We start from the raw sequence: 57,671 nt of genomic DNA, 5'->3' as shown, positions 1-57,671 counted from the left end.
TCGCCACCGCGATCGGCTACGAGCTGGTCATCGAGCACCCGGCCGGGCACAACGAGCTGCCCTGGATGGCCGTGGTCCTCGGCGGGCCGGCCGTGTTCCTGGCCGGCCGGGCCCGCTTCGAGTACGAGGTGTTCGGCCGCGTCTCCCCGTCCCGGCTGGTGGGGATCGCCGCGCTGCTGCTGCCCGTACCGCTGCTGGTGCGCCTCGCGCCGCTGGTCGCGGCGATCCTCGCCGCGGTGGTCCTGACGGCGGTGGCGGTGGCCGACGCGCGCCGCGCCTGGGGCCGCCCGCCGGAGGAGGCGGCGACGCCGTTCTGAGCGGCGACGCCGGTGCGGCACACCGCGACCGGGCTACGATCCGCGCGTGACCTTCTCGCTCGTCGCCCGCTCCGCCGACGGGCACCTGTACGGGGTGGCGGTGGCCAGCCGGTTCCTCGCCGCCGGGGCGCTGGTGCCTGCGGCCGAGGCACTGGTGGGCGCGGTCGCCACCCAGGCGCACGCCAACCTCGCCTACCGGGCGCAGGCGCTCGCGCTGCTGCGTACCGGCGTCACCGCCGGCGACGCGGTGGCCGGGCTGGTCGCCGCCGATCCCGGCCGCGACGACCGGCAGCTCGCCGTGGTGGGGGCGACCGGCGACGGGGCCACCTGGACCGGACCGCGCTGCCACCCCTGGGCGGGCGGGCAGGCCGGCGACGGCTGGGCCGCGCAGGGCAACATCCTGACCGGCCCGCAGGTGATCGACGCGCTGCGCGACGCCTGGCTGGCCCGCGACGACCTGCCGTTCCCGCAGCGCCTGCTGGCCGCGCTCACCGCCGGTGACGCGGCCGGCGGCGACCGGCGCGGCCGGCAGAGCGCCGCGATGCTCGTGGTGCAGCGCCACGGCGGCTACGCCGGCACCGGCGACGAGCTGGTGGACCTGCGCGTGGACGACCACATCGACCCGGTCGCCGAGCTGCGCCGCCTGCTCGGCATCCACCACATGCTGTTCGGCCGCCCCGACCCGGCCACGCTGCGTGACCTCACCGGCCCGCTCGCGGCCGAGGTGACCGAGCTGCTCGCCGCCACCGGTCACCCGGTCGGCCCGGCCGGCCTGGACGACGCGCTGGCGGCCTGGACCGGCCTGGAGAACCTGGAGGAACGCTTCGTGCCCGGCCGGATCGACCCGATCGTGCTGGAGCACCTGCGGCGGTGCGCCGGGCGCTGAGGTCAGCCGCCGAAGGCCAGCCGGCCGATGCCGGCGCGGGTCAGCTCGGCGCGCTCGTCGCCGGCGAGCGGCAGCCGCCCGGTGGCCTTGCGCAGCACGGTGAGCGCGTCCCACCGCAGGCCCGGCGGCACCGGCACGCCGCCGGTGAGCACGCCCACCACCACGTCCGCCGCGGCCGGGGTCAGCCACGGCGGCCGGTCCAGCGCGTCGGCCAGGTCCAGGCCGTGCACCGCGACCTCCACCACGCGGGTACGCAGGAACTCCGGCAGCGCCATCGCGTCACCGTGGCGGGTGCGTACCACCCGGCCGGGCGGCGCTGCGGCGACCGCCTCGTCGGTGGCGCGCCAGGCTCGGGCGAACTCGTCGGCCACCTCGGCCGCGCCCGGGTGCTCCCGCGCGGCCCGGCGGGCCGAGTCGATGCGGTCCCGGTCGACCGGCGGGCTGAACTTGGCCGCGCCGAAGTAGGCGGCGGCGTCGACCTCGGGCCGGGGCGGCGCGGGTTCGGCGAGCATCCCGGCCAGGCGTCCGGCTCCGGTGCTCACATGCGCGATCAGGTCACGTACCCGCCAGGGCGGGCAGGGGGTGGGCCGGTCCAGCGCCGCGTCGTCCAGGTCGCGCAGCACCCGTTCCAGGCGTTCGCACTCGGCCCGGAACGCCTCCCGTACGGTCCGCACCGGCGTCAGCCCTTCCAGCGGGGCACCAGCCGGTGCACCACGACCAGCACCAGCGCGGCCACCACGGCGATCGTGCCGACGATGCCGGCCGCGCTGCCCGCGTACCCGATGAACAGCGGACGGCGGCCGAGCGCCTCGACGGGGACTGTGGAACGGTCGACGAGCCAGGACAGCGCCACCGCGGAGGCCAGCAGGGCCACCACGCCGGCGCCGCCGAGCACGGCGCCGGCCACCCGGTGCGCGTCGCCCGGCTCCACCACCGCCTGCTCGCGCTGGAAGAACAGCAGCACCAGCCCGGCGACGGCGGCCCACGCGCCGACCACCAGGTACGCGGCGACCGCGTCGCTGGGCCGGTGCCAGCCGGCGGAGAGCGTGGCGACGCCGGCGGCGGCGGCGTACCCGGCGCCGAGGAACGCCCCGGCGACCCGCAGCTTGCGCGGCAGCACCAGGATCAGCGCGACCGCCACCGAGGCGGCCACTGCGGTGTGACCGCTGGGCAGGCTGTTGCCGGCGGCGGCCCGTTCCGGGTCGATGCCGAAGTCGGGACGGACCAGGTAGTACTTGAGCAGCTGCGTGGTCACGTTCGCGCCGGCGATGAGCAGCGTCGCGGTGACGGCGAGCGCCTTGCGCCCCCGGATCAGCGCGATGAAGCCGATCACGGCGGTCGCGGCCAGCAGCGACACCACCGACATGGCGTTGAGGATCGTGTCCACCGGACCGTCGATGCGGTCCTGGCCGATCCGGTTGCCGGTGAGCGCCACCGTGTCCAGCCACTGGCCCAGTTCGGTGTGTACGGCGAAGCGCCACACCAGCCCGAACGCGGCTGTCTGGATCAGGGCCAGTACGACCAACCAGACTGCCGTCCAACCCCTCGCCGTCTCCCGCACCCGGACAACTTAACGGTAGGTCCGCTCCGGCGCGCGGCGGAGCGCCATCGGCGGCGGCGTACGGTGAGGCGGGCGATTTCGAGGAGGTGGCGCGTGACCGGCACGCCACAGCGGCAACCGGAGGACGGGCCGCGGCCGGAGTCGCTGGCCGACCTGCTCGGCGGCCGGCGCGGGGCGGTGGACGCGACGCTTCCGCCACTGGCGTTCGGGCTCGGCTGGGTGCTCGGCGGGCTGGGCGGCGGCGTGCTCGCGGCGGTGCTGACCGGCACGGCGGTGGCCGGCTGGCGGTGGCGGCGCGGCGACCGTCCCCGCTCGGTGCTGGTCGGTCTGCTCGCCGTCTGCGTGGCAGCGCTCATCGCGTTGCGCACCGGCAGGGCCGCCGACTTCTTCCTGCTCCAGATCGCCGCCAACACGGCGAGCGCGCTGGCCTGGGCGGTGAGCATCGTGGTGCGGTGGCCGCTGCTGGGTGTGGTGGTCGGCACGGCGCTGGGCCAGCGGACCCGGTGGCGGCGCGACCCGGCGCTGCTGCGGGCGTACGGCCGGGCCAGTTGGGTGTGGGCCGCCACCTACGTGCTGCGGGTCGCGGTGTTCGTCCCGCTGTGGCTGTACGGGCAGGTGGTCGCGCTCACCGTGGCGCGGGCGGCGCTGACCTGGCCGCTGATCGCGGCGGCGCTGGCGGGGAGCTGGGTGGTGATCCAGCGCTCGCTGCCGGCCGGTCATCCGGGGCTGCGGCACCCGATGGACCCGGCGGGCACTGACGGTGTGGCGGCGCGCACAGAATAATGGAGAGGCCGCCACGGGGGGAGCGGCCTCTCCGTCAATTACGTTACTCCGTCCAGGGCCCGGATGTGATCCCGTGGACCGCTGAATTTTCCGTGCCTTTTCGCGCCATGGGTCGTCACCGGGCGGAGTGGTGGGCCGGCCGGTCCGCTGCGTCGGCCGGACGGCCGGCCCACCCGGCCTGACCGTGGGCGTCAGGCCGTTCGCCGACCCGGCCGCTCCGTTCCCCCATCGGCCGGGTCGGCCTCCTCCGCAGGCGGGCTCTCACCCGCCTGCGGAGGAGAGGTCACCTCACCCCTGCGGGAAGTAGGTGCCGTAGTCGGCGTACGCCATGGCGATGTCCGCCTGCGCCCAGAACCGGTGGTAGTTGAAGACCGGCTCGGGACCGCCGTCCAGGTACGCCTGCACCTTCGGCCAGTCCGGGTCGTTCTTGTAGAACGAGCGGATGTCCAGGAAGCTCTTGCCCGGGGCGATCGCGTCGCCGTTGGGCATCTTCCCGGTCCAGCCGTTGGGGATGTAGAGACCCTGGCCGTCGGCGGCGTTGTAGACGTCGTCGAAGCGCTTGTAGTCGCCGCGCTTCTCCGGCGTCGAGACGCCCTTGCTGTCGGCGGACGCCGAGAGCGCGTCCAGCAGGCCCTTGGCGGTGTTCTTCGCCGCGGTGTTGCCGGACTTGGCCGCGTACGCGATGAGCGTGCGGGCGTAGGCGCCGGCGACGCCGACGTCCTGACCCTTGACCGTCACCTCGACGTGCAGGTTGGTGTTCGGCTGCGGGCTGCTCGGGTTCCAGTTGGCCGGCTGGCCGGTCCACTTCATGTCCGACGGGATCGACCAGTTGGTGCCGACCGTGGTGTTGGCGATGGCCCACGGCACCCACTTGTCCAGCAGCGCCTTGGCCTTCGCGTTGCCGGTCTCCAGGTAGAGCTCGGCGATGCGCTGCATCGACCAGGCCTGCATGCCGAACCACTGGTTCGACGGCGGGTCGTTGTAGACCGGGTCGACGTCGTAGTACATGCCGTAGAAGGTGGCGGTGCCGGCCGGCGGCTGGGCGTAGCTGCCGTCCCAGCTGTTGGTGGCGCCACCGGCGATGCCGCCCTCGGCGGACTGGAGCCAGGTGTAGAACTCCAGCTGCCGGTCGAGGCTCTTCTGCCAGTCGGAGACCGCGGTCGGCGACTTCGGCTTCAGCTCCGCGACGTTGGTCATGGCCCAGGCCGCGAACGGGTTCTGGTAGCCGAAGTGGCTGTGGCTGGAGCCGATCCGCCACGACCAGTTCTGCGAGGCGTCGTACGCGCCGCCCCAGGCGTAGTACCAGGAGAGCAGGTAGTGCGCCGAGTCACGGCCGCTGCCGGCCGGGCAGGTGGACGCCCCGACGCAGTTGCCGATCTTCTTGAAGTACTTGTCGAACAGCGCGTAGCGCAGGTAGTCGCCCATCTTGGCGGCCTTCGCCACGGTGGCCGCCACGTCGGCCTGCTTGCCCTGCGCCTTGGCCCAGGTCAGCGCCCAGTAGGCGGCCTGGACGGCACGCGCGTCGGCGTCCGGGGCGTTGGTGTACTTCCACTGCTTGGCCGGGGCGCTGGACTCCTTGACGAACAGGTCCAGGTAGCCGTTCGGGCCGCCGTGCTTGAACGTGTCGCAGGACGGCTGCGGCACGGTCTCCCACACCGACTCCTGGGTGCCCCGCTGGAAGGTGTTGATGTACGCGGGCCGGGTGGTGCCGTCGCCGCAGCGGCCGTAGCCGTAGGTGTTGTCCACGTCGAGCAGCCAGTGCATGCCGTAGATGTCACCGGTGCCGTAGGTGGACTGCAGCTCCGAGCGCAGCGGGTCCTGGCCGACCGGGACGCTGGCCTCCAGCGCCGACGGGTACTGGCTGGGCAGGTTGTGCTCGGCGGCGTACTGCGGGGTGCCAGGCGAGCCGGCGGTGGCCTGGTCGGCGTGCGACGGGATGATGTACTTCTCCATCACCGTCCAGGCGTTGTTGAACGGGGCCCAGTTCTGGGTGACCCGGCCGTACTGCGCCTCCAGCCAGAGCCAGAAGCTGAACGCCTCCGAGGTGGTCTCGTGGCCGTGGTCGGGCGCCTCGACGATCAGCGTCTCGATCGAGTGGTACGGCACGCCCTCGGGGCTGAAGTAGCCCGAGTTCTTGATCTTGCCGTACTGGTCGAGGAACTTCTTGATGTAGGCGTTGTCGCCGCCGGGGGTGTCGTTGTCCGCCTCGGTGGCGACGACGGAGATCGGGGCGTAGCCGGTGGCCGACGCGGTGATGGTGGCGGTGCCGCCGGCCGTGTCGGAGTCCTCCGCGGCCGAGACCGTGGCGGTGACGCCGGTGCTCCAGTTGCTCGACGTGAGCGTCAGCGTGGACGGCGAGACGGTGATGTCGCTGTCACCGGTGACGGCGAGGGTCACCGGCACGTTGGCGGTGGGCGCCGCGCTGAGCGTGTACCGGACCGTGGCGCTGCCGCCCTCGGCGACGGTGACCGCCGACGGGCTGGCGACCAGCTTCGGCCCGCTCGCCGCGGTGACCGTGAACGACTTCTCCGAGACGGCCGTGCCGCCCGCGTTGTCGTACGCCTTGGCCTGCACGGTGTAGCTGCCGGCCGGCAGGTCGAGCAGGTCGTAGCCGTACGGCGCGGTGGTGTCGGTGTTGACCAGCAGGCCGTTGCGGTAGAACTCGACCTTGCTGATGGTGCCGTCGGCGTCGCTCGCGGTCGCGGTCAGCGGCACGTCCGCCGGCGCCTCGAACGGGCCGGACGGCACGCTCAGGGAGACCGTCGGCGGCTGGTTGGTCTGCGCGCCGTTGCAGGCGACCCCGTTGAGGGTGAACGCGGTGGGCTTCGGGTTGCTGCCGCTGTAGCTGCCGTTGAAGCCGATGCTGGTGGACGCGCCGGTGGGCAGGCTGCCGTTCCACGACTCGTTCGTCGCGGTGACCTCGCTGCCGGACTGGCTCCACCGGGCCGACCAGCCCTGGGTCACGCGCTGGCTGCTGTTCGGGAAGGCGAACTTCAGCGACCAGTTGTTCAGCGCGTCACCCAGGTTCTTGATGGTGACGTTGGCGGTGAACCCGTTGTTCCAGTCGCTCGTCGCATAGGTCACGTCGCAGGCGGGCGCGGCTTGTGCGGCGCCCGCGGGCAGGGCCACCCCGCCTATGACGAGGGCGGTGGCGGCGACCATCGCCGTACGGCGACGTCTGGCCAGAAGTCTCATGTGGGCGGTGTCTCCTCGGACCGGGCCGGGACCGTGGGCCCCGGCAGGGCGCCTCCACGCGCCGACGGGGCGTACGCGGGGGGACGGAGGCGTCCGGAAAGGTGGTCGTCCCGGCCGTGCCGGGGATCGGGGCGCCGCACCGGTTCGTCACCGGGTGCCCTCGGCGGCCCGCGCTCGCGTTCACTGGCTCCGCGTGGCGTGACGAGAGTGTGACATGGAAGCGCTCCCACCACAACGGCCAGCGCAGATACGCGCTTCCATGTTTCGATCTCGTTTAGGGGCTTTTCCAAACCCGTGACGGGCGTTACAGTCGCAGCATCGCCGATGGGAGCGCTTCCATCGACGGTGATACAAGTACTGGATCGCCGGGTGCACCCGTGCCCGGCGCGGCCCAGAGGCCGACGGCGGACCAGCCCGGACGCCGCCGCCGGCCGTCACCCGCCAGACGGAGGGAGGTGGAACCAGAGCCACTCGCGTGGCCCGGCTCCCGCGCGACGCGCACGACGGACGCCAATTCCACTTCGTGCGTGTGTGCACCATCGTTGGGGACGGGGGTTGCCCTCCCCCGTCCCCACACTAAACCCCCGTTGTCGACGGCAAAAGAGGCCGACGGGACAGGCGTGACACGCCACCCGGACGGCCTTTCTCGCTATCCGCCCCACCCCTCGCCGCTCACGCCGCCGCGAGCGACGTTCCCGAGCGACGCCCCCGCCCACCCACTTTCCGGCCGCCCGCCGGCCGCGCCGCACCTCGCCGCGACCGCCGGATCGGGGCCGGCCGCTCCCTGGCTATGATGGGAGCGCTCCCGGCCCAGGGCGGCCCGTCACTCCGAGGAGAAACCTCATGTCGTTACTCACCCGACGGCGCCTGCTCCGCCGCGCCGCCCTGTCCGCGACCGCGGCCGGCGCGGCCCGGACCGGGCTCGCCGGCACCACCGCGGCGGGGGTCGCCGCATCCACAGTCGCGCTCGGCGGCTGCGACAGCCCGCCCGAGCGCACCACCGACCCGGAGCCGGACCGCGGGCTGCGTTTCCCGGACGGCTTCGCCTGGGGTGCGGCGACCTCGGCGTACCAGATCGAGGGGGCCGCGAAGGAGGACGGGCGGGGTGAGTCCGTCTGGGACACCTTCAGCCGCACGCCGGGCCGGATCCGCAACGGCGACACCGGCGACGTCGCGGCCGACCACTACCACCGGTACGCCCAGGATCTGGACCTGATGCGCGACCTCGGGCTGCGCAGCTACCGCTTCTCCATCTCCTGGCCCCGCATCCAGGCCGACGGCTCCGGCCGCCCCAACCAGCGCGGCCTCGACTTCTACCGCCGCCTGGTGGACGGGCTGCACGAGCGCGACATCGCGCCGATGGCCACGCTGTTCCACTGGGACCTCCCCCAGGCCCTCCAGGACGCCGGCGGCTGGGAGAACCGGGACACCGCCGAGCGCTTCGCCGAGTACGCCGACGTGGTGTTCCGCGCCCTCGGCGACCGGGTGCCGGTCTGGCTGACCGTCAACGAGCCGAAGACCGTGGTGCAGAACGGCTACATCTGGGGCCACCATGCGCCGGGCATCCGCGACGAGGACGCGGCGTACCTGGTCGCCCACCACCTGCAGCTCGCCCACGGCCTCGCCGTGCAGGCGCTGCGCGCCACCGGCCTCACCGGCCGGATCGGCCCGGCGCTCAACCTGCACCCCTGCTACCCGGCCGACGACTCCGCCGAGTCGGCCGCCGCGACCCGGCTCCACGACGGCTACGAGAACCGCCTCTACCTCGACTCGATCTTCAAGGGCGCGTACCCGCAGGACGTGGTGGACGACCTCGGCCCGGACAGCCGGATGGTCCGCGGCGTCCGCGACGGCGACCTGAAGATCATCTCCAGCCCGGTCGACCTGCTCGCCGTGCAGTACTACACGCCGATCTACGTCACCGGCGACGGCGGCACGGTCCGCAAGTGGCCCACCTCCGAGGCGGAGTGGCAGCAGATCTACCCGGAGGGCATGTACGACATCCTGACCCGGGTCACCCGCGACTACGGCCGGGTGCCGATCACCATCACCGAGAACGGCCTGCCCTGCCCCGACGTGCCCGGCCCGGACGGCAACGTCGACGACGCCGGACGGGTCGCCTTCCTGCGCGACCACTTCGCCGCCGCGCACCGGGCCGTCGGCGACGGGGTGCCGCTGGAGAGCTACCACGTCTGGTCGCTGCTGGACAACTTCGAGTGGGCCGAGGGGTACGAGCAGCGCTGGGGCCTGGTCTACGTGGACTACGCGAGCCAGCGGCGGGTGCTCAAGCGCAGCGCCCACTGGTACCGCGACGTGATCCGCCGCAACGGTCTGTAGGCCACGGCTGCCCGGCCGGCGCGACGCCGGCCGGGCACCGGTCACCTCAGCGCGGCAACGCCTGCTGGAGTTCGGCGCGCAGCGCCGGGGTGAGCATCTCGCCCGCCTGCTTGGCCAGCCGCGCCATCTCGTAGCCGACCACGCCGATGTCGGCGTCCGCCCCGGCCAGCGTGGCCAGGATCGAGCCGTCCCGGATCTGCATCACCAGGAAGTAGCCGCGCCCCATCTCGACCACCGTCTGCTTGACGACGTCACCGTCGAACATCTGGGCCGCCCCGGCGGTGATGCTCATCAGGCCGGAGGTCACCGCGGCGAGCTTGTCCGCGTGGTCGCGCGGCAGGTGCGCCGAGATCGCCACCAGGAGGCCGTCGGAGGACACCACCACCGCGTGCGCCACCCCCGGAACCCGCTCGGCGAACGCGTTCACCAGCCAGCTCAGGTCGCGTGCCTCCTGGCTCAACGTCGTCACTGTCGTCGTCCTCCTTCATCGCGCGGCAGGTACATCTCGGTGGTCTCCTCGGCCTCGGCCCGCCGTACCCCGCTGTAGAGGCGCGACAGCATGCCGCCGACCGCCTCCGGGTCCGGCTCGTGCCGCACCGCCGGACGGTCGGCCGGGGCGGCCGAGGCGAGCTGGGCCATCGGAACGCGTACCGGCAGGCCCCGCTCGTTCGTCCCTCCGGTCACCGGCGTCGCCGCCGGTGCCGGCGTCACACCCGGCGCCGGCGCGGCCGGGCCCTGCCGGCTGAACCACCCGCCGCCGGCCGCGCCGGCGTCCGGCGTGAGCACGTCCTCGGCCCGTCCCGGGCGGGGACGCGGCACGGTCACCGGCGCGGCGGCCGGCACCGGCGCGGCGGCCCCGGCATCCGTCCCGTCACCCAGCGGCCGCCCGGTCAGCGGGGACATCGGCAGCGCCGCGGGCCGGCCCGGCGCCGGACGCCAGCCGGCCACCGGCAGCTCGGCGGTCGCCGCGGCGAGCGCACCGGACGCGGCGACCGGGCCGGTGAGCGCCGGCTGCGACGTCCCGCGCGCGAGCCGGGCCGGCGTCGCCTGGACCACCTCCGGCGCGGGCGCCTCGGCCAGCAGCTCGACCGGGATCCGCACCCGGGCCACCAGGCCCTCCCGGCCCGCGCTCAACCGCACCCGTACGCCGTGCCGGGCGCTGAGGTGGCTCACCACGAACAGACCCATCCGTTCCGAGGCCGACACGTCGGCGGCCGGCGGCTCGGCGAGCACCGCGTTCGCCTCGGCCAGCGCCGACGGGCTCATGCCCAGCCCTTCGTCGACGATCTGCACGAGCGCGCCCCGGCCGTCGGGCTCGACGACCACCCGCACCGCGGTGTCCGGGCGGGAGAAGGCGGTGGCGTTCTCCAGCAGCTCCGCGAACAGGTGCACCAGGTCGCCCACCGCGTGCCCGACGACGTGCAGGTCGGTCCGGTTCTCGTGGCGCACCCGCTGGTACTGCTCGATCTCCGCGCTCGCGGCCAGCAGCACCGCGCCCAGGCCCACCGGGCGGTTCCACCGCCGGGTCGACTCCGTGCCCGCGAGCACCAGCAGGCTCTCGTCGTTGCGGCGCATACGGGCGGCGAGGTGGTCGAGCTTGAACAGGTTCTCCAGCTGTTCCGGGTCGCTCTCCTCGCGTTCGAGTTCGTCGAGCAGTTCCAGTTGCCGCTCGACGAGCACCTGGCTGCGCCGGGCCAGGTTGACGAACATGGCGTTGACGTTGCGCCGCATCATCGCCTGCTCGACCGCCACGTCGACGGCGCTGCGGTGCACCGCCACGAACGCCTCCGCCAGCTCGCCGATCTCGTCCTGCGAGTCGATCACCGAGGGCGGTACGTCGATCGCGCCGATCGGGCGGTCCACAGTGCGCAGCCGTTGCAGAGTCAGCGGCAGGTCCACCTGCGCGATCCGCAGCGCCTGGCCGCGCAGCTGCCGCATGGCGCGGGCCACCGACCGGCCGACCAGCAGCGAGATCAGCACCGCGACCAGGAGCACAGTGGCGATCCCGCCGGCCACCAGCAGCGTGTCGCGCAGCTGGCGGGCGCTGGCGTCGTCGGCCTGGCGTACCGCGTCGGCCACGATCTCGCTCTCCAGCTGGCGGAACAGCTCCTGCCGCTGCTCGCTGGCCGCCCACCACTGGGTCGCATCGAGCAGGACCGGCTTCGCGTCACCGCCGGGCAGCGTCCGCTCCTCCAACCGGGTCGCGGCGACGAAGGCCGGGTCGACCGAGGTGCGGTCGTAGCGGCGGATCTGGTCGGCGGTCGCCGCGACCCGGAACGCGCCGAGCGCGGTGAGCTGCTGGGCCCGCAGGTCGCTGAGCGTCACCTGGTCGTCGGCCTCGTACCGGCCGGACCGGGCGGCGGCGTAGAGCTCGGCGCGGATGCGGGAGGACAGCTCCTTCACCCGGGACAGCTGCACGTACCGCAGCACCGCCTCGGTCAGCTCCTGCCGCCCGCTGCCGGGCGACGGCTCGGCCAGCAGGCTCAGCAGCGCCGCGATCGACCGGTGGTAGTTGCTCAGCACGGTGTCGCTGGAGAGCACCGCCGGCGCCACCGCCGCCCGGATGTTCACCACCTGGTCGTACGCCTCGAGCGCCTCGGAGTAGGAGACCCGCCAGGCGGCGTCCGCGTCGGCCAGCGGCGCGGCGGCGGCGCGCAGCTCGGCCATCGCCCGGTCGGTGGCCTCCTGGAGCGGCTTGAGCGCGGCGACCGCGGCGTCCCGGTCCGCGCCGGTGCCGGCACGGCGCAGCGCGGCCAGTTCGCCCGCGGTGCGGTCCCGTTCGTGCTGGAGCCGGTCGACGGCGGTGGAGATCTGCCGGCCGATGCCGACCTGCTCGGCGAAGGCGCTCAGCGTGGTGGTCTGCCCGACCAGCCCCCGGGTCTGGATGCCGGCCAGGACGAGGAACGCCAGAGAGGGGATCACCAGCACCGTGGCGAGCTTGGTTCCCATCCGCCAGTCCCGCAGCCGGAACCCGGAGCGCCGCCGGTGCGGCGCAGGGGCCGCACCGCGAGCCGGGTCGGGAGCTGCGCCCACGGTTGCCTCCTCGTCCCGCCCCACCACGTCGGGGAGCGGAGTCCATCCAATCAGGCCGTCGGTCGGTGTCAACGGCCGCCCGGACGGCATGACCAGGACGGTCAGCGCCTCGGGTGGACGGTCACGCGTGCGAGGCGGCCTCGTCCGTCCGGCCGATCCCGGCGATCTCGTCCGCCTCCGTGAGCCGGCCGAGCGCGACGAGCGCGGCGCCGGTGGCGCCGATCTCCGGGTTGCGTTGCCAGCACACCCGGCGGGGCGCGAGCACGTCGAGGAACGCCCCGCGCCACCACGGCGAGGCGGTCAGCGCCCCACCGCCGAGGATCACCTCCATCGGCTCGCCGATACCGGCCTCCAGCAGCGTCAGGTCGTCCGCGACGAGCCGGCACAGGCCGCTCATCAGCCCGGCCAGGATGTCCACGGCTGTGGTGCCGAAGCTGAGCCCGCGCAACTCCCCCGAGCCCGCCGGGGCGACCCCCGGTGGCCGGTCGCCGCCGAAGCGGGGGTTCGCCCGCACCGAACCGGCGACGCGATCGAGCGCCGCCTCCAGCTCCGTGCCCTCCGGCAGCCGCAGCTCGCGCGCCGCCCAGGCGAACAGGTTGCCGCCGCTGGAGTACGCCGCGCCGGTCACCACGTGGTTGTGGTCGACCCGGTACCGCCAGAGCTGCTCCGGCAGCGGCGGCGGCTCCGCACCGGCCGGCACGGCCTGGATCATGCGGACCGCCGCGGAGGTGCCGACTGTCACCGCCGCGCGGGTCGGGTCGACGCAGCCCGAGCCGACGTTGGCGGCCGCGCCGTCGCCGACCGGCGGCGCCCACCGCGCGCCGGCCAGCTGCGGCCAGCGCCGCGCGTACGCCGCGTTCAGCCGGCCGTGCCAGCCGTCCGGGGCCAGCCGCAGCATCTGATCCGGGCGTACGCCGGCCAGCTCGCACGCCTCCGGATCCCAGTCCAGGCGGCGCAGATCGAGCAGCCCGGTGCCGGAGGCCAGCGAGATCGACATCGGCGCGTCGTCGAGCAGCGTGCCGAGCACGTACTCGGCGAGCCCCGTGAAGCGGGCGGACCCGTCGACGCGCTCACGCAGCCAGGGCAGCCGCACCGACCAGTAGCAGCGGTGCCACCAGGTGCCGGTACGCCCGTGGAAGTCCGCCGGGTCGGCCGGCCCGGTCGCTCCGGGAAGCGGCTCCGGCCGGGTGTCCAGCCAGGTCAGCACCGGCCCCGACGGTGTGCCGTCGGGTGCCACCGGCAGCACCGAGTGCCACTGCGCGGAGGTGGCCACGAGGTCCACGTCCCGCAGGTGCCCGCCGGCGGCCAGCTCGTCCAGGCACTCCACCAGGCACGCCAGGTAGGCCGGGCCGTCGAGCGTCCCGCTGCCGTCGTCCCCGGTGACCAGGCGCACCCGGCGCCGGGCCAGCGCGCCCGGGCGCGGCACGGCGTCCGCGTCGAGCACCAGGCCGCGCACCGAGGAGGTGCCCAGGTCCAGAGCGAGAATGTCCATCGCCGGTCAACCTACCCGGCGGGACCGGCGGTCACGCCAAGATCCGTACCCGGTGACGCGCGATCGGGTTCCACGGCGCCTGCCGATCGCGTACAGTGATCGTCATGCCCGCGCACCTGTCCTGCTGGTGGCCCGCCGACCCGGCGGCCCACCCCCGCGCGTAGCTTCCCCACGCGGCCGCCCGACGAGGCGGCCGCCGGTCTTCCCCGGCATCCCGGGTCGCCTTCACCGGCGGCCACCGGCCCACCGAGGAGACCCGATGACCCGCCCGTCCGACCCGCTCGCCGCCGTCGCGGCCGGCCGCGACCCCGGCCCGTTCGCGCTCGTCCGCCGCGAGGGCGCCGACCACCTCGACCTGTTCACCGGCCCGGTACGCACCGCCGGCCGGCTCGCCGACCTGCCGCTGCCCGAGGACGGCGCCGGTCCGCACGCGCTGGCCCTGGTGCCGTTCCGGCAGGTCACCGAACGCGGTTTCGAGTGCGTCGACGACGGGCTGCCGCTGGAGTTCCTGGCGGTCGAGGCACACCGGCGGATACCGCTGGCCGAAGTGCTCGACGACCTGCCCGACGCCGAGGTGCGCACCCGCGACGCCGGCTTCGACATCGCCGACGACGAGTACGCGGCGATCGTGGAACGGGTGCTGGCCGACGAGATCGGCCGGGGCGAGGGGGCGAACTTCGTCATCCACCGCACCATGCGCGCCACAGTGCAGGGCGACCCGCTTGCGGCGGCCCTGGCCGCGCTGCGCCGGCTGCTGCTGCGCGAACGGGGCGCGTACTGGACGTTCCTGGTGCACACCGGCACCCGCATCCTCGTCGGCGCCAGCCCCGAGCGGCACGTCAGCGTCGCCGACGGGCTGGTCGAGATGAACCCGATCAGCGGCACGTTCCGGCACCGGGGCGAGACCGTCGACCGGGCTGAGCTGCTGCGCTTCCTGCACGACGAGAAGGAGGTGGAGGAGCTGTACATGGTGCTGGACGAGGAGCTGAAGATGATGGCCGTGGTCGCCGAGCACGGCGGCCAGGTGGTCGGGCCGTACCTGAAGGAGATGGCGCACCTGGCGCACACCGAGTACCTGCTGGCCGGGCGCTGCTCCCGGGACGTACGCGACGTGCTGCGGGAGACCATGTTCGCGCCCACCGTCACCGGCAGCCCGATGGAGAACGCCTGCCGGGTGATCGCCCGGCACGAGCGCACCGGCCGGCGCTACTACGCCGGGGTGCTCGCACTGCTGGGCCGCGACGAGCAGGGCCGGCAGACGCTGGACGCGCCGATCCTGATCCGTACCGCCGAGATCTCCCCCACCGGCGCGCTGCGGGTGCCGGTCGGCGCGACGCTGGTCCGGCACTCGACCACCGCCGGGGAGGTGGCCGAGACGCACGCGAAGGCCGCCGGTGTGCTGGCCGCGCTGGGTCTCGGCCCGGACGCGCCGCGCTCGGCCACCGAACCGGCCGTCCGGTACGCCGACGACCCCGAGGTACGCGCCGCGCTGGCCGCCCGCAACGCCCCGCTGGCCCGGTTCTGGCTGGAGCAGCGGGAACCGGGCGCGCTCGCGCTGCGCGGGCTGGCCGGGCGCCGGGCGCTGATCGTCGACGGCGAGGACACGTTCACCGGCATGCTGGCCCACCAGCTCGGCGCGCTGGGCCTGGCGGTGACCCGCCGGGACTGGCCGGACCCGGGCCCGCTGGACGGCTACGACCTGGTGGTGGTCGGCCCCGGGCCGGGTGACCCGCGGGACGCGACCGCGCCGAAGATGGTGGCGCTGCGGACGCTGCTGACCGAGCTGCTCGCGTCCGGCCGGCCGACGCTCGCGGTGTGCCTGGGCCACCAGTTGCTCGCCGGGCTGCTGGGCCTGCCGCTGCACCGCCGCGACGCCCCGTACCAGGGGTTGCCGCGGGACGTGCCGGTGTTCGGGACGACCCGCCGGGTCGGGTTCTACGCCAGCTTCACCGCCCGCGCCGACGCCGACCGGGTCGCCGGCCCGTACGGCCCGGTCGAGGTGTCCCGCGACCCGGCCGACGGCGCGGTGCACGCGCTGCGCGGCGCGGGCTTCGCCGGGGTGCAGTTCCACCCGGAGTCGGTGCTGAGCCAGGACGGTACGAGGGTCCTGGCGGACCTGCTCGGGCATCTGCTCGACCGGCCGGCGCTGAGCGCGCATGGAGCGGCCGATCGCGGGTAGGGCTCTGGCGACCGGTGGTCCGGACGGGTTCGAGAGCCCCCGTCCGGCCACCGGTCGCCAGTCGGGTCAGCCGGCCATGCCCCGCTTCAGCGCGGCGCCCATCAGCACGGCCCGCTTGGCGGTGAGCGCGGTGGCCGCCAGTGCCACGTGGTCCGGTGCGACCTCACCGTTGTTGCTGGTGTGCGAGGCGCCGTACGGGTTGCCGGCGACGAACTGGCTCGGGTCGGTGTAGCCGGGGGTCACCACGATGCCGCCCCAGTGGTAGAAGACCGTGTACAGCGACAGCAGCGTCGCCTCCTGGCCGCCGTGCAACGTCGCGGTCGAGGTGAACCCGCTGTAGACCTTGTCGGCGAGCGCGCCCGCTGCCCAGAGCGGGCCGGTGGTGTCGATGAACTGCTTGAGCTGGGCGGCGATCATGCCGTACCGGGTCGGCGAACCCATGATGACCACGTCGGCCCAGGACAGGTCGTCCGGCTGCGCCTCCATCACGTCCTGGGTCTCCAGCCGGTGCGCCTGCCAGCCGGAGTTGGAGCGGATCGCCTCGTCGGGCGCCAGCTCACGTACCTTGCGCAGACGCACCTCGGCGCCGGCCTCGCCCGCCGCCTCGACCGCCGCCTGCGCCATCTGGTAGGTGATGCCGGTCGCGCTGTAATAGATCACCGCGACCTTGACCTGGCCATCCATCAGACGTTCCCTCCTCGTTTCGGGTCAGCTCCGGCGACTACCCGTTACTTGTTCCGTCAAACTCCGGGCGTGGCATGCTCTCCGGGTGGAGATCCGCACCGCCACGCCGGCCGACTGGCCGCTGATCTGGCCGTTCCTGCGTGCGATCGTGGCGGCCGGCGAGACGTACACCTGGCCCCGGGACGTCACAAAGCAGCAGGCCCGCAGGCTCTGGATGCCGGCCCCGCCGGCGCGGACGGTGGTCGCGGTGGCGCCGGACGGCGCGGTGCTCGGCTCGGCCAAGCTGGCGCCCAACCAGGGCGGTCCCGGCGACCACGTGGCGAACGCCTCGTTCATGGTCGCCCCGGCCGCCGCCGGGCGCGGCGTCGGCCGGGCGCTGGCGGCGTACGTGCTCGACGCGGCCCGGGCCGACGGCTACCGCGCCATGCAGTTCAACGCCGTGGTGGCCACGAACACACGGGCCGTCGAGCTGTGGCGGTCGCTGGGCTTCGAGGTGATCGGCCGGGTGCCGGAGGGCTTCCGGCACCCCACCCGGGGGTACGTCGATCTGCTGGTCATGTACCGGCGCCTGGACTGAGCCGGCTCAAGATTTGCGCAAGTTCCGCCGGCAACCGCTGTACCGGCCCAGCTCACACGGGATGCTGGTCGAACCGGCGCCGGCCGCAGCGGCCGCCCCCGCGCCGGGAACCTGAACGGGGGATCGCGCTGGTGTCGGCAGCGCCGCCGGCGCAGCGCGATCAGGGGCGTTGTCGTACCCCGGGCCTACGCTGACGCCCGTGACCGTACGCCTCAACCGCGCCGAGGCGCTCGCGCTGCGCATGACCGGCCTGCTGTTGCGCCCGCACCCCACCACCCGCCCGCAGGGCGTCGCCGACGTGGTCGAGTGGTTCGGCGCCATGCAGGCGCAGGACGCGGCGAGCGGGCTGTGGTCGCTCGGCGTACGCCTTCCCGGCGCCACCCAGGACGACGTCCGCGCGGCGCTGGAGCGGCGCGAGGCGCTGCGTACCTGGCCGATGCGCGGCACCGTGCACCTGGTCCCGGCGCGCGACGCGCGGTGGATGCTGGAGCTGACCGGGGCGCGGACGCTTGTGGGCATCGCCGGTCGGTGGCGGCAGCTCGGGCTGACCGTCGCCGACGGCGAGCGGGCCTGTGACGTGCTGGGCGCGGCGCTGACCGGGGGCGGCCGGCTCACCCGCGCCCGATGCGTTGCCGCGTTGCGCGCCGCCGGGCTGGACACGGGCGATCAGCGCGGCTACCACCTGCTCTTGTTCACCAGCCTGCGCGGCGTCACCTGCATCGCCCCGCACGTCGGCACCGAGCAGACGTTCGCGCTGCTCGACGAGTGGGCGCCCGAGCCGCACCGCCCGGAGCGGGACGAGGCGCTGGCGTTGCTGGCGCACCGCTTCGTACGCGGCCACGGCCCGGTGAGCCGGCACGAGCTGGCCCGCTGGACCGGCCTGACCGTCACCGACGCGACCCGGGCGATCACGCTGGCCGGTGACCTGCTCGCCCCGGTCGAGGTCGACGGCGAGCCGGCAGTGGTCGACACCGCGCTGCTCGACGCGCCCCGCGCGCCGGTCGACGACCTGCACACGCTGCCCGGCTTCGACGAATACCTGCTCGGCTTCAAGGACCGCTCGCTGATGCTCGACCCGGCGCACGCCGCCGCCGTGGTCCCGGGCAACAACGGGGTGTTCCGGTCGACTGTGGTGCGCGGCGGGCGCGTGGTCGGCACCTGGACGCGGACGCTCGGCGCGAGGGCGGTGACGGTGAAGGTGCAGCAGCTCGTGCCGTTCGACGCCGCGCTGCGCGCCCGGGTGGACGCCGCGCTCACCGCTTACGCCCGCTTCCTCAGCCTGGAGCTGCACCACTCCTGGTGACCACGCCCCCGCGGACCGGGCACGCGCCAACCGCGACGCGCCCACGCTGAGCGGAACGCCATGGGTGTCAAAGCGGTGCCGAAGCACCCATGGCGTTCCACTCAGCCCGATGAGGGACGGGGGCGGATCAGTCGGCCAGCGCGCCGGCGGAGCGGCCCTCGTGCAGCGTCAGGTTGCGCCCGCTGCCCGGGTCGAACAGGTGGATCTTCTCCAGGTTGAACCAGACCCGGCGCGACTCGCCCTCGCGTACCGGCGACTCCGCCGACAGCCGGGTGACCAGGTTCGACCCGGCGCCGGCGAAGTCCGCCGCACCCGTGTCAGCGGCCAGCTCCTCCAGCTCGGCGGCGGTGGCCCGCTCCCCCTCGACGGTGAAGTAGACGTACTTGTCCGAGCCCATCGACTCGACGATGTCCACCGGCGCCTCGAACTCCATGCCCCGGCGGCGGGTCTCGTCGTCGATCAGCGCCGCGTCCTCGAAGTGCTCCGGGCGGATGCCCAGGATCAGCTCCCGGGGCGCGTCGCCGCCTTCCAGCTCGCGGCGGATCCGGTCGCCGACCGGCACGTCACCGAGCGCGGTCCGCAGCCGGCCGTCCTCCACGACGGCGTGCACGAAGTTCATCGAGGGCGAGCCGATGAACCCGGCGACGAAGAGGTTGCGCGGGTGGTCGTACAGCTCCTGCGGCGGCCCGACCTGCTGCACCGCCCCGCCCCGCATGATGACCACCCGGTCGCCGAGCGTCATCGCCTCGGTCTGGTCGTGCGTGACGTAGACGGTGGTGGTGCCGAGCTGCTTCTGGAGCCGCGACACCACGGTGCGCATCTGCACCCGCAGCTTGGCGTCCAGGTTCGACAGCGGCTCGTCCATCAGGAACGCCTTGGGCTGCCGGACGATCGCCCGTCCCATCGCCACCCGCTGCCGCTGGCCGCCGGACAGGTTGGCCGGCCTGCGGTCCAGCAGCGCGGTCAGCTCCAGCACCTTCGCCGCCTCGTCGACCTTTTGGTTGATGGTCTCCTTGTCCATCTTCGCCAGCCGCAGCGGGAACGCCATGTTCTCCCGCACGGTCATGTTCGGGTAGAGCGCGTACGACTGGAAGACCATCGCGATGTCGCGGTCCCGGGGCGCCTTGTCGTTGACCCGCTCGCCGCCGATGCGCAGCTCACCGGAGCTGATGTCCTCCAGCCCGGCGATCATGTTGAGCGTGGTGGACTTCCCGCAGCCGGACGGGCCGACCAGGATCACGAACTCGCCGTCGGCGATCTCCAGGTCGACGTCCTGTACGGCGGTGGTCCCGTCCGGGAACCGCTTGCTCACCTTGTCCAGCACGATGTCGGCCATTGCTACCACCTATCCCTTGACTGCGCCGGAGGTCAGACCGGAGACGATGCGGCGCTGGAAGAAGAGCACGAACAGGATGATCGGCACGGTGATCACCACGGCGGCGGCGCAGATCGCCCCGGTGGGGTCCTCGAACTGCGACTCGCCGGTGAAGAACTGCAGCGCCACCGGAACCGTGCGGGACCGCTCGGTCGAGGTGAGCGTGATCGCGAACAGGAAGTCGTTCCAGCAGAAGATGAAGACCAGGATGGCCGTGGTGAACACGCCGGGCGCGGCCAGCGGGGCGATCACCCGCCGGAACGCCTGTCCCTGGGTGGCGCCGTCCATCTTCGCCGCCTTCTCCAGGTCCCACGGGATCTGCTTGAAGAACGCCGACAGCGTGTAGATCGCCAGCGGCAGCGCGAACGTGATGTACGGCAGGATCAGTCCGGGCCAGGTGTCGAACAACCCGAGCTGCCGCTCGATCTCGAACAGCGGCGACACCAGCGACACCTGCGGGAACATCGCGATCAGCAGCGAGACTCCGACCAGCAGCTTCTTGCCGGGGAAGTCGAGCCGGGAGATCGCGTACGCGGCCATCGTCCCGAGCACCACGGCGATCGCGGTGGCGATCAGCGCGATGCCGATGGAGTTGACCAGGGCCCGGACGAACTGGTCGGTGTCGAAGATGGTCCGGTAGTTGTCGAGCGTCCACTCCCGCGGCCAGAACTTGCCGTCGGTGAGCGTGGCCGGGGTCTTGAACGACAGCGAGGCGATCCAGAGCACGGGGACCAGCGCGAAGACGACGACCACGACGTCCAGCAGGCCCCAGCGCAGCTTCGCCCGCGTGGTGGTTTCCACTGCCATGTCAGCGCCTCTCCCCATCGTCGCTGCCCGGGGCAGCGGTGCCGAACAGCTTCACGAACACGAAGGCGATGATCGCCACGGTGATGAAGATCAGCACCGACATCGTGGAGCCGATGCCGAGGTTCAGGCCCCGGATCAGGTTGTTGTAGGCGAGCATCGACACCGACGACGTCTCGTTGCCGCCGTTGGTGAGCACGAAGATGTTGTCGAAGACGCGGAACGCGTCGAGCGTGCGGAACAGCAGCGCGACCAGGATGGCCGGCTTCATCACCGGCAGCATCACCTTGGTGAACCGCTGCCACGCCGTCGCGCCGTCGGTGGAGGCCGCCTTGAGCAGGTCCTCCGGCACCAGCGCCAGCCCGGCCATCAGCAGCAGCGCCATGAACGGGGTGGTCTTCCAGATCTCCGCCAGCATGATGATCGCCAGCGAGCTGGCCCGCTCGGTCAGCGGGGCGCTGCCGTCGAACAGGTTCGCCAGGTAGCCGGTGCCGGGCGTCCAGGCGTACCGCCAGGAGAAGGCCGCGACCACCGTGACGATGCCGTACGGGATCAGCGCCGCGGTGCGGACGATGCCGCGGCCGACGAGCGTCCGGTGCATGATCAGCGCCAGGCCCATGCCGAGCACCAGCTCGACCGCGACGGTGACCACCGTGATCAGCGCGGTCACCCCGAACGCGGTCCACCAGAAGTCGTTCGTCAGCACGGTGACGTAGTTCTCCAGGCCGACGAACTCCCGCTCGTCGGGGAAGCGCAGGTCGAAACGCTGCAGCGACAGCCAGACCGAGTACAGGATCGGGTACGCGGTGACCAGCACCATGACCAGCGCGGCCGGCGCGCACAGCAGCAGGCCGAGGCGCCGCTCGGCGCGCTTGTTGTCACTCAGCGGGGCGCGGGAGCCGCGCCGGGACCGCTGCTCCGGTACGGCGGCGTGCCGGCCGCCGGGCTGCTCGGCCTCGGCCTCGGCGGCGGCCTGCGCGCCGGCCGGGGTGGCGTTCACGCTCATGGCAGAACCCCCTTGGACTCCAGCGCGTCGGAGATCGCCTTGCGCAGCTCGTCAGCGGTCTGCTCGGGCCGGATCGCCGACGGCGGCGACAGGATCGCCGACATCACCGTGGAGATGCTCTGGTACGCCGGGGTCAGCGGCCGCACCGCCGGCTCCTTCAGCTCCTCCAGGATGGTCTCCTTCATCGGGTACGCCTCGGTCATCTCCGGGTCGTCGTAGACGGCCTCGATGGTGGGCGGCACGCCGTCGTTGACGGCGGAGAACTTCTGGTTCTCGGCGTTACGCAGGCAGCGGGCCGCCTCGAACGACTCCTCCGGGTGCTTCGAGTAGGTGCTGACCGCCAGGTTGACCCCGCCGATGGTGACCTTGCTGGGGGTGCCCGGGTCGACGCCCGGCACCCGGGCCCACTTCACGTTCTTCGCCAGCTCGGGGTTGGCCTCCTGGAGCGCCGGATAGACGAACGGCCAGTTCACCTGGAACGCGCCCTTGCCGGACTGGAACTCCAGCCGCACCGGGTCCTCCAGCGCGTTGCTGAACGACGGCGAGGTCACGCCCGACGTGGCGAACTTCTTGAGCTGGTCGAGCGCGCGTACCGCGCCGGCGTCCATCTCCGCCTTCTTGCCGTCGTCACTGAGGATCTTGCCGCCGGCGCTCTCGGCGAGCGTGTTGTAGAGCACCACCAGGCCCTCGTACTGGGCGCCCATGGTCAGCACCTGGTACGGCTTGCCCTGCTCCTTGAGCTGCTGGGCGGTCGAGATCATCTCGTCCCAGGTCTTCGGCGGCTGCGACACCAGGTCGGACCGGTACCACAGCAGCTGCACGTTGGTGTTCTTGGGCGCGGCGTAGAGCTTGTCCTCGTACCGGGCGGTGTCCAGCGGGCCGCCCAGCGTGCCCTGCTCGACCTCGGCCTTGTCCTGGCCGGTCCACTCCCGGATCCACTTCGCGCTGGCGAACTCCTGGGTCCACGTGACGTCCAGGCCGAGCACGTCCATCCCGTTGTCCTGCGCGGCGAGCCGCCGCACCATCTGCACCCGCTGCTCGTCGGCCTCGCGCGGCAGCACCCGGTAGTCGATCCGGTACCGCCCCTGGGCCTGCGTGTTGCAGGTGTCGACGACCTTCTGCAGGTTCTGCTCCGGCGGGTAGTACAGGTTGATCGTGGGGACGCCGCCGTCGCCGCCGGATCCGCAGGCGGCCAGCGGGGCCACCAACGCGAGCGCGGCGGCCGCTGCCGCCGCGCGTCCGGCCGGCCGCCGTGCGGCCGTGTCGGGGACTGTCGTCATCACCCTCCCCCTCTCTTCGGCGAAGATCCGGGGAGTGAGCCGCGCCCCGGTGCACGGCGAGACGACCGGGGCATCGGCCCGATCGCCCGACGCCCCGGGCGTGTCGTGCGGCTGAACGTGCCCGACCTGCGACGGAGCGAAACATCACGGACATGTGACGGCGACGGCACGAACCGGGCCGGGGCGATCGACACGTCGTCCCACGTAGTGAAACGGCGAGGCTACCCAGCGTCAGCGGCCTGCACTAGCGTGGGGCTGGCTCCGTAGCCGGCGCGTCGCCGTCGACGCCGATGCGCCTCCGGCCGTCCCCCATCGCCCGCCCGATCGGTTGGTTCTGACGGGAAGTGCCGTGCGCGCGTTCCCCGGTTGGGCAGGATTCCCCCGAGGAGGTGCCGTCGTGCAGGACACCCGCGCTCTCGCCCTGACGTTCGAGGTGAGCGGCCTGCCCCCGGTCAAGACCGAGGCCCTGTCCATCTTCGCCGCCGGGCACCGGCAGGCGACGAGGGTCCGCACCCTGCTTCAGGCCGCCTGCACGGCGGCCCAGCGCACCGGGTGGACCCCGCTGACCGGGCCGGTCGAGGTGGACCTGACCCTGCGCTGTCCGCCCGGGCACCGTACCTCCGACGCCAGCACGCTGCTGGGCGGCGTGTGCGCGGTGCTCCAGGACAAGAAGCGGGTCTCCAGCATCGGTCTCGCCCACCTCGGGGTGCTGGTCGACGTCGCGCTCTGGTCCGACGACCGGCAGATCCGCCGGCTGTCGTACGTCGAGGAGCCGGCGGAGGATTTCTCGTATCGGGTCCGGGTGTCGGCCGTACCGACGATGGTTTGACCGACGTCCGCGGTGGGGTACCGCGGACGCCGAGGAAGGGAGTGCCGATGTCGGAGCCACACGTCACGCTCGATCCGAGCGGGCTCGACCCTGTGCAGCAGAAGCTGCGCGGCCCGCTTGAGGATCAGCTGACCTCGGCCCTCCAGGCGGCCGCCGACCGGGTCCGGGCCGGCTACGCGGGCGAGCCGGTGGAGGACGTCTGCCGTCGGTTGCTCGACGAGACCCGCTCCGGCCTGCACCCGGACATCGCGGCCGGCTTCCAGCCGGACATGGACGAGTTCTGCCGGGTGGCGGTGGCGATCGTGCGGGGCGAGCTGACCTGAGTCACCGACGTCACGAGAATTGAGTACCCGTACCGATGGCGGGGCCGTCCGCGGCGACGACAATTCTCCCCGTGCGAACTCGAATCATGGTCGTTCTTGCCGTCCTCGGGCTGGCCGGGCTGATGGCGACCACCGGTTGTTCCCTGCGGCAGAGCATCTGCGGCAGCGACGAGTACCCGGTGATCGCGGTCGGCCCGCAGGGCGGCAGTTCCTGCGTGCCGGACGGTGAGGAACCGACGCCGCCGTACGTGCGCTACCCGGAGGGCAAGGTGCCGAAGCACGTCGACGACGAGTGGGACGTCTACTGGCGTACCCACGGCATCGACGAGAACAACAACATCATCGACCGCTGACCCGTCGGCCCGCACCGGTCCCGCCGGTGCGGGCCGCGTCAGCTCCGCCGCACGTCGACCGAGACGACGTGCGTGCCGTCCGGGCGGTCACCCTCCCCCAGCCGCACCGGCAGCCGGCCGCCCTCGGGCGGTCGCAGGCCGAGCCCGAAGCTGAGGTGCCCCTCGAAGTCGCCGGCCACGGCCCATCCGCGCAGCGTCGGGAAGCGGATGGCCGCCGGTGGCAGGTCCGCCGTACCGCCGCCGCGGGCGTCGTGCGCCTGGGCCGGCTCGAAACGCACCGACAGGTACGCCGTGCCGGGCAGCGCGACCGGTGCTCCACGCCCCTCGGTCACCACCTGCGGCACGTAGGCGACCTCGTAGGACGGTGTGGGTCCGCGGAAGGCGAACGTGATCCGGCTGAACCCCTCCGCCGGGTGGTCGCCGACGTCGACCGCCACCAGGACGGGCAGCGGTTCCCCGGGCGGCGGGGTGACCGGCACCCGTACCCGATGATTCACCCGGGCGGGGCCGCCGGGCACCGCCCAGCCCCAGGTGACGCGCCAGGATCCGGCGGTCGACGCCGCCTCGGTCGGCACGGGCGGGGTGGGCGTGGCTTCCGGCGCATCGGTCCCGGCCGGCGCGGACGCCGCCGCGACCGTCGGGGTGGGCGCCGGGGACGCGCCGTCGTGGCCGGTCGCCGTGCAGGCCGCCGCGAACAGCACGACCAGGCCGGCGAGCAGCGGTACGCGCTGAGGTGTCATGACTCAGTGTCGCTCCGTGACCGGCCCGCGCACCAGAGGTGTCCCACCGGCAATCCGGGCGGCGGTGAGGGGTGCCGGACGGGTCAGGACCGGGTCCGCAACTCCCCGGTCCTGACCCCGGCCGTCCGGTTCGGTAGCGGTCTGCGCCGCGGGAACGCGGCAGGCGTGGCACGACGCCTTCCGCCGGGCTCCGCACGGCGAGCCGGTATGCCCGCACTCAGCTCCACGGTGCTCTTACCACCGGACTCCGGTGCGCCCCCGTCTCACCCCGACGAGACGTGGGCGCCGGCTCAGGTTAGGCGCGTCCGCGCAGGCCGGACAAGCGATGACCGGCGACCGCGCTTGTGATTGATGTCTATGCCGAATTGCGGCATGTCGGCGTAACGGGGTCAGCCGGTTTCGCGCTGTTCGACTTCGAGACGCGGACTGCGCCCGGCCGGTCGCGGCGGGACGGTCCGGGCCGCGACGGCCCCGGCGACGAGCGCCAGCGCGGCCACGTGCAGCGCCCGGACGCCCGCCGGGGCGGGGACGCCGGCCGCCGGCAGCGCGGGCATCAGCAGCGCGCCGAGCCCGGTGACCGCCAGCGCCACCCGCCAGAACACCAACGGGTTCGCCTCCGGCACGGGTTCGCGTACGCCACCGGTCCGCACGCCGCAGCGGGCCTCGGAGACGGCCAGGACGACCACCAGCAGTGCACCGGCGAGACCGGCCACCACGTCCACGAACCGGTACCAGTACACGCCGGTCACGGCGTGGAAGTCGGTGACGCCGAGCAGCCGGGGCAGCCGCTCGCTGTCGCTGACCCGGTCCCACGCCACGTGGCTGAACGCGCCGATGAGCACCGAGCAGACGGTGACCTGCCAGGGGTGGCGTACCCGGGCCAGGCTCGCGTACCAGGGCCAGCCGAACAACCGCTGCCCGGGCAGGTGCACCGCGATGCCGGCGATCACGCGGCGCACCACCCAGGCGTACACGAGAGCGACCGGCAGGCACCACCAGAGCAGGCCGCCGAGCGTGTGCGTGCGCAGGTTCTGGGCCGGCGCCGTGCCGGTGAACAGGTACGCGACGTCCGGCGCCACCGCGCCGGTGCACAGCGCCACCCCGTCGAACCAGCCCGGCCGCCACAGCTTCAGCGGCAGCACCGGCGCCAGGTGCGACGGGAAGGTCAGCGGCACGTCCCGGACGTTACCGGCCCGGTCAGAAGTGGTGGACCAGGTCGGGGAACGCGGCCAGCCGGATCACCCGCTGGTCGGACGGGTCCAGCTCGTCGTGCTCCAGGACCCACGTGTTCTCGTTCGGGATGAAGACCGCGTTCATCCCGGCCGCCCGCGCGGGCAGGATGTCCGAGCGCGGCGAGTTGCCGATCATCCAGGCGGCGGCCGGGTCGAAGGCGTGCTCGCGGGCCAGCCAGCGGTAGGTGTCCGCGTCCTTCTCCGGCACGATGTGCGCGGCGCGGAAGTGGTGCAGCAGCCCGCACGCGTCCAGCTTGCGCTGCTGCTCCTCGCGCTCGCCCTTGGTCAGCAGCAGCAGCTCGTGCCGCCCGGCCAGGTCGTCGAGCGTCTCGGCCACGCCCGGCATCAGCTCCACCTGGTGCCCGACCAGCGCCGCGGCGAGCTGCTCGATCTCGGTGCGCTCCCGCGCGGTGGCCGGACGCTCGCGCAGCTTCTCCAGGCACTCGCCGAGGCTGCGCAGGAAGACCTTGCTGCCGTAGCCGTGCGCAACGGCGTTCGCGCGCTCGATGTCGTCGAGCACCGCGCGGATCCGGGCCCGGTCCAGCGTGGGGTGGTCGAGCCAGGTGAGGAAGTCGTCGATGACGCGCTCGAACAGGACGTTGTTCTCCCAGAGCGTGTCGTCGGCGTCGAAGACCAGCACGGCGGCGTCCCGGCGCGACGGCATCGCGTCCCCCTCCCCCTCGCGGACCTCGCACACCGTACTGTCCGACCGCCGGACGGGCCACGCGGATTATCCGGTCGGCGGCCCGTTACCGGCGGCTACCCGACTGCGGAATCCCTGGTCCGACGGCATGCTTCGGCCATGACGATCTCACCCGATCATCCACCTGGACGACGGCGCCGGCGGCGCGCCGCCGTCGCGGTGGCCGCGACGCTCGCCGTCGCGGGCGCGGCGCTGCCGGGATCCCCGGCGCTGGCCGTCAACGCCTCACACACCACAGTGGTCGGCACCAACCCGGTCGACTGGACGCCGCACGCGCTGGACGGCACCGTCCACCGCATCCTCCAGATCGGCAACCGCGTGTACGTGGCAGGCACGTTCACCAAGGTGCGCAACGCCGGCCAGTCGGCCCAGCTGGCGATGCCCCGGCTGGTGGCGCTGGACGCGACCACCGGCCGGATCGACACCACGTTCCGGCCGCAGGTCAACGGCGCGGTCAAGGCGCTCGCCGCCGCGCCGGACGGCCGCTCGCTCTACATCGGCGGCGCGTTCACCACTGTCAACGGCACGGCGGCGTCCCGGCTGGCCCGGATCGACGCGGCCACCGGCGCCCGGGTCGCCGGTTTCACCACGCCGGCGCTGAACAACCAGGTGAACGACGTACGCCTGGTCGGCAACCGGCTGATCGTCGGCGGCGCGTTCCAGACCGTCGGCGGGGTGACCCGGCGTGCCCTGGCGGCGGTGAACGCCACCACGGGGGCGGCCGACGCGTCGGTCAACCTGAACCTGGCCGGGCCGCGCAAGACCACCTCCGGCGCCACCGCGCCGGTGAAGGTCGAGGCGCTGGACGTCTCCGCCGACGGCACCCGGCTGGTGTTCGCCGGCAACTTCAGCACGGTGGCGGGCGTGGCCCGGCACCAGCTCGCGGTGGCGAACCTGTCCGCCGCGGGCGCCACGCTCTCCGGCTGGGCCACCGACCGCTACCAGCCGCAGTGCGCGCGGTCGATGCCGTCGTACCTGCGCGGGGTGGACATCTCCCCGGACGGCACCTGGTTCGCGGTGGTCACCACCGGCGCGGCGTTCCCGGGCACGCTCTGCGACGCCGCGGCGCGCTTCGAGTTCGGTACGGCCACCGGCGGCAAGCAGCCCACCTGGGCCAACTACACCGGCGGCGACACGCTGCTGTCGGTGGCGGTGACCGGCGCGGCGGTCTACGTCGGCGGCCACCAGCGCTGGCTGGACAACCCGCAGGGCCGCAACTCGGCCGGTCCGGGCGCGGTGTCCCGGCCGGGCATCGGGGCGATCCACCCGACCACGGGCAAGGCGCTGCCCTGGAACCCGACCAAGGACCGCGGGGTGGGCACCGGCGAGCTGTACGCCACCGACCGGGGTCTGTGGGTCGGCAGCGACACGGTGACGGTGGCCGGCGAGTACCACGCCCGGCTGGCGTTCCTGCCGCTGCCGTGAGCGTGCGGGGCGCGGCGGGGCTTCCCGTCGCGCCCCGCGCGTCAGCGGCGCAAGGTGAGGATCAGGTCGGCGACCAGCGCGGTCCACCCGGTCTGGTGCCAGGCGCCGAGGCCGGCGCCGTTGTCGCCGTGGAAGTACTCCGGGAAGCAGATCAGGTCGCGCCAGTCCGGGTGGGTCTGGAACAGCTGGGCGGCGCCGTAGATCGGCCGCCGTCCCCAGCCGTCGCGGGTGAACAGCGAGATCAGCCGCGCGGACAGGTCGTCGGCGATCTCGTCGAGCGTGCGCTTCACGCCGGACCGGGTCGGGTACTCGACCTGGAGGTCGTCGCCGAAGAACGCGGCGTAGTCGCGCAGCGCGCTGATCAGCAGGAAGTTCGTCGGCATCCAGATCGGGCCGCGCCAGTTGGAGTTGCCGCCGAACAGGCCGCTGGTCGACTCGGCCGGCTCGTAGCCGACGCTGAACTCCTGCCCGCCGAGCGTGACGGTGAACGGCTTGTCCAGGTGGGCCCGGGACAGCGTGCGCAGCCCGTACTCGGAGAGGAACTCGTCGGTGTCGAGCATCCGGGCCAGCAGCCGTACCACCTGGTCCGGGGCGACCATCGACAGCAGCCGCTGCTGGCGGCCGTCGGGCCCGATCCGGCGGGCGCCGATCACCTCGGCGTACTCGGGGCGGTTGGTGAGGAACCAGCGCAGCCGGGCGCCCAGCTCGGGCAGGCGGCGCATGGTCCGGGCGGTGAGCCGGGTGACGGCTGCGAGCGGCAGCAGCCCGACCACCGAGCGCACCTTCAGCGGCACCTTCGTCCCGTCGGCCAGGCGCAGCACGTCGTAGAAGAACGCGTCCTCGGCGTCCCAGAGCCCCTGGTGGTACGCGGCGGCGGCGATGTACGCGAAGTGCTCGAAGAACTTGGTGGCGGTGTCCACGTACGCACGATCGTGCTCGGCCAGCACGATCGCCATGTCGAGCAGGTTGAGCGCGTACATGGCCATCCAGCCGGTGCCGTCGGACTGCTCCAGCACCCCGGCGACCGGCAGCGCGGCCGAGCGGTCGAACGGGCCGACGTTGTCCAGCCCGAGGAAGCCGCCCTCGAAGACGTTGTTGCCGCCGGTGTCCTTGCGGTTGACCCACCAGGTGAAGTTGAGCAGCAGCTTGTGCATCACCCGGGCGAGGAACTCGTGATCCCGGGAGCCGTCGATCTCGAAGACCTTCAGCGCCGCCCAGGCGTGCACCGGCGGGTTCACGTCCCCGAACGCCCACTCGTACGCCGGGATCTGCCCGTTGGGGTGCAGGTACCACTCGCGCAGCAGCAGGAGGATCTGCTCCTTGGCGAAGCCCGGGTCGACCCGGGCGATGGTGACGCAGTGGAAGGCCAGGTCCCAGGCCGCGTACCAGGGGTACTCCCACGGGTCCGGCATGGAGATCACGTCGAAGCTGTTCATGTGCCACCAGGCGCTGTTGCGCCCGTGCCGGCGGCCGGACGGCGGGGGCGCGGAGCCGGGGTCGCCGGCGAGCCAGCGTTCGACGTCGAAGTGGTAGAACTGCTTGCCCCACATGAGCCCGGCGATGGCCTGGCGCGCGACCAGGGCCTCGTCGGCGGTGGCGGCGGCCGGGATGACGCTGTCGAAGAACCGGTTCGCCTCGGCCCGGCGCGCCCAGAGCACGGTGTCGAACCCGTCGCCCAGGTCGGCCGGGGCGGGTGGCGCGGCGGCCGGCGGCGGCGCGGTACGGGTCAGCCGCAGCCGGATCTGCCGCTGCTCGCCCGCCGGTACGTCCAGCACGTAGTGCAGCGCGCCCTTGGTGCCGGTGCGGTCCGGGTTGACGGTGGCCGCGCCGGCCACGACGTGGTCGTTGATGCCGTCCTTCGGGTACGCCGACCGCCCGGGCAGCCCCCACAGCCGCTCGGCGTTGGTCTCGTTGTCGCACAGCAGCGGCACCGGGTCGCCGTCGCCCTCCAGCAGGATCTGGCCGAGCACCCAGTGGTCACCGACGAGCCGGGCGCCGCCCCGCTCCCCGGCCTCCTCGCCGGTCAGCTTCGGCATCCGGTCGGTGCCCGGCAGGCCCCACGCCCAGGTGTTGCGGAACCACAGCGTCGGCAGCACATGCAGCGTCGCGTCCTCGTCGCCCCGGTTCGCCACTGTGACCAGCACGCACATGTCCGTCGGCGACGCCTTGGCGTAGTCGACAGTCACCGCCCAGTACCTGTCGTCGTCGAAGATGCCGGTGTCCACCAGCTCGTACTCGGTGTCGTCCCGGCCGCGCAGCGCGTTCACCGCGACCAGCTCGTCGTACGGGAAGGCGGCCTGCGGGTAGTGGTAGCGCCAGCGCATGAAGGAGTGCGTCGGCGTGCTGTCGAGGTACCACCAGTACTCCTTGACGTCCTCCCCGTGGTTGCCGCCGTCGCCGCCGAGGCCGAACATCCGCTCCTTGAGGATCGGGTCGCGCCCGTTCCACAGCGCGAGCGCGAAGCAGAACGTCTGCCGGTCGTCGCAGACGCCCGCCATGCCGTCCTCGTTCCACCGGTACGCTCGGGACCGCGCGTGGTCGTGGGGGAAGTAGTCCCACGCCGTGCCGTGTTCGCTGTAGTCCTCCCGAACCGTCCCCCACGCCCGCTCGGACAGATAGGGGCCCCATGCGCGCCAGTCCTGCTCCCCGGCGTCGGCCTGGGCGAGCCGGTGCCGCTCGGGGTCGGGGGACGCGGAGGTCGACCGGTCGGTGATCACTGGCACATCTTCGACGCCGCCGGGGTACATCTCCACAGCGGCCATTGTCGCCGTGGCATGTCACACCTCGCTGCCGGTGGAGGAAAGTTGATCGACATCCGTTTCGGGCCGCGGGTCTGCGGCGAGCTGTCCGCCGCCGCCGCGCGGGAATGGCTGGTCACGGACGGGCGCGGCGGGTACGCCATGGGCACCGTCGCCGGACTGCGTACCCGCCGGTATCACGGGCTGCTCGTGGTGGCCGGGGACACGCCGGCGTCCCGCAAGGTGGGACTCGTGAGCCTCGACCCGGCGGTCACACTGCCGTCGGGGCGGCAGGTCCGCCTCGGCGCGCACGAGTGGTCCTCCGGCGTGGTCGACCCGCGCGGCTTCGAGCTGCTGGAGCGCTTCGACCTGGCCGACGGGGTGCCCCGCTGGCGCTGGCGCATCGGCGACGTGGTGATCGAGCGGGAGATCGCCATGACGTACGGCCGTTCCTGCGTGGCGGTGGTGCACCGGCTGATCTCCGGCGGCCCGGTGCGGCTGGACCTGGCCGCGGCCTGCACGTGGCGCGACGCGCACGGCGAGCGGCGCGCCGACGGCCCGGCGCCCCGGCTGGAACCGGCGGCCGGCGGCGCGGTGATCGACGGCGCGTACCGCCTGGCCGGGCCGGACTGGACCCCGGAGGGGCAGTGGTGGCACGGGGTGCGCCACCGGACGGAGGCCGAGCGCGGCCTGCACCCGGACGAGGACCTCTGGTACGCGGGCCGGTTCACCGGCGCGCTCGACGAGCCGGGCGCGACCGTGTCGGTGCTGGCATGGGCGGACGAGCTGGCCGAGGAGCCGCCACCGGCGACCGCGGTGGTCGAGGCGGCCCGGCGGCGCAGCCGTGCGGTGGTCGCGGCGGCGGACCCCGGCGACGCGGTCGAGGCGACGCTCGCGCTGGCCGCCGACGCGTTCGTGGTGCGCACCGCCACCGGCCCCGACGTGGTCGCCGGCTACCCCTGGTTCGGGGCCTGGTCGCGGGACACGATGATCTCCTACGAGGGCCTGTTCCTGTGCACGAACCGGGCCGACGAGGGCCGGGACCTGCTGCGGGCGTACGCGGCCACGCTGAACGAGGGCATGCTGGCGAACACGGCCGACACCGGCCGGGTCGAGTACAACACCGTCGACGCGACGCTGTGGTTCCTGCACGCGGTGCACCGGCACGTCACAGTCACCGGCGACACCGACCTGGGCGACGAGCTGCTGCCCGCGCTGCACGGCGTGGTCGAGGCGCACGTGGCGGGCACCCGGTACGGCATCGGCGTCGACCCGGCCGACGGGCTGCTGGCCCAGGGCGGCCCGCCGGACGTGGCGCTCACCTGGATGGACGCCCGGGTGTACGGGGTGCCGGTGACCCCGCGTACCGGCAAGCCGGTCGAGGTCAACGCGCTGTGGATCAACGGGCTGGCCGGGCTCGCCGAGCTGACCGAGCTGGCCGGACGCGACGCCGCCGGGCTGCACGCCCTGCACCACCGGGCCACCACCGCATTCCGGGAGCGGTTCCCCGCCCCGGCCGGCTGGCTGCACGACGTGGTCGACGCCCCGGCGCCCGCGTACCCGCTCGGCGGGGCCGCGCACCACGACGACGACCTGCTGCGTCCCAACCAGCTGCTCGCCTGGTCCCTTCCGCACGCCCCGCTGGAGCCGGACGAGGCCACGCTACGACGGATCACCGAGGCGCTGTTCACCCCGCTCGGACCGCGCAGCCTCGCCCCGGACTCCCCCGGCTACACCGGACGGCACCGGGGCGGGCCCGCCGAGCGGGACTCCGCGTACCACCAGGGCACCGTCTGGCCGTGGCTGACCGGGCCGCTGCTGGACGCGTACCGCCGGGCCGGGCTGCCCACCGACGACCTGCTGGTGGGGCTCGTGGGCCACCTCGCCGAGGACGGCCTGGGCTCGGTGAGCGAGACAGCCGACGGCGCGGCGCCGCACGCGGCCACCGGATGCCCGTTCCAGGCGTGGTCGGTGGCCGAGCTGCTACGCGCTCGGCGGATGCGCCGGTAACGCGTTACAGACCGGCAACCGGCGCGTCGCCGCCGGTTATCGACCCCTCGGCAGGATGGGCGGCGACCCCACCCGGCACCGCGGCGACGCCGCCGGGGTGGGGACGCCACAACTCAAAGGGGGCCGCGTGTCAGCTGACGCCGAAGTGATCGACATCCAGCCCGCCCGGCGCCTGCGGTTGCTGCTGCTCTCCTGGGAGTACCCGCCGGTGCTCGTCGGTGGCCTCGGCCGCCACGTCCACGCGCTGTCAGTGGCACTTGCCGCCGCCGGGCACGAGGTCACGGTCGTCACCCGCCACGCCGAGGGCGCTCCCCTGGAGGAGTACGCCGACGGCGTCCGCATCGTCCGGGCCGCCGAGGATCCGGTCCGGTTCCCGCTCGCCACCGATTCGCTGCTGGCCTGGACGATGGCGTTCAACCACACGCTCACCCGGGCCGCGCTGCGCGCCGCCTCGTCCGGCACCTACGACGTGATCCACGCCCACGACTGGCTGGTCGCACACACCGCCGTCACGCTGGCCGAGCACCTGGACGTGCCGCTGGTGACCACCATCCACGCCACCGAGGCGGGCCGGCACCAGGGCTGGCTGCCGGAGGAGATGAACCGCACCATCCACGGCGTCGAGCACTGGCTGAGCAACGCCTCCGGCCGGGTGATCGCCTGCTCCGGGTACATGCGTGACCAGGTGGCCCGGCTGTTCGGCGTGCCGGCCGGACGCATCGACGTGGTCGCCAACGGCGTCGACGACCGGGCCTGGCGGGCGCGGCCGCACGCGGTCGCCTCCGCCCGGGCGCGCTTCGCCGCGGGCGGGCCGCTCGTCGGGTACGCCGGCCGGCTGGTCTACGAGAAGGGCGTGCAGCACCTCGTGCACGCCGTGCCGCACCTGGCGAAGCGGCACCCCGGCCTGCGGGTGGTGATCGCCGGGGACGGGCCGTACCGCGACGAGCTGGTCGACCAGGCGCGGCGGCTGCACGTGGGAGACACGGTCCGGTTCGCCGGTTTCATGGACGCCACCCAGCTTCCCGCGGTGCTCGCCGCCACCGACGCCACGGTGATCCCCAGCCTCTACGAGCCGTTCGGCATGATCGCGCTGGAGGCGGCTGCGGCCGGAGCACCGCTCGCTGTGGCGCGTACCGGCGGGCTGGCCGAGATCGTCGAACCCGGCGTCACGGGGGTGACGTTCCCGCACGGCGACCCGGACGCGCTGGCCGGCGCCGTCGACCGGCTGCTCGGCGACGAGGTCTTCGCCCGGCGGGTGGCGCGCAAGGCCCGGACCATGGTCAGCCGGCGCTACACCTGGTCGGCGATCGCCGCCCGGACCGCCGCCGCCTACGCCACCGCCCGCCGCGACCACGACGCGTTCCAGACCCGCCGGGCCACCGCCCTGCTGGCCGGTGACCGGTCCCCGATCGCCGTCCCGGAGGGGAACCTGCTCGCCGGCGCGGCGAGTTAGGAGCAGGACGCGCTGACATGCGATAGGTACCGTCCGATCCGTTGGCTATTGTGGACCACTGACCAGCGGTGAGGAGTGCGGTGCAGGAGGTAGTGATCGCCGGGCGGTACCGCCTGCTCGAACTGGTCGGCCGCGGCGGGATGGGCCAGGTCTGGCGGGCGCGCGACGAGGAGCTGCAACGCGAGGTCGCGGTGAAGCAGGTCGTGCCGCCGAACTGGCTCGCCGAGAACGAGCAGGACGAGCTGCGCGCGCGTACGCTGCGCGAGGCGCGGACGTCCGCGCGGCTCAACCACCCCAACGTGGTGCGGGTCTACGACGTGGTCCGGGTCCAGGGCGAACCCTGGCTGATCATGGAGTACGTCCCGTCGCGCTCGCTCCAGGAGATCATCGAGACCGACGGGCCGCTGCCGCCCGGCCGCGCCGCCGAGATCGGCCTGTCGGTGCTCGCCGCGCTGCGCGCCGCACACGACGCCGGGGTGCTGCACCGGGACGTGAAGCCCGCGAACGTGCTGCTGGCCCGGGACGGGCGGGTGCTGCTCACCGACTTCGGGCTGGCCGTGTTCCAGGGCGGCGACGGCGCGATGACCCGGCCCGGCCTGGTCCTCGGCTCCCCCCAGTACGTCGCACCGGAGCGGGCCGCCGAGGGCGTGTCGAGCGTCGAGGCGGACATGTGGTCGCTCGGCGCCACGCTGCACGCCGCGGTGGAGGGCCGCTCCCCGTACGCCCGCAGCACCGCGATGGCCACGCTCGCCGCGCTCGCCACCCGGCCGCCCGACCCGGCCCCGCACGCCGGCCCGCTGGCGCCGGTGCTGGCCGGGCTGCTGCGGCGCGATCCGCGTACCCGCCTGGGGCACCGCGAGACGGCCCGCCTGCTCGGCGTCGCCGCGGTGTCGGAGGCCGACGCGGAGGCCGCCGGCTCTGCGGGCCGTACCACCGCTGCGTCGTCCGACCGGCCGGCCGGCGGCCGCGATGCCGACGTCCCGGCGGGTGACGAGCCGGGGTCACCGGGGAACCCGGCGGCTCCGGGCGGCATCTACCCGGACCTGATGCCGCCGGCCGCCGCCGCCCGCGCGTGGAGCCGGGCGGCGAAGCGCAGCGAGTGGGCCCCGCCCGCCGAGGGCGACCGCGCGCCACCATCCGGGGACGCGGCCGGCGCGGCTGGTCCGGCCGGTCCCTCCGGTACAGCCGGGCGCTCCGTCCCGGCCGCCCGCGCGGAGGCAGGGAGGACGTCGTCCCCGGCCGGCGGCTCGGGGGCGGTCGGGCGCGTGGACGCAGGCGGTCCCCAGTCCCCGGGCAGCCGGTCGGATGCGATCAGCCGTCCGGACGCGAACGGCGGCTCGGGTGCGGTCGGCGGCTCGGGTGTCATCGGCGGCCCGGCCGCGGCCGATGGCTCGGGTGCGGCCGATGGCTCGGGTGCGGTCGGCGGCTCGGGTGCGGTCGGCGGCTCGGGTGCGGTCGGTCGCTCGGCAGCGGTGGGCCGGGCGGCGCCACCGGGCCGCGCCCGGACCGGTGACCCGGAGCGGAGCCGCGCCGGTGACCCGGAGCGAGGCCGCACGGGTGAGCCGGAGCAGGGCGCCCCGGACGCGACCCCGGACCCGCGCCGGAGCGGGCCGGCCCGCCCGGGTCCGATCAGCCTCGGCCCCACCGTCCTCACCAGCTTCGTCGACCCGGGCAGCCCGGCCGGCCCCGAGTCGGCGCCCCGCGCCGACGCCCTCAGCCCGGTGCACATCGTCGGCCACGGCGCCGCGCCGGTCGCCAAGCCTCCGCCGGTCGCCCACAGCGGACCGGTCGACAGCGGCGCGGTACATCCCGCCCCGCCCCGGCCCGCCGGGGTACCCCGCCCCGCCGATCCCCCGCTCACCTCCGGGGACGGGAACCCGCTGCACCGCTGGGGACTGGTGCTGGGAGCCGTGCTGCTGGCCGTGGTGACGGGTGTGGGCACCGCGCTGGCGATCACCAGTGGTCGCGACGAGACGCCGCAGGCGGGCAGTTCCACCGAGGCCGTCGCCCGCCCCTGGGACCGCCCGCCCGGGCCGGGCGTGCCGCCTCCGCCGTTCCCCTGCGTCCGGCCCGACGTGGCCGGCACGCCGGTCCGCAAGGGGCCGCCACCGGACGACCCGCCGGTGACCGTTCCGACCGGCTGGGTCTGGCCCGCCGACACCGGCGGCTTCCGCATCGCCCTGCCCGCCGGCTGGCTGCAACTGCGCTCCGGCGACACCACCTGCTTCCAGGACCCGGAGACGCGGCGCATCCTGGGCGTCGAGCCGTACCCGGGCGGTGATCCGGTGGGCCGGCTGAAGTCGTCCGAGCGGGATCTGACCTCGGCCGGCCGGCTGCCGCATTACCAGAAGGTCCGGCTGGAGTCCGACGGTCCCGGCGCGGCGTGGGAGTGCCGCTGGACCGCGCCCTACGGGGAACGGATGCGCGCGTTGCGTGTCCTGCCCGGCGTACGGGCCGGCTGGACGCTCGGCTGGACCACCTCCGACGCCGACTGGCCCGCCGCCTCGAAACAGTTCGCCGTCATCCGCGCGAGCCTCGGCACGGTCCGGCCCACCCGTACCGCGGGCTGATGCGGCGGCCGCGGCGCGCCTTCCCCAGTGGACCGTCCGGCTGATGCCCCGCTGTCACACGGGCTGACTACAGTGGCGTAGTTTTCTGGATCAAGATCTTCGGGAAGGGCGAGCCGAGATGATGGGACCGTCCCACGCGCTCTCGGGCGCGGCGGCGTGGCTGACCGGCTCCTGGGCGATGGCCCAGTTCGCGGACTACCACCAGACACCGCTGGCCCTGGCGGTGGGCACCGCGGTCTGCGCCGGTGGGGCGCTCTTCCCCGACCTCGACCTGTCCGGGAAGGTCACCCGCAACCAGGGCGGCGCCACCGTGGCCCGCACGTTCGGTGTGGTCAGCCTCTTCGTCGCCGAGGTGATGGAGAAGATCTCGCTCGGCGTCTACTACGCCACCAAGCTCAGCAAGGATCCCCGCCGCAACAACGGGCACCGCACGCTGACCCACACCATCCCGTTCACCGTGCTCGTCGGCTGGGGCACCACCGCGCTCTGCGCCCACTACGGCAAGTGGGCGGTGGTCGGCATCCTCTTCTTCATGATCGGCCTGGCGCTGCGCGGGCTGTTCGACCAGTGGGCCGAGCGCGCCGGCTGGGTGGTGGTCACGCTGGTGTCCGCCGCCGCGGCCTGGTTCACGTTCGCCAACCTGCCCGGCGACCGGGGCTATCCGATGATCGGGCTCGCCGTCGGCGTGGGCTGTTTCGTGCACATCCTCGGCGACATGATCACCCGGGCCGGGGTGCCGATCCTGTGGCCCATCCCGATCAAACGCCGGATGTGGACGATGATCGGCCTGCCCAACAAGATCGCCCTGCGTACCGGCAGCAAGGCCGAGACGGTGGTGCTGCGCACCGCGATGACGATCCTGGCCGTGCTGGCCGCGGTGGGGCTGGTCGCCCCGTCGGTGCTGCAGCGCTTCGACATCCAGGTGTAGGTCAGCCCGCCTCGGCGCGTACCGGGCGGGCGGTGGCCGTCCGGCGCCGGATCAGGCGGGCGGTCCAGCCCACGCCGCGGGCGGTGAGCGCGTACGCCACCGTCGGCGGGAGGACCAGCAGTGCGGCGATCCCGGCCACCAGCGGCACCCGGGCGCCGGGCACGTCCGTGGCGACCGCCACCGCGGCTGCGTACCCGGCGGCCAGCACGACCGCGACGAGCCCGGCGAACGCGAGCGCCGGACCGGTCCGCCGCCGACCCGCCGCCGCACCGAGCGCGACGGCCGGCGCGAACAGCAGCGGCAGCGCGGCCACGCCGAGCAGCGCCGCGATCAGCACCAGCAGCGGCCCGGCCAGCGGGCCACCCGGGTCGGCGCCGGTGACCAGCGCGTACGCCAGCAGGCCGAGGTAACCGGCGACCGCCTCCGCGACGACGACGAGCCAGGCCGCCGTGGCTCCGGCGAGATGACGAGCGACAGTGGTGCCCACGTTGTCCCCTCCCCCGTGCGGACGGCGCCACGACCGTCCCATGGGAACGGTAGCGCCCGGGGTGGCAGCAGGAAGGGGCCACCCAGCATCACTCTGGGTAGGGAAGCAGGCATCGTCGATCGCCCGGGCGGACGATCGACGACACGCTAATGCGCATTAGTGCCGAGGTCCGCCTACTGTCGCTCGCCCGGTCGACCCTTGTCAAGATCCCCGCCCGAACAGCCGCCGGAGAGAGTCGAGCGCGGCCACTAATGCGCATTACTCCAGGGAGTTCATCGAACGGAAATCTTCCGGCCACCCCTTGACAGGACGCCGGGACAGCAGAGAGGCTCCATCCCGACCCGATCGCTAATACGCATTAGCGGAAGTGGAAGGACCGACGTGACCCCTCCCCCCAGGCGTGTCACCCAGCGTGACATCGCGCGAATGGCCGGCGTCAGCCAGGCGACCGTGTCGCTGGTGCTCAACAACCGCACCGACGCCGACGTCCGGATCGCGCCGGAGACACGGGACCGGGTGTTGCAGGTCATCGCCGAGACGGGGTACGCCGCCGACCCGGCCGCCCGCCGCCTCGCCTCCGGGTTCAACCGGATCATCGGCGTCTTCACCTACGAGCCGGCCTTCCCCAGCGGCAGCCGGGACTTCTTCCACCCGTTCCTGCTCGGCATCGAGGAGTACGCCGAACGGGTCGGCTGCGACCTGCTGCTGTTCACCAGCGCCCCAGTGGTGGACGGCCGGCGGCGCATCTTCCACCAGGACAACCGGCTGCGGCTGGCCGACGGATGCATCCTGCTCGGCCGGGAGATCGACGGCGCGGAGCTGCTCCGGCTCAACCGCGACGGGTTCCCCTACGTCGCCGTCGGGCGCCGCGACGACGCCGGCGGGCCGGTGCCCTACGTCGGCGCCGACTACGCCAGCGCGGTCCACCGGCTGGCGGAGCGGGCGCTGGACCTGGGGCACCGGCGCCTGACGTACGTGGGCATGGGCACCGCGGCCGAGTCCTCGCACGACCGGCGCAGCGGTTTCCACGCCGGCGCGGCCGGCGCGGAGAGCGCCCGCCAGATCACCGCGACGGCGGAGACCGCCGACGCCACAGTGGACGACCTGCGGGCCGACGGCAGCACCGTCGCCTTCGTGGAGGACTTCGCCACCGCTGTCGCGCTGGAGTCGGCCGCCCGCCGCAAGGGACTGACGGTGCCCGGTGGCCTGTCCGTCGTGACACTCGGCGACCCGACCGTCCCGGTGCCCACCGACATCACGTTCACCGGGTTCCGCATCCCGCGCGAGGAGATGGGCCGCCAGGCCGTCGAGGTGCTGACCGGCGTCATCGACGGCAGCGCCGGCGGCCTCCAGCAACGGCTCCTGCCCTGCGAACTCGTCGAGGGCGACACCCTCGGCGTCCCTGGATCGGCGGCCGACCGGCGCTGACACGCCCGGCCGCGCAACTGGAAGGAAGCAAGTGGTACTAATGCGTGCGGACGTCCTCGTCGTCGGGGGCGGACTGGGCGGCGTCGCCGCGGCGCTGGCCGCGGCCCGTGCCGGCCGGTCCGTCATCCTGACCGAGGAGTTCGACTGGCTCGGCGGGCAGCTCACCAGCCAGGCGGTCCCGCCGGACGAGCACTCCTGGATCGAGCAGTTCGGCGCCACCGCGAGCTACCGGGAGCTGCGCGACGGCATCCGCGACTACTACCGCCGCCACTACCCGCTGACCGAGCGGTCCCGGGCGTGGACCGACCTGAACCCGGGCGCCGGCTGGGTGAGCCGGCTCTGCCACGAGCCCCGCGTCGCGGTCGCCGTCCTGGAGCAGATGCTCGCGCCGTACCGGGGGTCCGGGCGGCTGACGGTGCTGCAGCCGTACCGGCCGGTCGCGGCCGAGACCGACGGCGACCGGGTCACCGGCGTGACGCTCGTCCACCGGGACCGCGACGAGCGGATCGAGGTGGAGGCGCCGTACGTCCTGGACGCCACCGAGACCGGTGAGCTGCTGCCGCTGACCGGCACCGAGTACGTGACCGGGTTCGAGTCGCAGGCGCAGACCGGTGAGCCGAGCGCGCCCACCGAGGCGCAGCCGCTGAACATGCAGGCGGTGTCCGTCTGCTTCGCGCTGGACCACGTCGACGGCGACCACACCATCGACCGTCCCGCCGGTTACGACTTCTGGCGCGACTACAAGCCGGACTTCTGGGGCGACCGGCTGCTGTCCTGGCGGTCGCCGCACCCGCGCACGCTGGAGATCGTGGAGCGCAGCTTCACCCCCAACCCGGACGACGACCCGCTGGGCGTCAACGCCGACCAGCGGCTCAACCCGGGCGACGGCAACCTGTGGACGTTCCGGCGCATCGCGGCGCGGCGCAACTTCGTCGACGGCGCGTACGGCAGCGACATCACGCTCGTCAACTGGCCGATGATCGACTACTTCGAGGGCCCGGTCATCGACGTGCCGAACGCGTCCTGGCACCTGTCCCAGGCGCGCGAGCTGTCGTACTCCGTCCTGTACTGGCTGCAGACCGAGGCGCCCCGCCCCGACGGCGGCACCGGCTACCCGGGGCTGCGGCTGCGCGGCGACGTGACCGGCAGCCCCGACGGGCTGGCGCAGGCGCCCTACATCCGGGAGTCGCGCCGCATCCGCGCCGAGTACACGGTGGTCGAGCAGGACCTCTCCCTCGCGGTACGCGGCGAGCACGGCGCGGTGAGCTACCCCGACTCGGTCGGCGTCGGCATGTACCGCATCGACCTGCACCCGTCGACCGGCGGTGACAACTACATCGACGTCGGCTCCTGCCCGTTCGAGATCCCGCTCGGCGCGCTCATCCCGCAGCGGATGGAGAACCTGCTGCCGGCCGGCAAGAACATCGGCACCACGCACGTCACCAACGGCAGCTACCGACTGCACCCGGTCGAGTGGAACGTCGGTGAGGTCGCCGGCCTGCTGGCCGACTTCTGCCTTGCGCGGGGCGAGTCCCCGCGCGCGGTCCGCGGCACCCCCCGCCTGCTGGCCGAATTCACGGACCGCATCTCGGCCGCCGGCGTGGAATGCCGCTGGCCGCAGATCGCGGGCTACTGAACCCCCGGTGAGGAGAAGAAAGTGAGATACGGAAGACTGTCCGGCCTGGTCGCGGCGACCATGACCGGTGTGCTCGCCCTGACCGCCTGCGGCGGTGGCGGCGACGCCAAGGACGACGGTCCGGCGAGCCTGCGGATGACCGTCTGGTCGGCGAACGAGGCGCACCTCAAGCTGTTCAACGAGATCGCCGACGAGTACCGCAAGAACAACCCGGACGTCGCGGAGATCAAGTTCGACCCGCTGCCGTTCGAGAACTACACCACGACGCTGACCACGCAGATCGCCGGCGGCAACGCGCCGGACCTCGCGTGGATCTTCGAGAACTCGGCGCCGGACTTCGTCGCCTCCGGCGCGCTGAGCCCGCTCGACGACACGCTGAAGAAGGCCGACGGCTACCAGTACGACGACCTCTCCCCCGCCACGCTGAAGCTCTGGCGAAACGACGGGAAGCTCTTCGCGTACCCGTTCTCGACCTCGCCGTTCGGCGTGTTCGTCAACAACGACATGCTCAAGAAGGCCGGGCAGAAGACCCCGGCCGAGCTGATCGCGGCCGGGCAGTGGAACTGGGACACCGCGCTCGCCGCGGCCGGCGCCACAGCGGCGAAGTCGGGCAAGGCCGGGCTCGTGGTCCGCGACTTCGACTACAAGGGCTGGGACAACCTGGCCACGTTCTGGACCGGCTGGGGCGCCCAGGCGTGGAGCGAGGACGGCCGCAGCTGCGGGTTCAACAGCCCGGAGATGGTCGAGGCGATGACCACGCTGCACAAGGCGATCTTCACCGGCAAGGCGCTGCCCGGTCCGGGCACGACCGCCGACTTCTTCGCCGGTGACGCCGCCATGACCGTCACCCAGATCTCCCGCGCCTCGCTGCTGAAGGAGAACGGCTTCGACTGGGACCTGGTCCCGCTGCCGGCCGGCCCGAAGGGCCCGTACGCGGTGGTCGGCCAGGCCGGCATCGGCGTGATGAAGAAGAGCCCGCACGCCGAGCAGGCCGCCGACTTCCTGGCCTTCTTCACCAACCCTGCCAACTCGGCGAAGCTGGCGCAGTTCTTCCCGCCGCCGCGGCAGTCCCAGCTGACCGCCGAGACGCTGGCCAAGACGAACCCGAAGCTCAAGCCGGAACAGCTGCAGAAGGTCGTCATCGACGGCATCACCAACGGCACTGTCAAGCCCAGCCACTCCGGGCAGGCCGAGCTGAGCCAGCAGGTGCGCGCCGCGCTCGACCCGCTGTGGAAGGCGGACGCGGACGTCAAGGGCGTACTCGACGGCGTCTGCTCCAAGATCCAGCCGCTGCTGGCGAAGTAGGGCCGAGGATCATGACCCAGACGGACACCAGGGTGGGCCCGGCTGCTGCCGGGCCCGCCCCGGGCCGGGCCCGGCCGTTCTGGACCACCCGCCGCCGGGACCAGCTCACCGGATACCTGTTCATCACCCCGCAGCTGCTCGGCAGCGTGGTCTTCGTGATCCTGCCGCTGGTCCTCGTGGTCTGGTACAGCCTGCACGAGTGGAACGTGCTGGCCGGCAGCTTCGACTACATCGGCACCGACAACTACGCCGCGCTGGCCGACGACCCCAACCTGGGCCCGGTGCTGCGGTCGACCGGCCTGTTCTCGGTCGGCCTGGTCGTGTTCAACCTCGGCCTGGCGTTGCTGCTGGCCGTCCTGCTCAACCAGAAGCTGCGCGGCACCATCGTGTTCCGCACCCTGTTCTTCTCCCCCGTGGTGGTCTCGCTGGTCGCGTGGACCATCGTCTGGGGCTTCCTGCTGCAGGACAACGGCGGCATCAACGGCCTGCTCGACACCATCGGCGTCGACGGCCCCAACTGGCTGCGCGGCGAGGGCACGGCGATGCTGTCGGTGATCGTCGTGCAGGTGTTCAAGAACGTCGGCCTGAACATGGTGCTGTTCCTGGCCGCCCTGCAGGGCGTGCCGGCCGATCTGTACGAGGCCGCCGAGGTCGACGGCGCGAGCCGGATGCGCCAGTTCTGGCGGATCACCGTGCCCCTGATCAGCCCCACGATCATGCTCACGTCGATCATCACGGTGGTCGGCTCGCTGCAGGTCTTCGCGCAGATCGCGGTGCTCACCCAGGGTGGGCCCGGCACCTCGACCACTGTGCTCGTCTACTACCTCTACCAGCAGGCCTTCCAGTTCCATCACTTCGGCTACGGCGCGACGCTGTCGATCCTGCTGTTCGTCATCGTGCTCGCGCTGACAGTGCTGCAGTGGCAGATGCGCAAGAGGTGGGTCTTCCATGAATCGTGACCTGTCCCGGCGGACCAAGCTGGTGCTCTACGGGGTGCTGATGGTCCTGGCCGTCCCGTTCGTGTTCCCCACCTGGTGGATGGTCACCTCGTCGCTGAAGCCGGTGGCGGACATCTTCTCCTTCCCGCCGCAGCTACTGCCGACCGATCCGCGGCTGGACGCGTACCGGCGGGTGTTCGAGCTGCAGCCGTTCGGGCAGCAGTACCTGAACAGCCTCTACATCGCGCTGCTGGTCACCGTCGGCACGCTGGCCGTGGCGTCGCTGGCCGGGTACGCGTTCGCGCGGATCCGGTTCCGGGGACAGAACGTGCTGTTCCTGGTCGTCCTCGCGGGCCTGCTCATCCCGAGCGAGGTGACGATCGTGCCGCTGTTCCAGATGTTCTTCAAGCTCGACCTGATCGACACCCACTGGCCGCTGATCCTGGTGCCGATCTTCGGGGCGCCGAGCGTGCTGGCGACGTTCATCATGCGGCAGTTCTTCATCAGCCTCCCCGGTGAGCTGGAGGAGGCGGCGCGGGTCGACGGGCTGGGACGCTTCGCCACGTTCTGGAAGATCGCGCTGCCGCTGTCCCGGCCCGCGCTCGGCGCGGTGGCCATCTTCACGTTCCTGCACAGCTGGAACCTGTACCTGGAACCGATCGTGTTCCTCTCCTCGCCGGACAAGTTCACCCTGCCGCAGGCGCTCACCCAGTTCGTCGACGCGTACGGCGGTCCGATGTGGGACGTCCAGCTGGCGGCGGCGTCGATGACCGCACTGCCGGTGCTGGCGGTGTTCGTCATCGCGCAGAAGCAGTTCGTCGAGGGCCTCGCGCACACCGGTCTGAAGGGATGACCGGTCCGGTCGTCGGGATCGACATCGGCGGCACCAAGACCGCCGCCGCCCTCGTCGGTCCCGGTGCGCGGGTGCTCGGCCGCCGCGAGGCGCCCACCCCCGCGCGCGGCGGGCCGGCCGCGGTGCTGGACACCGCCGCCGGCCTGGCCGCGGACCTGCTCGCCGCCGCCGGCCCCGGGCCGGTCGGGGTGGGCACCGCGGGCACCGTCGACCCGGCGACCGGCGCCATCCGGTACGCGACCGACAGCCTGCCCGGATGGGCCGGCACCCCGGTCGCCGACGAGCTGGCCGCGCGGCTGGGCCGGCCGGTGCGCGTCACCAACGACGTCGCCGCGGCGGCGCTCGGCGAGTGCTGGGCCGGCGCCGGACAGGGCCGGGGGCACGTGCTGCTGGCCGCCGTCGGCACCGGCCTGGGCGGCGCGATCGTCAACGACGGGCGGGTCGAGTGCGGCGCCCGGGGCGCGGCCGGCCAGCTCGGGCACCTGCCGGCACCGGGCGCACACCGGCTGCGCTGCGGCTGCGGCCGGTACGGGCACCTGGAGGCGATCGCCTCCGGCACCGGCCTGGCCGCCGCGTACGCGCTCGCCGGCGGTGACCCGGTCACCGGCCGGGAGGTGGCGCGGCGCGCGGCGGCCGGTGACGCGACCGCCCGGCAGGTCGTCGACCGGGCCGGCGCCGCGCTCGGCGCGGCCCTGGCCGGGCTGGTCGCCCTGCTCGACCCGGACGCGGTGGTGGTCGCGGGCGGCGCCGCCGCCACAGTGCTTCCCGCCGCGACGGCCGCCTACCGGGCGGAGCTACCAGGCGGCTGGGCGCACGTGCCGCTGCTTCCCGCGGCGCTGGACGCCGACGCGGTGGTGGTCGGCGCCGCCCGGCTCGCCACCGCACCGATCCACCACGACGGAGGAACAAGCACGTGAGTGTCCTGGACGAACTGGCCGGCGGGCTGGTCGTGTCCTGTCAGCCCCTGCCCGACGACCCGGACGACCCGATGCGCGACCCGTACGTCCAGGCCCGCGTGGCGGCCGCCGTGGTGCGCGGCGGCGCGGTGGCGGTCCGGGTCAACGGTCCCGACGACGTGCGGGCGGTACGCGCCGCCGTCGACGTGCCGGTGATCGGGTTGTACAAGCACGGCACGCAGGGCGTGTTCATCACCCCGACCGCCGGGCACGCGCTGGAGGCGGTGCGGGCCGGGTCGCACGTCGTCGCGGTGGACGCCACCGACCGCCCCCGGCCCGACGGGCGGACCTTCGCCGACACCGTCCGCGCGGTGCACGAGCAGAGCGACGCGCTGGTCCTGGCCGACGTCGCCACTGTGGCCGAGGGCGTCGCCGCCGTCGAGGCCGGCGCGGACGCGGTCGCCACCACGCTGTCCGGCTACACGCCGGCCGGCCCACCGATCGACGGGCCCGACCTCGGGCTCGTGGCACGACTCGCCGCGCTGCTGCCCGTACCGGTGATCGCCGAAGGGCGCTACCGGACCACGGAGCAGATCAGCCGGGCCTTCGAGGCGGGCGCCCACGCGGTGGTGATGGGCAACGCCGTCACCTCACCGCTGTGGATCACCCGCCGGCTGGTTCCGGCCACCCCCCGGGCGGCGAGCGCGCCGGAGAAAAGGGAGCATCGATGAAGAGAAGAACCCTTCTTGCGGCCACCGGCGCGGCCGGCCTGGCCACAGTCGCCCTCGGCGGCCCCGCGTTCGCCCGGCCCGCTGGCCGGCGACCGAGCGTGGCGCTGGTGCCGCTGGACGACCGGCCGGTCAACACGTACTGCGCGGAGATGACCGGTGCGAGCGCCGACGCCGAGGTGCTGCTGCCGCCGCGGAACCTGCTGGGCCGTTTCTTCACCCCCGGTGACGGCGCCGGCATCGCCCGCTGGCTCGACGGCACCGACGGCGTCGACGGGTACGTGATCTCGGTGAGCATGCTGGCGTACGGCGGGCTGATCGCCTCGCGTACCGCGGCACCGGCCCTGGCCGACGCGTTGCGCAACCTGGAGGCCATCCGGCGGCTGCGCGCACGCCGGTCGGACGCGGTCATCGAGGTGCACGACACGATCCAGCGGCTCGCGATCACCAGCACCGGCACCGACCTGGACAACTACCGTGACCTGCTGGTCCAGTGGGCCAAGCTGTACGACCATGTGGTCAACCTGGGCCAGGAGTCGCTGCGCGGCCAGCTCGACGCCGTGCGGGCGCGCATCCCGGACGCCGTGGTCGAGGACTACCTGGCCGCGCGGGCACGCAACCACCAGGTCAACCGGCTGATGGTGGAGTGGGTCGCAGACGGGACGATCAGCCACCTGGTGCTCTCCGAGGACGACACCGCGCCGGTCGGCCTGGCCCGCGCCGAGCGGGTCGAGCTGGAGGCGCTGGTGGCGCGGCTCGGCGTCGGCGACCGGGTGGAGATCTTCCCCGGCGCCGACGAGGTCAACGCGCTGCTCGTCGCGCGGGTCGTCGCCGCCGGCGCCACGCCCACCTACCGGGTGGAGTACGCCGGGGTGTCCGGCGAGGGCTGGACCGCCGCGCTGGAGGGCATCCCGTTCGCGGAGAACATCCGCCGGCACGTCACCTCGGTGGGCGGCCGGGTGGTGACCGGCGACGCGGACATCGTCCTCGCGGTGAACACCCCCTCGGCGGCGGCCGGACAGCGGGCCGCCGACCTGGACGCGTTCGTCGGCCGCATCGGTGAGCTGCTGGCCGCCGGCACCCCGGTGATCGTGGTGGACCCGCTGATCGTCAACAAGGGCGACCACGACCTGGTGTCCCGGATGGAGTCCCGCCTGGACCTGCCGGCGCTGCTGTCGTACTCGGGGTGGAACACCGGCGGCAACGCGCTCGGGCTGGCGCTCGCGCACGGCACCGCGCGGTGGGCGTACCTGCGCTCGTCCGGCAGCGGCTTCGGCGTGCCGGAGCTGCGCGGACCGGCCCAGGCGCACGCCGAGTACCTGCTCTACCGGTTCGTCAAGGACGACCCGTGGAAGAACGTGGTGCAGGTCGAGGCGTACGCGCACGCCCGCGCGCAGGGCTGGGATCCGCTGGCGCTGACCGCCGAGCAGAAGCGCTACTTCGACGGCTGGGTACGTGACCGGCTGGTGCCGCTGACCGAGCGGTACTTCGCCGACCACTTCGCCGGGCGCGAGCTGGTGCTCGGGGTACGCGGACGCAGGACGTTCACCGCGACACTGGACCGGGTCACCGCGGTGCGGGTCGAGCTGCCGTGGGACCGGCTGTTCGAGGTCACGCTGGAGCCGAGCCTGCGGCTGCGCTGATCGGTGCGGGTGCGGTCCCCCGGGGCCGCACCCGCCTCAGCGGGGCGTCAGGAGGCAGAACTCGGTGCCGTCCGGGTCGGCCAGCACCACGTCGTCAGCGGTGTGTTCTCCCGTACCGGCCCGGGTCGCGCCGAGCGCCAGCAGCCGGTCGACCTCCGCGTCCCGGTCGCCGTCCGCGATCAGATCCAGGTGTACGCGGTCCCGCCCGCCGCTGGGCATCAGCGGCGGGCCGCTCCAGGTGACCTTCGCGCCCCCGCGCGGCGACTGGATCGCTGTCTCCTCGTCCTGGTCCCAGACCAGCGGCCAGCCCAGCGCCTCGCTCCAGAAGAGGCCTGCCGCCCGGGTGCCGTCGCAGTTGACAGCGCCGACCGGGCCGCAGCCGGCGAGGAAGTTGTTGCCCGCCTCGATGACGCAGAACTCGTTGCCCTCCGGGTCGGCGAGCACCACCTGGTCGTCGTCCGGCCCCTGGCCGATGTCGATGTGCTGCCCGCCCAGCGTCAGCGCCCGGTCGACGGTGTCCCGCTGGGCCTGCGGCGACGCGCTGGTCAGGTCGAAGTGGATCCGGTTCTGCACTGTCTTCGGCGCAGTGCTGGGCAGGAACCGGATGCGGAAGTCGCTGTGGGCGTCGCCGCCCAGCGCCACGCCTTCGCGCGGGTCGTCGAGGATCTCCCGGCCGAGCACCCCGGACCAGAACCGCGCGAGCCGCCGCGGGTCGCCCGCGTCGAGGCTGACCGCGTAGAGGTGAACCGCCATCCGCCCGTCTCCGATCCGCCGCCGTCGTCGGCGGCAGGTCAGGAGCGTAGGCCGGACGGCCCGGCCGCGCAGCCGGATTTCCCCCGCTGTCGCGCTACTTCGCCGGGAGGGTGCGCGCGAAGCGGACGCCCCTGCCGACCCAGCGGGTCAGGTCCGGGTCGCGCTCGCAGGCATCGGGCGACACGGTGACCCAGCCCCGCATCTCCCGGCCCCGCATGACTGTCGCCTCGGCACCGGGCTCGGCCAGCGCGCGCTCGGCCTCGGCCGGGTCGACCCGGACCATCAGGCCGCCCGCGCCGCGCACCACCACCGCCATGTTGCCGCGCAGCATCATCGCCAGGCCGCCGAACATGCGCCGCTCGGTGATGCCGGGCTCGTGCCCGAGGGCTTCCCGTACCCGGTTCGCCAGGTCCTCGTCGTAGGCCATGACGGCATCGTGGCATCCGGGTCCGACAGCGGGGCGCGCCTCAGGCGCCGACGCGCTGTTCGGGGATGGACAGGCCGTACAGCGCCATCAGCTCCGGGCTGTCGATCCGGCTGCCGTCGGCCACCGCGTCGCAGGCGATGTCGACGATCTGGTCCTTGTGCGCCAGCAGGTACGGCCGTGCCCCCACGTCCGCGCTGGCCAGCGTGGCGATGCCGGACCAGTGCCTGCGGCCGAACAGCATCGGGTAGCCGCGCAGCCCGTCGTAGGTGGCGCAGACCAGCACGTCCGGGTACGGCAGCGCGGTGACCCGGCGGACCGCCGCCGCGGTGAGCCCGGGCATGTCCACAGGCACCACGACGACCGCCTCGATGTCGTCGTCGGTGAGCGCGGCGAGCCCGGCCCGGATCGAGGAGCCCACCCCGGTGCCCCAGGCGCGGTTGACCACCACAGTGGCGCCGCTCAGGTCGGTGGTCTGCCGCACCTGCTCGGCCGCCGCGCCCAGGACGACCACGACCTGCGCGCAGCCCGCCTCGGCCATCGTGTCGATCATCTGGCTGACCAGCGGCTTCTCGCCCTGGTGCAGCAGCGCTTCGGGTCCGCCGATGCGGCGGCCGCCACCGGCGGCGATGATCATTGCAGCGATCCGGTTCAGCGGTGCCCCCTCGATCAGGGGACGGACCGGGCACAGCCGCCCGGTCCGTCCCGTCGTACGCACACCGGGCCCAACGAGCGCGGCCGGGGGCGGGTAGCGGGGCAAAACGGAAAATTGCGTGACTATGCCGCGTCCGCGTAGCAGTCCACTGTCGACAGGTCGAGCGGGAACCGGACCGGGGTGTCGCCGAACAGCAGGCGGGTGGCCCGCGCGCCGGCGGCGGTGACCGCCTCGGCGACGGTTGCCGCCTGCCCGGCCGGGCAGTGCACCATCACCTCGTCGTGCTGGAAGAAGACCAGCTCCGCCTCCGTGCCGGCCAGCTCGGTGCGCAACGTGGCCAGCAGCGTGGAGGCCCACTCGGCAGCAGTGGCCTGGATGACGAAGTTGCGGGTGAAGCGCCCCCGCGAGCGGGCCGCCCGGGCCGACGGGCTGTGCGGATCGGCCCCGCCGTCGGGCATCGCCTCCTCCCCCTCGGCGAACCCCGCCGACCCGGGCGGGCAGGTACGCCCCAGCCAGGACCGGACCAGCCCGCCCGCCTCACCGGTGCGCGCCGCCGCCTCGACGTAGCCGAACGCGGTCGGATAGTTCTTCCGCAGCACCGCCAGGGCCGGCACGGCCGCCCCGCCGGTCTGCCCGTACATCGCCCCGAGCAGGGCCACCTTGGCCTTCGCCCGGTCACCGGCGAACGCGTCCCGGGCCAGCGCGGCGTACAGGTCACCGGCGCCGCCCGCCGCCGCCAGCCGCTCGTCCTCGGAGACCGCCGCGAGCACACGCGGTTCGAGCTGACCCGCGTCTGCGACCACGAACGTCCAGCCCGGGTCCGCCACCACTGCCTGCCGGATCACCTTCGGGATCTGCAACGCCCCGCCGCCCCGGGTCGCCCACCGGCCGGAGACCACGCCGCCCGGTACGTACTCCGGGTGGAACCGGCCGCCGGAGACCCAGGCGTCGCGCCAGGCCCAGCCGTGCGCCGTCCAGATCCGGTACAGCTCCTTGTATTCGAGGACCAGCGGCGCCGCCGGGTGCTCCACCCCGCGCAGCACCCAGGCGCGCGTGTTCGGCAGGTCCACGCCCGCGCGGGCGAACGCCCGCAACAGCTCCGCGGGCGAGTCGGCGTGCACCTGGCGTACGCCGAACGCGTCAGCGATCCGGGCCTGCAACTCGGCCAGCCGGCGCGGTGGCCCGCCGACCGGGGACGGCTCGCCGAGCAGGTCGGCCAGGATGGCGTCGTGCACGTCGGCGCGCCAGGGCAGACCGGCCGCGCCCATCTCGGCGGCCACCAGCGCGCCGGCCGACTCGGCGGCCACCAGGAGCCGGAACCGGCCGGGGTGGGTGGTCGCGGCGATCCGGGCGAGCTGGTCTGCGTACACCCGGGTCAACGCCGTGATGCCCGGACCGGGCGGGCCGGACGGCGGCTCGAAGAGCGCGGCCTGGGCGTGGCCCGGCGGCTCGGGCGGGCGGGGCGCCGGGTCCGGCGGGACCGGCGCGCCGGTGACCCGGGCCCAGGCGGCTGGTAGCGCGCGGGGCTCGCCCCACCGGCCCGCGTGCCCGAGCAGCAGCGCCTCGGTCAGCTCGACGTCGTGGCAGCGGTCGAGGCGCACCCCGGCGCGCAGCAGCGCCGGGTAGGCGCCCGCCCAGGCGGCCCAGACCCAGCGGGGGTGCCCGGCGGCCTCCCGGGCGGCCACGGCGGCGGCCAGGTCGGTGACCTCCTCGGCCGGGCCGGACGGGGTGCCGTCGGCGTGCAGCGGTTGCAGCACGCCGCCGCCCCGCTCGTCCGCCACCACCGCCACCAGCACGGACGCATTCTGCCCCCTCCCCCTGACACGCTCCGCGTGTAAGGAAGGGCCCCCTCTTAACGCCTGCGGTAGAGGAAGGGCCCCTTGTTAACGCCGAGCGTTAACAAGGGGCCCTTCCTTACACCCCCCGGAGGATTACTTGCCGACGCCGGCGGTGAGGCCGGACTGCACCTGGCGCTGGAAGACGATGTACACGATCAGCACCGGAAGCATCGCCATGGTGACACCGGCGAAGAGTCCGGACCAGTCGGACTTGTAGCCCTGGTTGACCGACAGCTCGATCAGACCCTGGGCGATCACCTGGTTCTTCGGCTCGCCGGACACCGACTGCATGAGCAGCGTCGGCAGGTACCACTGGTTCCACTGGCCGAGCACGTTGAAGATGCCGATGCTGATCAGGCCCGGCTTGGCCATCGGCAGCATCACGCTGAAGAACGTGCGGGTGTGCGAGGCCCCGTCGACCTGGGCCGCCTCGGCGATCGAGTCGGGCAGCGTCCGGAAGAACGAGTGCATGAAGAAGATCGTGAACGACAGCGACCAGGCCACGTAGACCAGGATCAGCATGAGGTGCTTGTTCGGGCCGAGCAGCGGGAGGCTCACCCCGGTGTTGTAGACGCCCTTGAACAGCGGCACAGCGGCCAGGTAGATCGGCAGCGTCAGCCCGGACAGGAACATCCAGTAGATCAGCCGGTTGCCGCGGAACTCGTAGCGCGCCAGGGCGTACGCGGCCATCGAGCCCAGCAGCATCGTCAGCGTCACGCTGAACACGAGCACGAGCAGCGTGTTCAGGAAGAAGCTGTCGATCCCGGCGGTCCAGGCGCGGGCGAAGTTGTCCCACTGCAACGCGTCGGGGATCAGCGACAGCGGCTCGCGGATCACCTCGGAGTCGGTCTTGAGCGCCGACATCACCACCCACAGCAGCGGGTAGACCACCATGATCGCCCAGACCGCGAGGAACAGGTGCGAGAAGCCGTTGAAGATCCGGCCGCCGAAGCCGTTGCCGACGTCCTTCGCGCGCCGGTCCGCCGGCGGCCGGTCCGGCGGCGCCGTGTCGGACCGGGCCGGGCCGGAGGTGTGGGTCACAGTGCTCATCGTCCAGACCTCCTCAGTACTCGATCCGCTCACGGCGGGTGATCCTCAGCTGGAGCGCGGCCAGCAGGATGGTGAAGATGGCCAGCGCGACGGCGATCGCGCAGGCGTAACCGAACTGGCCCTTCTGGAACGCGTTGAACTGGATCACCGAGGCGAAGATCTCGCTGGCGTGGTTCGGCCCGCCCTGGCTCGGCGTCATGACGAAGACCAGCGCGTACATGTCCAGCGCGATGAAGCCCAGGTAGACCCAGGCGACCGAGATGCTGTCCCGCAGCAGCGGCAGGGTCACCCGGAAGAACGTGTGGAACCGGCCCGCGCCGTCGAGGATCGCGGCCTCGTAGATGTCCTTCGGGATGGACTGCATCGCGGCGGAGAACAGCACCATGTAGAAGCCGGCGCCGCTCCACACCGCGATGAACAGCAGCCACCAGAGCACCGCCGGCACGCCGAGGAACGGCTCCGGGTCGGCGGTGAAGGCGATCGGGTTGTCCGCGTCGACCAGCCCGATCTTGATGAGCAGGCCGTTGATCAGGCCCTGCCCGTCGGTGCGGTAGATCTGCTGCCACATGACGGCGATGACCACCAGCGACAGCACCTGCGGGAAGAAGAAGATGACCTTGTAGAGCCCGGAGCCGAACACCCCGCGGATGCCGGCCCTGTCCTCGCGTCCGCCCACGTTGAGCAGGAACGCGAGGAACAGGGCCAGCGCGATCGTGAACAGCGGCACGGTGACCAGGAAGAACACGTTGTGCCAGAACGCCTTCCGGATCAGCTCGTCGGAGAACAGCCGGACGTAGTTGTCCAGCCCGACGAAGCGCTGGGAATCGGAGTACCCGCCCCAGTCGGTCAGCGAGTAACCCGCCGCCTGGGCGAACGGCCACACCACGTAGAACAGGTACAGCGCGACGGGCAGGGCCAGGAAGCCCGTGACGAAACGCGCGACTCCGTGCCGCATTGGACTCACTTCCTCGCGGTGATCAGGCGGTGCGGGTCTGCTTCTTGATCGACGAGTCCTTGGCGACCTTGTCGGCGGCCGCCTGCATCTTGTCGACGAACTGCTGCGCGGTCAGGCGGCCGGCCATCAGCTCCTCGGAGAGGTTCTGGCTCTCCTTGTCCAGGTCGGCGTAGAAGTCCGGGAACTTCACCGAGATCAGGTCCGAGCTGCCGTTCTTCATCAGCGAGTTCGCCGACGCCAGCGCGGTGTCCTGGACGTTGTCGCCGGAGCCCTTGGTGGAGGCCAGCGACTTGGTCAGCTCGGCGAACTTCGCCGAACCGGCCTTGGAGAGGATGGCCCGCAGGAACTCCTTCGCGGCCTCCTTGTTCGGCGCCTTGCTCGGCACCACGAAGCCCTCGCCGGAGGAGGCGAAGACGTCCTTGGCGGCCTTGTCCCCGCTCTTGCTCCAGTAGTCGGAGATGGTCATCTCGAAGCCCGGCGGGATGGTCGCGGCCATCTCGTTCTTCAGCCAGGTGCCGACCTGGATGAAGGCCGCCTTGCCGTCCAGGAACGCCTGCTGCGACTGGGTGTGGTCGAGCTTGCCCGGCAGCAGCAGCTTGTCCTTGACCAGCTTCTCCCACGGCTCCAGCGCCGCGACGATGCCGTCGGCCTTCCAGGCGCCGTCCTTCAGGTTGTCGATGTCGACGACGGCCTGCTTGCCGACCGCCTTCCAGATGCTGGCGAACAGCGCCCAGCGCGGGTAGTAGCCGTGCACCGCGTCGTGCACGTACGGCGCCATGCCCTTGGCCTTGATCTTCGGCGCGAGCGCGAAGAACTCGTCCCAGGTGGTCGGCGCCGTCCAGCCCTCCTTCTTGAACAGCGCGGCGTTGTACCAGTTGCCCCACACCGTGTACGCGACGTTCACGACGTAGAACTTGCCGTTCTGCGTACCGTCGGCGACCGTGCCCGGCAGCAGGCTGTCGGCCACGGTCCCCTCGCTGTCCCAGGCCGGCGCGGTGAGCAGGTCGTCCAGCGGCTCGATCGCGCCCTCGTTGATCAGCGTGCTGCGGTCCATCATGTCGGCGCCCGAGTTCATCACCAGATCGCTCGGCTGCGTCGCCATCTTGGGCTGCTCTTCGGTCTTGATCTTCTGGGTCGAAGACATGTTGACCGTGATGTTCGGGTGCTTGGCGTTGAAGATGACCTTGTCTTCCTTGGCCCACTGGTCACCCAGGCCACCGTTGAAGACGACCACCTTGACCGCGCTGCCGTCCTTGACGCCGAACGGGTTGTCCTTGCTCTTGGCCGCGCCGCCGCCGTCGGACTTGCTCGGCTCGCTGCCGGCGCACGCGCTCAGCAGACCCGCCGCCGGTACGGCCAGCAGACCGGCCGCCGCGGCGCGCCGCAGCAGGGTCCGACGGCTGACGTCGCCGAACTTCTCGGGGGAAACCGACATCTTGTCTCTCCTTGTGGGTCGGGTCAGGCGGTCCGCCGGAGACGCCCGGCGTACCGCGACTCGAGGGCGAGGTTGTGCTCGTCCCCACCGGGGACGTTGGCGGAGAGGTAGACAGGGGGTACCTCTCCGGCCTGGTGGAACCGTCGTACGACCTCGGCGGTCAGCAGCTGCGCCAGCAGCGCCGCGGTGACCGACGAGACCGCACAGACCGCGCCGCCGCCCTCGAGCGGCAGCAGTGCGTCGCCGTACGGCGCGCCGTTGTCCAGCACGACGTCGGCGAGGTCGGCGAGCCGGTGCCCGGAGGGGTGCCGAGGAGCTACCCGGGCGGTGTGCTCGACCGAGGTGACAGCGATCAACGGATGGCCGCCGCGCTTGACCAGCGTCGCCAGCTCGACCACCGAGCCGTTGATGCCGGACTGCGAGGCGACCACGAACACGTCCCCCGGCTGCGGCGCCGCCAGGGCGTAGAGCTGGTGCGCCACGGCCGGGTCGCGTTCCAGCTTCGGGTCGGCGAGCACGTCGCGGGGCGCGTCGCCGTGCAACACGAGGTCGTGCAGGGAGAGCCGGTTGGCGGGGACCAGGCCACCGGCCCGGGCGACCAGCTCGGCGGCGAACGCCTCCGAGTGGCCGGCGCCGAACGCCTGGAGCACGCATCCTGCGCGCAGCCCGGAGGCGATCAGGTCGGCCGCGCGATCCACCGCCACGGCCTGGCTGTCCACCAGCCGGTCGAGCACCGGGCGGACCGCGTCGGCGTACCGCTGGGCACTGATCATGAGAGGGCCCCCTTCGCGGCCTTGTGCCCGTCGACGGCCTGGGCGGTACGCCGGAAGGCCGCGTGGGCGCGGTCGTGGGTGCGCTGCGCCACCGCGATGTAGAGCAGGTCGAGCACGACGAGCTGCGGGTGCCGGGCGGAGAGCGCGTCCGGCCGGAACGTGGTGGCCTGGCTCGCGGTCACCAGCACGATGTCGGCCAGCTCGGCCAGCGGCGAGCGGGGGAAGCCGGTCAGCGCGACTGTGGTGGCCCCGCGACTGCCCGCCTCGGCGAGCAGCTCGATCGTCTCCCGGGTCTGCCCGGTGTGCGAGATGCCGAGCGCCACGTCCCCGGCGCCCAGCAGCGCGGCGCTCGCCAGGCCCTCGTGCACGTCGCTCCAGGCCCACGCGGCGACGCCGATGCGGTGCAGGCTGAACTGCATCTCCTCGCCGACGAGCGCGCTGCCGCTGGCCCCGAAGATGTTCACCCGGCTGGCCCCGGCGATGGCGACCGCCGCGCGTTCCACCTCGGCCAGGTCGAGCAGCGCGGCGGTGTCGTGCATGGCCCGCGTGTCGGCGGCCATGATCTGGTCGAGCACCCGGGACAGCGGGTCGCCGGGCTGGATCTCCCGTCCGATGTCGACGGTCCAGCCGGCCGAGCGGGCCCGCCCGGTCTCGGCGGCGATGCCGAGCCGCAGGTCGGCGTAGCCCTCGAAGCCCATCGCCCGGCAGAACCGGGTGATGGTCGCCGGTGACGTGCCGCTGCGCTCGGCCAGCTCGACGATGGTGGCCCGGGCCGCCGCCTCCGGGTCGCTGAGCACGTGCTCGGCGACCCGGCGCAGCGCCCCGGTCAACTCCCCCGTACCGGCCCGGACCCTGGCCAGCACCCCGTCGGCGCCCAGCCGGTCGGCCGGACCGGCATCGACCACCGCGGTCGCCGCGGAAGTCTCCACCTCGTGCTCGACCATCGGCGGAAGCCTTTCGGAAAAGAGTGTTAACTGTTAGTGGTAAAAGTTCTTACTGAAGGGCCCTCCGTGTCAAGGGCGTGGGCGAAGTTTTCAAACTGTTACCTGGCGCACCGGCGCGATCTTGCGCCCGGCGACGCGGCCGACCAGCATGAGGACCATGTCGGACACCGTCGTGCTCGGCCTCGATGTCGGGGGCACGTCCACCCGCGCGACCGCGCTGAGCCTCGACGGCACGCGTCTGGGCGCCGGCCGGGCCGGCGGCGGCAACCCCACCAGCCACGGCGCCGAGCGGGCCGCCGCCGAGCTGCTCGCCGCCCTGCGCGCGGCGCTCGCCGACATCGACCCCCATCGGGTACGCGCCGGCGTCATCGGCCTCGCGGGGGCCGGCCGCCTCCTGGCCGACCCGCGCGGCCGGGACGCGTTCGACCACGCGTGGGCCGAGGCGGGGCTGCGATGCCCGTACACCGTGCACGGCGACGCGCTCGTCGCCTACGCCTCCGGCACCGCCGCCCCGGACGGCACCGTGCTCGTCGCCGGCACCGGCGCCATCGCCGCCCAGGTACGCGACCTGCGGCTGGACCGCACCGCCGACGGCCACGGCTGGCTGCTCGGCGACGCGGGTTCCGGGTTCTGGCTCGGCCGCGAGGCGGTCCGGCGGCTGCTGACCGACCTGGACCGCGCGGAGACCCCCGGTGAGCTGGGACGCCGGGTGCTGGCGGAGCTGACCGGCACGACCGCCGTGGACGCTCAGCCGCGGGCGACGGCCGGAGCCGTGGTGCAGGCGGTGACCCGGCGGCCGCCTGTGGAACTGGCC

49 protein-coding genes (2 of these 49 running past the window's edge) are annotated in these 57,671 nt (G+C 73.2%); 24 read left to right on the top strand and 25 right to left on the bottom strand.

Going from position 1 to position 57,671, the window contains the following annotated elements; all coding sequences use genetic code 11:
* Both ML5_RS20630 and ML5_RS20625 read left to right on the top strand, forming a co-directional pair.
* A protein-coding gene (locus ML5_RS20630; protein ID WP_013475992.1) for a low temperature requirement protein A crosses the window boundary here: on the top strand, positions 1-317 show its final stretch. The gene continues 895 nt to the left of window position 1, outside the view; 317 of the gene's 1,212 nt are visible here — the last part of the coding sequence; its start codon lies off the left edge, out of view; its stop codon occupies positions 315-317.
* Between the two features lie 46 nt (positions 318-363).
* Positions 364-1,203: a DUF1028 domain-containing protein gene (locus tag ML5_RS20625; protein WP_013475991.1), complete on the top strand. Its 840-nt coding sequence runs from the start codon at positions 364-366 to the stop codon at positions 1,201-1,203.
* Between the two features lie 2 nt (positions 1,204-1,205).
* Here the strand turns inward: ML5_RS20625 and ML5_RS20620 are convergent, their stop codons facing one another.
* Together ML5_RS20620 and ML5_RS20615 are read right to left on the bottom strand one after the other, a co-directional pair.
* On the bottom strand, positions 1,206-1,877 hold the full coding sequence (locus ML5_RS20620) for a maleylpyruvate isomerase N-terminal domain-containing protein (RefSeq protein ID WP_013475990.1): 672 nt from the start codon (positions 1,875-1,877) through the stop codon (positions 1,206-1,208).
* A gap of 5 nt (positions 1,878-1,882) precedes the next feature.
* The gene (locus ML5_RS20615) at positions 1,883-2,764 is read right to left on the bottom strand and encodes a phosphatase PAP2 family protein (RefSeq protein WP_013475989.1); all 882 of its coding nucleotides are present in this window, start codon (positions 2,762-2,764) and stop codon (positions 1,883-1,885) included.
* Positions 2,765-2,857: 93 nt separating this feature from the next.
* Between ML5_RS20615 and ML5_RS20610 the strand changes: the two genes are divergently transcribed.
* Positions 2,858-3,547, top strand: coding sequence for a DUF3159 domain-containing protein (locus ML5_RS20610; RefSeq protein WP_013475988.1), 690 nt, complete (start codon positions 2,858-2,860; stop codon positions 3,545-3,547).
* Between the two features lie 288 nt (positions 3,548-3,835).
* On the opposite strand, the gene ML5_RS20605 is transcribed toward ML5_RS20610, so the two are convergent.
* Positions 3,836-6,733: a glycoside hydrolase family 48 protein gene (locus ML5_RS20605; protein WP_201766748.1), complete on the bottom strand. Its 2,898-nt coding sequence runs from the start codon at positions 6,731-6,733 to the stop codon at positions 3,836-3,838.
* A gap of 852 nt (positions 6,734-7,585) precedes the next feature.
* Here ML5_RS20605 and ML5_RS20600 point away from each other — a divergent pair.
* On the top strand, positions 7,586-9,079 hold the full coding sequence (locus ML5_RS20600) for a GH1 family beta-glucosidase (RefSeq protein ID WP_013475986.1): 1,494 nt from the start codon (positions 7,586-7,588) through the stop codon (positions 9,077-9,079).
* A gap of 46 nt (positions 9,080-9,125) precedes the next feature.
* Here ML5_RS20600 and ML5_RS20595 read toward each other — a convergent pair whose 3' ends face one another.
* Genes ML5_RS20595 through ML5_RS20585 form a run of 3 tightly spaced genes read right to left on the bottom strand, consistent with a single transcriptional unit; the run spans position 9,126 to position 13,604 of the window.
* Positions 9,126-9,539, bottom strand: coding sequence for a roadblock/LC7 domain-containing protein (locus ML5_RS20595; protein ID WP_196806755.1), 414 nt, complete (start codon positions 9,537-9,539; stop codon positions 9,126-9,128).
* A gap of 5 nt (positions 9,540-9,544) precedes the next feature.
* Positions 9,545-12,202, bottom strand: a complete 2,658-nt coding sequence (locus ML5_RS20590) for a nitrate- and nitrite sensing domain-containing protein (RefSeq protein ID WP_013475985.1) — start codon at positions 12,200-12,202, stop codon at positions 9,545-9,547.
* 31 nt (positions 12,203-12,233) lie between these two features.
* Positions 12,234-13,604: an FGGY family carbohydrate kinase gene (locus tag ML5_RS20585; protein ID WP_013287302.1), complete on the bottom strand. Its 1,371-nt coding sequence runs from the start codon at positions 13,602-13,604 to the stop codon at positions 12,234-12,236.
* 259 nt (positions 13,605-13,863) lie between these two features.
* On the opposite strand from ML5_RS20585, the gene ML5_RS20580 reads away from it, so the two are divergent.
* A complete protein-coding gene (locus ML5_RS20580; protein ID WP_013475984.1) occupies positions 13,864-15,783 on the top strand; it encodes a chorismate-binding protein in 1,920 nt (639 codons plus the stop codon).
* A 66-nt stretch (positions 15,784-15,849) separates the two neighbouring features.
* Here ML5_RS20580 and wrbA read toward each other — a convergent pair whose 3' ends face one another.
* The gene (wrbA, locus tag ML5_RS20575) at positions 15,850-16,467 is read right to left on the bottom strand and encodes an NAD(P)H:quinone oxidoreductase (RefSeq protein WP_013287304.1); all 618 of its coding nucleotides are present in this window, start codon (positions 16,465-16,467) and stop codon (positions 15,850-15,852) included.
* A gap of 85 nt (positions 16,468-16,552) precedes the next feature.
* Between wrbA and ML5_RS20570 the strand changes: the two genes are divergently transcribed.
* Together ML5_RS20570 and ML5_RS20565 are read left to right on the top strand one after the other, a co-directional pair.
* The gene (locus ML5_RS20570) at positions 16,553-17,044 is read left to right on the top strand and encodes a GNAT family N-acetyltransferase (RefSeq protein WP_013475983.1); all 492 of its coding nucleotides are present in this window, start codon (positions 16,553-16,555) and stop codon (positions 17,042-17,044) included.
* Positions 17,045-17,243: 199 nt separating this feature from the next.
* Positions 17,244-18,347, top strand: a complete 1,104-nt coding sequence (locus ML5_RS20565; RefSeq protein WP_013475982.1) for a winged helix DNA-binding domain-containing protein — start codon at positions 17,244-17,246, stop codon at positions 18,345-18,347.
* A gap of 127 nt (positions 18,348-18,474) precedes the next feature.
* Here the strand turns inward: ML5_RS20565 and ML5_RS20560 are convergent, their stop codons facing one another.
* From ML5_RS20560 to ML5_RS20545, 4 genes are read right to left on the bottom strand one after another with little or no spacing between them, the layout of a single operon-like run.
* On the bottom strand, positions 18,475-19,683 hold the full coding sequence (locus ML5_RS20560) for an ABC transporter ATP-binding protein (protein ID WP_013287307.1): 1,209 nt from the start codon (positions 19,681-19,683) through the stop codon (positions 18,475-18,477).
* A gap of 9 nt (positions 19,684-19,692) precedes the next feature.
* Positions 19,693-20,529: a carbohydrate ABC transporter permease gene (locus ML5_RS20555; RefSeq protein ID WP_013287308.1), complete on the bottom strand. Its 837-nt coding sequence runs from the start codon at positions 20,527-20,529 to the stop codon at positions 19,693-19,695.
* A 1-nt stretch (position 20,530) separates the two neighbouring features.
* Positions 20,531-21,532: a carbohydrate ABC transporter permease gene (locus tag ML5_RS20550; protein WP_013287309.1), complete on the bottom strand. Its 1,002-nt coding sequence runs from the start codon at positions 21,530-21,532 to the stop codon at positions 20,531-20,533.
* Positions 21,529-22,812, bottom strand: coding sequence for an ABC transporter substrate-binding protein (locus ML5_RS20545; RefSeq protein WP_013475981.1), 1,284 nt, complete (start codon positions 22,810-22,812; stop codon positions 21,529-21,531). The genes ML5_RS20550 and ML5_RS20545 overlap by 4 nt, the downstream gene beginning before the upstream one ends.
* 397 nt (positions 22,813-23,209) lie before the next feature.
* On the opposite strand from ML5_RS20545, the gene ML5_RS20540 reads away from it, so the two are divergent.
* The 3 genes from ML5_RS20540 to ML5_RS20530 all read left to right on the top strand — a co-directional run bounded on the left by ML5_RS20540 (position 23,210) and on the right by ML5_RS20530 (position 24,317).
* Positions 23,210-23,641 carry a hypothetical protein gene (locus ML5_RS20540; RefSeq protein ID WP_013287311.1) on the top strand — a complete coding sequence of 144 codons (432 nt, stop codon included), beginning with the start codon at positions 23,210-23,212 and terminating at the stop codon, positions 23,639-23,641.
* A 47-nt stretch (positions 23,642-23,688) separates the two neighbouring features.
* Positions 23,689-23,964, top strand: coding sequence for a hypothetical protein (locus ML5_RS20535; RefSeq protein WP_013287312.1), 276 nt, complete (start codon positions 23,689-23,691; stop codon positions 23,962-23,964).
* A 71-nt stretch (positions 23,965-24,035) separates the two neighbouring features.
* Positions 24,036-24,317 (top strand): SCO0607 family lipoprotein, encoded by a 282-nt coding sequence (locus ML5_RS20530; RefSeq protein ID WP_225319692.1) that lies wholly within the window; start codon positions 24,036-24,038, stop codon positions 24,315-24,317.
* A 38-nt stretch (positions 24,318-24,355) separates the two neighbouring features.
* On the opposite strand, the gene ML5_RS20525 is transcribed toward ML5_RS20530, so the two are convergent.
* The 3 genes from ML5_RS20525 to ML5_RS20515 all read right to left on the bottom strand — a co-directional run bounded on the left by ML5_RS20525 (position 24,356) and on the right by ML5_RS20515 (position 26,953).
* A complete protein-coding gene (locus ML5_RS20525) occupies positions 24,356-25,057 on the bottom strand; it encodes a hypothetical protein (protein WP_013475979.1) in 702 nt (233 codons plus the stop codon).
* A gap of 389 nt (positions 25,058-25,446) precedes the next feature.
* Entirely contained in the window at positions 25,447-26,232 is a 786-nt protein-coding gene (locus ML5_RS20520; RefSeq protein ID WP_013475978.1) for a DUF4184 family protein, read from the bottom strand.
* A 22-nt stretch (positions 26,233-26,254) separates the two neighbouring features.
* On the bottom strand, positions 26,255-26,953 hold the full coding sequence (locus tag ML5_RS20515) for an HAD family hydrolase (RefSeq protein WP_013475977.1): 699 nt from the start codon (positions 26,951-26,953) through the stop codon (positions 26,255-26,257).
* A gap of 138 nt (positions 26,954-27,091) precedes the next feature.
* On the opposite strand from ML5_RS20515, the gene ML5_RS20510 reads away from it, so the two are divergent.
* Entirely contained in the window at positions 27,092-28,417 is a 1,326-nt protein-coding gene (locus ML5_RS20510) for a hypothetical protein (RefSeq protein WP_236619243.1), read from the top strand.
* Positions 28,418-28,458: 41 nt separating this feature from the next.
* Here the strand turns inward: ML5_RS20510 and ML5_RS20505 are convergent, their stop codons facing one another.
* The gene (locus ML5_RS20505) at positions 28,459-31,179 is read right to left on the bottom strand and encodes a glucosidase (protein WP_013287318.1); all 2,721 of its coding nucleotides are present in this window, start codon (positions 31,177-31,179) and stop codon (positions 28,459-28,461) included.
* 42 nt (positions 31,180-31,221) lie between these two features.
* Here ML5_RS20505 and ML5_RS20500 point away from each other — a divergent pair, with 42 nt between their 5' ends.
* From ML5_RS20500 to ML5_RS20485, 4 genes are all read left to right on the top strand, one after another.
* Positions 31,222-33,165 (top strand): amylo-alpha-1,6-glucosidase, encoded by a 1,944-nt coding sequence (locus tag ML5_RS20500; RefSeq protein WP_013475975.1) that lies wholly within the window; start codon positions 31,222-31,224, stop codon positions 33,163-33,165.
* A 127-nt stretch (positions 33,166-33,292) separates the two neighbouring features.
* Positions 33,293-34,618: a glycosyltransferase family 4 protein gene (locus ML5_RS20495; protein WP_236619242.1), complete on the top strand. Its 1,326-nt coding sequence runs from the start codon at positions 33,293-33,295 to the stop codon at positions 34,616-34,618.
* 80 nt (positions 34,619-34,698) lie between these two features.
* Complete coding sequence (locus ML5_RS20490) at positions 34,699-37,188, top strand: serine/threonine protein kinase (protein ID WP_013475973.1); 2,490 nt, start codon at positions 34,699-34,701, stop codon at positions 37,186-37,188.
* Positions 37,189-37,306: 118 nt separating this feature from the next.
* A complete protein-coding gene (locus ML5_RS20485) occupies positions 37,307-38,116 on the top strand; it encodes a metal-dependent hydrolase (protein ID WP_013287322.1) in 810 nt (269 codons plus the stop codon).
* A gap of 1 nt (position 38,117) precedes the next feature.
* Here the strand turns inward: ML5_RS20485 and ML5_RS20480 are convergent, their stop codons facing one another.
* Positions 38,118-38,603: a hypothetical protein gene (locus ML5_RS20480; RefSeq protein ID WP_013475972.1), complete on the bottom strand. Its 486-nt coding sequence runs from the start codon at positions 38,601-38,603 to the stop codon at positions 38,118-38,120.
* Positions 38,604-38,984: 381 nt separating this feature from the next.
* Here ML5_RS20480 and ML5_RS20475 point away from each other — a divergent pair, with 381 nt between their 5' ends.
* From ML5_RS20475 to ML5_RS20440, 8 genes are read left to right on the top strand one after another with little or no spacing between them, the layout of a single operon-like run.
* On the top strand, positions 38,985-40,031 hold the full coding sequence (locus ML5_RS20475) for a LacI family DNA-binding transcriptional regulator (protein ID WP_013287324.1): 1,047 nt from the start codon (positions 38,985-38,987) through the stop codon (positions 40,029-40,031).
* Positions 40,032-40,071: 40 nt separating this feature from the next.
* Positions 40,072-41,667 carry an FAD-dependent oxidoreductase gene (locus tag ML5_RS20470; RefSeq protein ID WP_041784231.1) on the top strand — a complete coding sequence of 532 codons (1,596 nt, stop codon included), beginning with the start codon at positions 40,072-40,074 and terminating at the stop codon, positions 41,665-41,667.
* Between the two features lie 21 nt (positions 41,668-41,688).
* Positions 41,689-42,972, top strand: a complete 1,284-nt coding sequence (locus tag ML5_RS20465) for an ABC transporter substrate-binding protein (RefSeq protein ID WP_013475970.1) — start codon at positions 41,689-41,691, stop codon at positions 42,970-42,972.
* Between the two features lie 11 nt (positions 42,973-42,983).
* The gene (locus ML5_RS20460) at positions 42,984-43,931 is read left to right on the top strand and encodes a carbohydrate ABC transporter permease (protein ID WP_013475969.1); all 948 of its coding nucleotides are present in this window, start codon (positions 42,984-42,986) and stop codon (positions 43,929-43,931) included.
* The gene (locus tag ML5_RS20455) at positions 43,921-44,763 is read left to right on the top strand and encodes a carbohydrate ABC transporter permease (RefSeq protein WP_013475968.1); all 843 of its coding nucleotides are present in this window, start codon (positions 43,921-43,923) and stop codon (positions 44,761-44,763) included. Before ML5_RS20460 ends, ML5_RS20455 begins: the two co-directional genes overlap by 11 nt.
* Positions 44,760-45,680, top strand: coding sequence for an ROK family protein (locus ML5_RS20450; protein ID WP_013475967.1), 921 nt, complete (start codon positions 44,760-44,762; stop codon positions 45,678-45,680). The genes ML5_RS20455 and ML5_RS20450 overlap by 4 nt, the downstream gene beginning before the upstream one ends.
* Positions 45,677-46,390, top strand: a complete 714-nt coding sequence (locus ML5_RS20445) for an N-acetylmannosamine-6-phosphate 2-epimerase (protein WP_013475966.1) — start codon at positions 45,677-45,679, stop codon at positions 46,388-46,390. Before ML5_RS20450 ends, ML5_RS20445 begins: the two co-directional genes overlap by 4 nt.
* Complete coding sequence (locus ML5_RS20440; protein WP_013475965.1) at positions 46,387-48,030, top strand: DUF4127 family protein; 1,644 nt, start codon at positions 46,387-46,389, stop codon at positions 48,028-48,030. Before ML5_RS20445 ends, ML5_RS20440 begins: the two co-directional genes overlap by 4 nt.
* A 36-nt stretch (positions 48,031-48,066) precedes the next feature.
* Here ML5_RS20440 and ML5_RS20435 read toward each other — a convergent pair whose 3' ends face one another.
* From ML5_RS20435 to ML5_RS20395, 9 genes are all read right to left on the bottom strand, one after another.
* Complete coding sequence (locus tag ML5_RS20435) at positions 48,067-48,783, bottom strand: VOC family protein (protein WP_013475964.1); 717 nt, start codon at positions 48,781-48,783, stop codon at positions 48,067-48,069.
* A gap of 94 nt (positions 48,784-48,877) precedes the next feature.
* Positions 48,878-49,210 carry a TfoX/Sxy family protein gene (locus ML5_RS20430; protein WP_013287333.1) on the bottom strand — a complete coding sequence of 111 codons (333 nt, stop codon included), beginning with the start codon at positions 49,208-49,210 and terminating at the stop codon, positions 48,878-48,880.
* Positions 49,211-49,250: 40 nt separating this feature from the next.
* Complete coding sequence (locus ML5_RS20425) at positions 49,251-49,844, bottom strand: NTP transferase domain-containing protein (protein WP_013287334.1); 594 nt, start codon at positions 49,842-49,844, stop codon at positions 49,251-49,253.
* Positions 49,845-49,984: 140 nt separating this feature from the next.
* On the bottom strand, positions 49,985-51,658 hold the full coding sequence (locus tag ML5_RS20420) for a bifunctional 3'-5' exonuclease/DNA polymerase (protein WP_236619241.1): 1,674 nt from the start codon (positions 51,656-51,658) through the stop codon (positions 49,985-49,987).
* A gap of 135 nt (positions 51,659-51,793) precedes the next feature.
* On the bottom strand, positions 51,794-52,750 hold the full coding sequence (locus ML5_RS20415) for a carbohydrate ABC transporter permease (RefSeq protein WP_013475962.1): 957 nt from the start codon (positions 52,748-52,750) through the stop codon (positions 51,794-51,796).
* Between the two features lie 13 nt (positions 52,751-52,763).
* Complete coding sequence (locus ML5_RS20410) at positions 52,764-53,705, bottom strand: carbohydrate ABC transporter permease (protein WP_013287337.1); 942 nt, start codon at positions 53,703-53,705, stop codon at positions 52,764-52,766.
* Positions 53,706-53,727: 22 nt separating this feature from the next.
* Positions 53,728-55,140, bottom strand: coding sequence for an N-acetylglucosamine/diacetylchitobiose ABC transporter substrate-binding protein (gene ngcE / locus ML5_RS20405; RefSeq protein WP_013287338.1), 1,413 nt, complete (start codon positions 55,138-55,140; stop codon positions 53,728-53,730).
* A gap of 23 nt (positions 55,141-55,163) precedes the next feature.
* Positions 55,164-55,913 carry an SIS domain-containing protein gene (locus ML5_RS20400; protein WP_013287339.1) on the bottom strand — a complete coding sequence of 250 codons (750 nt, stop codon included), beginning with the start codon at positions 55,911-55,913 and terminating at the stop codon, positions 55,164-55,166.
* Complete coding sequence (locus tag ML5_RS20395) at positions 55,910-56,857, bottom strand: MurR/RpiR family transcriptional regulator (RefSeq protein ID WP_013287340.1); 948 nt, start codon at positions 56,855-56,857, stop codon at positions 55,910-55,912. The genes ML5_RS20400 and ML5_RS20395 overlap by 4 nt, the downstream gene beginning before the upstream one ends.
* Before the next feature lie 157 nt (positions 56,858-57,014).
* Between ML5_RS20395 and ML5_RS20390 the strand changes: the two genes are divergently transcribed.
* A protein-coding gene (locus tag ML5_RS20390; protein WP_013475961.1) for an N-acetylglucosamine kinase crosses the window boundary here: on the top strand, positions 57,015-57,671 show its 5' portion. Its footprint extends 333 nt past the window's final position; the window shows 657 of its 990 coding nt (coding positions 1-657); its start codon is at positions 57,015-57,017; its stop codon lies off the right edge, out of view.

The sequence above is a fragment of the Micromonospora sp. L5 genome (assembly GCF_000177655.2).
Classification (GTDB): domain Bacteria; phylum Actinomycetota; class Actinomycetes; order Mycobacteriales; family Micromonosporaceae; genus Micromonospora; species Micromonospora aurantiaca.
Note: the sequence above shows the minus strand (reverse complement) of the source record. Positions and strands in the feature narration are given on the sequence as shown.

Coding starts and splice junctions, on each gene's coding strand:
- ML5_RS20600 (WP_013475986.1), top strand. CDS start 7,586: ATGTCGTTACTCACCCGACGGCGCCTGCTCCGCCGCGCCGCCCTGTCC.
- ML5_RS20590 (WP_013475985.1), bottom strand. CDS start 12,202: ATGCCGTCCGGGCGGCCGTTGACACCGACCGACGGCCTGATTGGATGG.
- ML5_RS20585 (WP_013287302.1), bottom strand. CDS start 13,604: ATGGACATTCTCGCTCTGGACCTGGGCACCTCCTCGGTGCGCGGCCTG.
- ML5_RS20580 (WP_013475984.1), top strand. CDS start 13,864: ATGACCCGCCCGTCCGACCCGCTCGCCGCCGTCGCGGCCGGCCGCGAC.
- wrbA (WP_013287304.1), bottom strand. CDS start 16,467: ATGGATGGCCAGGTCAAGGTCGCGGTGATCTATTACAGCGCGACCGGC.
- ML5_RS20560 (WP_013287307.1), bottom strand. CDS start 19,683: ATGGCCGACATCGTGCTGGACAAGGTGAGCAAGCGGTTCCCGGACGGG.
- ML5_RS20555 (WP_013287308.1), bottom strand. CDS start 20,529: ATGGCAGTGGAAACCACCACGCGGGCGAAGCTGCGCTGGGGCCTGCTG.
- ML5_RS20550 (WP_013287309.1), bottom strand. CDS start 21,532: ATGAGCGTGAACGCCACCCCGGCCGGCGCGCAGGCCGCCGCCGAGGCC.
- ML5_RS20545 (WP_013475981.1), bottom strand. CDS start 22,812: ATGACGACAGTCCCCGACACGGCCGCACGGCGGCCGGCCGGACGCGCG.
- ML5_RS20535 (WP_013287312.1), top strand. CDS start 23,689: ATGTCGGAGCCACACGTCACGCTCGATCCGAGCGGGCTCGACCCTGTG.
- ML5_RS20525 (WP_013475979.1), bottom strand. CDS start 25,057: ATGACACCTCAGCGCGTACCGCTGCTCGCCGGCCTGGTCGTGCTGTTC.
- ML5_RS20515 (WP_013475977.1), bottom strand. CDS start 26,953: ATGCCGTCGCGCCGGGACGCCGCCGTGCTGGTCTTCGACGCCGACGAC.
- ML5_RS20510 (WP_236619243.1), top strand. CDS start 27,092: ATGACGATCTCACCCGATCATCCACCTGGACGACGGCGCCGGCGGCGC.
- ML5_RS20505 (WP_013287318.1), bottom strand. CDS start 31,179: ATGGCCGCTGTGGAGATGTACCCCGGCGGCGTCGAAGATGTGCCAGTG.
- ML5_RS20485 (WP_013287322.1), top strand. CDS start 37,307: ATGATGGGACCGTCCCACGCGCTCTCGGGCGCGGCGGCGTGGCTGACC.
- ML5_RS20470 (WP_041784231.1), top strand. CDS start 40,072: ATGCGTGCGGACGTCCTCGTCGTCGGGGGCGGACTGGGCGGCGTCGCC.
- ML5_RS20460 (WP_013475969.1), top strand. CDS start 42,984: ATGACCCAGACGGACACCAGGGTGGGCCCGGCTGCTGCCGGGCCCGCC.
- ML5_RS20455 (WP_013475968.1), top strand. CDS start 43,921: ATGAATCGTGACCTGTCCCGGCGGACCAAGCTGGTGCTCTACGGGGTG.
- ML5_RS20450 (WP_013475967.1), top strand. CDS start 44,760: ATGACCGGTCCGGTCGTCGGGATCGACATCGGCGGCACCAAGACCGCC.
- ML5_RS20440 (WP_013475965.1), top strand. CDS start 46,387: ATGAAGAGAAGAACCCTTCTTGCGGCCACCGGCGCGGCCGGCCTGGCC.
- ML5_RS20435 (WP_013475964.1), bottom strand. CDS start 48,783: ATGGCGGTTCACCTCTACGCGGTCAGCCTCGACGCGGGCGACCCGCGG.
- ML5_RS20430 (WP_013287333.1), bottom strand. CDS start 49,210: ATGGCCTACGACGAGGACCTGGCGAACCGGGTACGGGAAGCCCTCGGG.
- ML5_RS20425 (WP_013287334.1), bottom strand. CDS start 49,844: ATGATCATCGCCGCCGGTGGCGGCCGCCGCATCGGCGGACCCGAAGCG.
- ML5_RS20415 (WP_013475962.1), bottom strand. CDS start 52,750: ATGAGCACTGTGACCCACACCTCCGGCCCGGCCCGGTCCGACACGGCG.
- ML5_RS20410 (WP_013287337.1), bottom strand. CDS start 53,705: ATGCGGCACGGAGTCGCGCGTTTCGTCACGGGCTTCCTGGCCCTGCCC.
- ngcE (WP_013287338.1), bottom strand. CDS start 55,140: ATGTCGGTTTCCCCCGAGAAGTTCGGCGACGTCAGCCGTCGGACCCTG.
- ML5_RS20400 (WP_013287339.1), bottom strand. CDS start 55,913: ATGATCAGTGCCCAGCGGTACGCCGACGCGGTCCGCCCGGTGCTCGAC.
- ML5_RS20395 (WP_013287340.1), bottom strand. CDS start 56,857: ATGGTCGAGCACGAGGTGGAGACTTCCGCGGCGACCGCGGTGGTCGAT.